General features: G+C 36.4%; 48 protein-coding genes and 1 rRNA gene (1 of these 49 running past the window's edge). 17 read left to right on the top strand and 32 right to left on the bottom strand.

What is annotated here, in order from left to right; all coding sequences use genetic code 11:
• The 9 genes from xseA to glmM all read right to left on the bottom strand — a co-directional run.
• On the bottom strand, positions 1-482 hold the 5' end (the start) of the coding sequence (xseA, locus tag KEM10_RS20335) for an exodeoxyribonuclease VII large subunit (protein ID WP_212218900.1). The gene continues 895 nt to the left of window position 1, outside the view; 482 of the gene's 1,377 nt are visible here — the first part of the coding sequence; it begins with the start codon at positions 480-482; its stop codon lies off the left edge, out of view.
• A gap of 3 nt (positions 483-485) precedes the next feature.
• The gene (locus KEM10_RS20330) at positions 486-2,108 is read right to left on the bottom strand and encodes a S8 family serine peptidase (RefSeq protein WP_212218897.1); all 1,623 of its coding nucleotides are present in this window, start codon (positions 2,106-2,108) and stop codon (positions 486-488) included.
• A gap of 6 nt (positions 2,109-2,114) precedes the next feature.
• Complete coding sequence (locus KEM10_RS20325; RefSeq protein ID WP_212218894.1) at positions 2,115-2,972, bottom strand: toxin-antitoxin system YwqK family antitoxin; 858 nt, start codon at positions 2,970-2,972, stop codon at positions 2,115-2,117.
• Between the two features lie 142 nt (positions 2,973-3,114).
• Positions 3,115-5,037, bottom strand: a complete 1,923-nt coding sequence (gene dnaK, locus KEM10_RS20320; protein ID WP_212218891.1) for a molecular chaperone DnaK — start codon at positions 5,035-5,037, stop codon at positions 3,115-3,117.
• 207 nt (positions 5,038-5,244) lie between these two features.
• Positions 5,245-6,498 (bottom strand): efflux RND transporter periplasmic adaptor subunit, encoded by a 1,254-nt coding sequence (locus KEM10_RS20315; protein ID WP_212218889.1) that lies wholly within the window; start codon positions 6,496-6,498, stop codon positions 5,245-5,247.
• 5 nt (positions 6,499-6,503) lie between these two features.
• The gene (locus tag KEM10_RS20310; protein ID WP_212218886.1) at positions 6,504-8,003 is read right to left on the bottom strand and encodes a TolC family protein; all 1,500 of its coding nucleotides are present in this window, start codon (positions 8,001-8,003) and stop codon (positions 6,504-6,506) included.
• A 3-nt stretch (positions 8,004-8,006) separates the two neighbouring features.
• Positions 8,007-9,389 carry an ABC transporter permease gene (locus KEM10_RS20305; RefSeq protein WP_212218883.1) on the bottom strand — a complete coding sequence of 461 codons (1,383 nt, stop codon included), beginning with the start codon at positions 9,387-9,389 and terminating at the stop codon, positions 8,007-8,009.
• Positions 9,390-9,407: 18 nt separating this feature from the next.
• A complete protein-coding gene (locus KEM10_RS20300; protein ID WP_212218881.1) occupies positions 9,408-10,709 on the bottom strand; it encodes an efflux RND transporter periplasmic adaptor subunit in 1,302 nt (433 codons plus the stop codon).
• 103 nt (positions 10,710-10,812) lie between these two features.
• Entirely contained in the window at positions 10,813-12,198 is a 1,386-nt protein-coding gene (gene glmM, locus KEM10_RS20295) for a phosphoglucosamine mutase (protein ID WP_212218879.1), read from the bottom strand.
• Between the two features lie 231 nt (positions 12,199-12,429).
• On the opposite strand from glmM, the gene KEM10_RS20290 reads away from it, so the two are divergent.
• A complete protein-coding gene (locus tag KEM10_RS20290) occupies positions 12,430-13,311 on the top strand; it encodes a pseudouridine synthase (protein WP_212218876.1) in 882 nt (293 codons plus the stop codon).
• 67 nt (positions 13,312-13,378) lie between these two features.
• A complete protein-coding gene (locus tag KEM10_RS20285; protein ID WP_212218873.1) occupies positions 13,379-15,757 on the top strand; it encodes a DUF5686 and carboxypeptidase-like regulatory domain-containing protein in 2,379 nt (792 codons plus the stop codon).
• A gap of 576 nt (positions 15,758-16,333) precedes the next feature.
• Here KEM10_RS20285 and KEM10_RS20280 read toward each other — a convergent pair.
• The 4 genes from KEM10_RS20280 to KEM10_RS20265 form a co-directional block, all read right to left on the bottom strand.
• Complete coding sequence (locus KEM10_RS20280; RefSeq protein WP_212218870.1) at positions 16,334-18,958, bottom strand: valine--tRNA ligase; 2,625 nt, start codon at positions 18,956-18,958, stop codon at positions 16,334-16,336.
• A 163-nt stretch (positions 18,959-19,121) separates the two neighbouring features.
• Positions 19,122-19,901: a molybdate ABC transporter substrate-binding protein gene (gene modA, locus KEM10_RS20275; protein ID WP_212218867.1), complete on the bottom strand. Its 780-nt coding sequence runs from the start codon at positions 19,899-19,901 to the stop codon at positions 19,122-19,124.
• A 54-nt stretch (positions 19,902-19,955) separates the two neighbouring features.
• Positions 19,956-21,104, bottom strand: coding sequence for a porin (locus KEM10_RS20270; protein ID WP_212218863.1), 1,149 nt, complete (start codon positions 21,102-21,104; stop codon positions 19,956-19,958).
• A 181-nt stretch (positions 21,105-21,285) separates the two neighbouring features.
• Positions 21,286-21,636 (bottom strand): winged helix-turn-helix domain-containing protein, encoded by a 351-nt coding sequence (locus KEM10_RS20265; RefSeq protein WP_212218860.1) that lies wholly within the window; start codon positions 21,634-21,636, stop codon positions 21,286-21,288.
• 219 nt (positions 21,637-21,855) lie between these two features.
• Here KEM10_RS20265 and KEM10_RS20260 point away from each other — a divergent pair, with 219 nt between their 5' ends.
• Positions 21,856-22,506 (top strand): cation diffusion facilitator family transporter, encoded by a 651-nt coding sequence (locus KEM10_RS20260; RefSeq protein ID WP_212218857.1) that lies wholly within the window; start codon positions 21,856-21,858, stop codon positions 22,504-22,506.
• Here KEM10_RS20260 and KEM10_RS20255 read toward each other — a convergent pair.
• From KEM10_RS20255 to KEM10_RS20205, 11 genes are all read right to left on the bottom strand, one after another.
• Positions 22,503-22,976, bottom strand: a complete 474-nt coding sequence (locus tag KEM10_RS20255; RefSeq protein ID WP_212218854.1) for a hypothetical protein — start codon at positions 22,974-22,976, stop codon at positions 22,503-22,505. The two genes, KEM10_RS20260 and KEM10_RS20255, sit on opposite strands and share 4 nt — an antisense overlap.
• Positions 22,977-22,987: 11 nt before the next feature.
• Complete coding sequence (locus tag KEM10_RS20250; RefSeq protein ID WP_212218851.1) at positions 22,988-23,491, bottom strand: DUF1287 domain-containing protein; 504 nt, start codon at positions 23,489-23,491, stop codon at positions 22,988-22,990.
• A gap of 147 nt (positions 23,492-23,638) precedes the next feature.
• The gene (locus tag KEM10_RS20245; RefSeq protein ID WP_212218846.1) at positions 23,639-25,108 is read right to left on the bottom strand and encodes a right-handed parallel beta-helix repeat-containing protein; all 1,470 of its coding nucleotides are present in this window, start codon (positions 25,106-25,108) and stop codon (positions 23,639-23,641) included.
• A gap of 121 nt (positions 25,109-25,229) precedes the next feature.
• Positions 25,230-26,423 carry a M24 family metallopeptidase gene (locus KEM10_RS20240; RefSeq protein WP_212218844.1) on the bottom strand — a complete coding sequence of 398 codons (1,194 nt, stop codon included), beginning with the start codon at positions 26,421-26,423 and terminating at the stop codon, positions 25,230-25,232.
• A gap of 128 nt (positions 26,424-26,551) precedes the next feature.
• A complete protein-coding gene (locus KEM10_RS20235) occupies positions 26,552-27,163 on the bottom strand; it encodes a DUF4386 domain-containing protein (protein ID WP_212218842.1) in 612 nt (203 codons plus the stop codon).
• Between the two features lie 211 nt (positions 27,164-27,374).
• The gene (locus tag KEM10_RS20230) at positions 27,375-28,469 is read right to left on the bottom strand and encodes a serine hydrolase domain-containing protein (RefSeq protein ID WP_212218838.1); all 1,095 of its coding nucleotides are present in this window, start codon (positions 28,467-28,469) and stop codon (positions 27,375-27,377) included.
• A 75-nt stretch (positions 28,470-28,544) separates the two neighbouring features.
• Positions 28,545-28,922 (bottom strand): protease inhibitor I42 family protein, encoded by a 378-nt coding sequence (locus KEM10_RS20225; RefSeq protein ID WP_212218835.1) that lies wholly within the window; start codon positions 28,920-28,922, stop codon positions 28,545-28,547.
• A 23-nt stretch (positions 28,923-28,945) separates the two neighbouring features.
• Positions 28,946-29,320 (bottom strand): protease inhibitor I42 family protein, encoded by a 375-nt coding sequence (locus tag KEM10_RS20220; protein WP_212218832.1) that lies wholly within the window; start codon positions 29,318-29,320, stop codon positions 28,946-28,948.
• Between the two features lie 231 nt (positions 29,321-29,551).
• The gene (locus KEM10_RS20215; RefSeq protein WP_212218829.1) at positions 29,552-29,866 is read right to left on the bottom strand and encodes a DUF3795 domain-containing protein; all 315 of its coding nucleotides are present in this window, start codon (positions 29,864-29,866) and stop codon (positions 29,552-29,554) included.
• A gap of 19 nt (positions 29,867-29,885) precedes the next feature.
• On the bottom strand, positions 29,886-30,410 hold the full coding sequence (locus KEM10_RS20210; RefSeq protein WP_212218826.1) for a hypothetical protein: 525 nt from the start codon (positions 30,408-30,410) through the stop codon (positions 29,886-29,888).
• Positions 30,411-30,459: 49 nt separating this feature from the next.
• Positions 30,460-31,662, bottom strand: a complete 1,203-nt coding sequence (locus KEM10_RS20205) for a patatin-like phospholipase family protein (RefSeq protein ID WP_212218823.1) — start codon at positions 31,660-31,662, stop codon at positions 30,460-30,462.
• 689 nt (positions 31,663-32,351) lie between these two features.
• Between KEM10_RS20205 and hypD the strand changes: the two genes are divergently transcribed.
• The 9 genes from hypD to KEM10_RS20160 all read left to right on the top strand — a co-directional run bounded on the left by hypD (position 32,352) and on the right by KEM10_RS20160 (position 45,143).
• Complete coding sequence (gene hypD, locus KEM10_RS20200; protein WP_244826069.1) at positions 32,352-34,805, top strand: trans-4-hydroxy-L-proline dehydratase; 2,454 nt, start codon at positions 32,352-32,354, stop codon at positions 34,803-34,805.
• A gap of 187 nt (positions 34,806-34,992) precedes the next feature.
• Positions 34,993-35,901, top strand: a complete 909-nt coding sequence (locus KEM10_RS20195; RefSeq protein ID WP_212218820.1) for a glycyl-radical enzyme activating protein — start codon at positions 34,993-34,995, stop codon at positions 35,899-35,901.
• A gap of 192 nt (positions 35,902-36,093) precedes the next feature.
• Positions 36,094-37,263, top strand: a complete 1,170-nt coding sequence (locus tag KEM10_RS20190) for a THUMP domain-containing class I SAM-dependent RNA methyltransferase (protein ID WP_212218817.1) — start codon at positions 36,094-36,096, stop codon at positions 37,261-37,263.
• Positions 37,264-37,285: 22 nt separating this feature from the next.
• Complete coding sequence (locus KEM10_RS20185; RefSeq protein WP_212218814.1) at positions 37,286-38,239, top strand: NAD(P)H-dependent flavin oxidoreductase; 954 nt, start codon at positions 37,286-37,288, stop codon at positions 38,237-38,239.
• On the top strand, positions 38,239-39,477 hold the full coding sequence (locus KEM10_RS20180) for a M16 family metallopeptidase (protein WP_212218811.1): 1,239 nt from the start codon (positions 38,239-38,241) through the stop codon (positions 39,475-39,477). The genes KEM10_RS20185 and KEM10_RS20180 overlap by 1 nt, the downstream gene beginning before the upstream one ends.
• Positions 39,478-39,483: 6 nt before the next feature.
• Complete coding sequence (locus tag KEM10_RS20175; protein WP_212218808.1) at positions 39,484-40,761, top strand: M16 family metallopeptidase; 1,278 nt, start codon at positions 39,484-39,486, stop codon at positions 40,759-40,761.
• Between the two features lie 163 nt (positions 40,762-40,924).
• Positions 40,925-43,141, top strand: coding sequence for a RelA/SpoT family protein (locus KEM10_RS20170; RefSeq protein WP_212218805.1), 2,217 nt, complete (start codon positions 40,925-40,927; stop codon positions 43,139-43,141).
• A 79-nt stretch (positions 43,142-43,220) separates the two neighbouring features.
• Positions 43,221-43,682: a Fur family transcriptional regulator gene (locus tag KEM10_RS20165; protein ID WP_212218802.1), complete on the top strand. Its 462-nt coding sequence runs from the start codon at positions 43,221-43,223 to the stop codon at positions 43,680-43,682.
• A gap of 201 nt (positions 43,683-43,883) precedes the next feature.
• On the top strand, positions 43,884-45,143 hold the full coding sequence (locus tag KEM10_RS20160; RefSeq protein WP_212218799.1) for an adenylosuccinate synthase: 1,260 nt from the start codon (positions 43,884-43,886) through the stop codon (positions 45,141-45,143).
• 50 nt (positions 45,144-45,193) lie between these two features.
• Here the strand turns inward: KEM10_RS20160 and KEM10_RS20155 are convergent, their stop codons facing one another.
• Entirely contained in the window at positions 45,194-45,700 is a 507-nt protein-coding gene (locus KEM10_RS20155) for a GNAT family N-acetyltransferase (RefSeq protein ID WP_212218796.1), read from the bottom strand.
• 56 nt (positions 45,701-45,756) lie between these two features.
• Between KEM10_RS20155 and KEM10_RS20150 the strand changes: the two genes are divergently transcribed.
• Positions 45,757-46,845, top strand: a complete 1,089-nt coding sequence (locus tag KEM10_RS20150) for an alanine racemase (RefSeq protein WP_262897944.1) — start codon at positions 45,757-45,759, stop codon at positions 46,843-46,845.
• Here KEM10_RS20150 and KEM10_RS20145 read toward each other — a convergent pair.
• Positions 46,842-47,513 carry a potassium channel family protein gene (locus tag KEM10_RS20145; RefSeq protein WP_212218790.1) on the bottom strand — a complete coding sequence of 224 codons (672 nt, stop codon included), beginning with the start codon at positions 47,511-47,513 and terminating at the stop codon, positions 46,842-46,844. The two genes, KEM10_RS20150 and KEM10_RS20145, sit on opposite strands and share 4 nt — an antisense overlap.
• A 98-nt stretch (positions 47,514-47,611) precedes the next feature.
• On the opposite strand from KEM10_RS20145, the gene KEM10_RS20140 reads away from it, so the two are divergent.
• Both KEM10_RS20140 and KEM10_RS20135 read left to right on the top strand, forming a co-directional pair.
• Positions 47,612-49,003, top strand: coding sequence for a hypothetical protein (locus KEM10_RS20140; protein WP_212218787.1), 1,392 nt, complete (start codon positions 47,612-47,614; stop codon positions 49,001-49,003).
• Between the two features lie 16 nt (positions 49,004-49,019).
• Positions 49,020-50,009, top strand: coding sequence for an LPP20 family lipoprotein (locus KEM10_RS20135; protein WP_212218784.1), 990 nt, complete (start codon positions 49,020-49,022; stop codon positions 50,007-50,009).
• Between the two features lie 75 nt (positions 50,010-50,084).
• Here KEM10_RS20135 and nadC read toward each other — a convergent pair whose 3' ends face one another.
• A complete protein-coding gene (gene nadC, locus KEM10_RS20130; RefSeq protein ID WP_212218780.1) occupies positions 50,085-50,927 on the bottom strand; it encodes a carboxylating nicotinate-nucleotide diphosphorylase in 843 nt (280 codons plus the stop codon).
• Complete coding sequence (locus KEM10_RS20125) at positions 50,920-51,324, bottom strand: DUF4783 domain-containing protein (RefSeq protein ID WP_212218777.1); 405 nt, start codon at positions 51,322-51,324, stop codon at positions 50,920-50,922. The genes nadC and KEM10_RS20125 overlap by 8 nt, the downstream gene beginning before the upstream one ends.
• 194 nt (positions 51,325-51,518) lie before the next feature.
• Here KEM10_RS20125 and rlmH point away from each other — a divergent pair, with 194 nt between their 5' ends.
• Both rlmH and KEM10_RS20115 read left to right on the top strand, forming a co-directional pair.
• Complete coding sequence (gene rlmH, locus KEM10_RS20120) at positions 51,519-51,992, top strand: 23S rRNA (pseudouridine(1915)-N(3))-methyltransferase RlmH (protein ID WP_212218773.1); 474 nt, start codon at positions 51,519-51,521, stop codon at positions 51,990-51,992.
• A 91-nt stretch (positions 51,993-52,083) separates the two neighbouring features.
• Positions 52,084-55,782 (top strand): ATP-binding protein, encoded by a 3,699-nt coding sequence (locus tag KEM10_RS20115; protein WP_212218770.1) that lies wholly within the window; start codon positions 52,084-52,086, stop codon positions 55,780-55,782.
• Here KEM10_RS20115 and KEM10_RS20110 read toward each other — a convergent pair.
• From KEM10_RS20110 to rrf, 4 genes are all read right to left on the bottom strand, one after another.
• Entirely contained in the window at positions 55,770-56,144 is a 375-nt protein-coding gene (locus tag KEM10_RS20110; protein ID WP_212218766.1) for an RDD family protein, read from the bottom strand. The two genes, KEM10_RS20115 and KEM10_RS20110, sit on opposite strands and share 13 nt — an antisense overlap.
• Before the next feature lie 20 nt (positions 56,145-56,164).
• The gene (locus tag KEM10_RS20105; RefSeq protein WP_212218764.1) at positions 56,165-56,743 is read right to left on the bottom strand and encodes a response regulator transcription factor; all 579 of its coding nucleotides are present in this window, start codon (positions 56,741-56,743) and stop codon (positions 56,165-56,167) included.
• 4 nt (positions 56,744-56,747) lie between these two features.
• Positions 56,748-57,488: a hemerythrin domain-containing protein gene (locus KEM10_RS20100; RefSeq protein WP_212218762.1), complete on the bottom strand. Its 741-nt coding sequence runs from the start codon at positions 57,486-57,488 to the stop codon at positions 56,748-56,750.
• 109 nt (positions 57,489-57,597) lie between these two features.
• A 5S ribosomal RNA gene (gene rrf, locus KEM10_RS25170) occupies positions 57,598-57,671 on the bottom strand; the annotation flags it as partial.

Genomic DNA, 57,671 nt, shown 5'->3' with positions numbered 1-57,671 from the left:
GCTGTAGAAGATGATATAATGGCCAGCTTTTGAGGTACAGCCTCTAACTCCACCTCTTTGTTCATATCCATCACCCCTTCCTCTTCAAGCTGACGAATTACCTCCAATCGCTTGCGGGCTATATCACCCAAAGTATAAGAAGGATCAATATCCTTTATATTCAAACTAAAACCATACACTTCCTGAAACTCAACACTTGCCCTTACTAATACTTTTAATCCACTTGCGAGTTCCTGTTTTGTGGTGGTTTCAAAATAGGGTTTCAGCATTCTAAAAGTATAGGCCCATATGGTTGCTCTGGCTTTAGCCTTTACACTGTCGTTGGTTTCATCTTTTTCGATAAGTTCCAGATAACAATGACCACTTCTTACTGTTCTTATCTCACTTATCTCGGCAATAACCCAAATTGTATCGGAAAAAGACAAACCAATGGCTTCTTTGATCTGTTTGTTAAGTTGAGAAAGTGAAATATGATCGGGCATAATTTAGTTTTTCATCACTTTATAATGTTGCTTTCCTGCGGCTGATTCTATCACTAAAATGTATAATCCATTGGCCATATTATAGAATCCTTCCAGCTTAATCTTTTCTCCCATTTCACTCTTGCCTTTGAACACTGCATTTCCTGCAACGTCGAATAACGATATTGTTATATTACCTAGGCTGTAATCAAATTCCAAGGGTTGTAAAAGTAGATAGTTACTAAATGGGTTTGGACTTATATTCCATTCCATTCCTGCATCTATCACTTTATCTATATTGGTTTTTAAAGATGCATTAAAATTAGGAACCCCATATCCCAATGAGTTATCTGCCTTATTAAAATTACTGGCATGGCTAATAATTAAATCAATCAATTGATGAGAAGTGTAATGGGGAAGAGCCTGCCACAAACAGGCAACCAATCCTGCAATTACCGGTGCTGAATAAGAAGTGCCAGCTCCAAATTCAATCCCTCCGTTTAGGCTTTGAACAGCAGTGAAGTATCCCAGAGCTGAAACCTCCGGTTTAATCCTTTGATCATAACTTGGTCCATATGAAGAAAAGTAGGCTCTTGTGCTATCAACCTGCATGGCTCCAACCGACAGTATATTTTTTGCATCGGCCGGAACTCCAATATAATGCCACTCATCTGCGCCTTCGTTACCGGCACTTATAACCACCACCATTCCTTTTGATGCTGCTATTTCGGCTGCTTTAGATGCTCTGGATGTGCCATCCAGCATTTCGTAAGTATAAGAATTAAAGGGACTGTCAAACTCATAATACCCCAGTGAGCTATTAATTACATCTGCTCCCACACTATCAGCATATTCTGCAGCACAAACCCAATAATCGGGCTCAACAGGAGTTTCGGTTGCTGCATCTTCAGTACGCAACAGCCAGTAAGAAGCTCCTGGGGCTGTTCCCAGATAAGAGCCTGCTATTTCACCACCCATGATAGATAATACTTTCATTCCATGTGAATGAGTTGTGAAAATATCGGAGTTTGGGTCAACAAAATCTTTATATCCTAATATCTGACCATTATCCCACAAATGTTGTAACGAAGGTGCATTATCGGCAGAATAAAAACCTGCATCCAATACCGCAATTTGCATACCTTTTCCTTTGTAACCTCTTTCATGAAGATGATATCCGTTTACTGTTTGAATCTGATCCCAGGCATAACCATATTCTTCTTCATTTTTGTCTTTAAGGATCCCATGACCTTCTTTAAATTTAACCAATGCACTGACATGATTACTATTGGTAGTCATTTCAACATATGAAATAAAATCAAGATTCATTATGGTATCCATCAATTCACTGTCGGAAGAAAATACTATAGCTCCATTTAGCCATTTAGTAGTATATCTAACATCTATTCCAAGCTCCTTTAAAGCATTTACATAAGCAAAAGACACCGGCAAGTCGTTCTCTACAATATCAATATCCTGACTAACTCGTCTGTCAATAGCCCTTTCACTAAGAAATTCTTCTGGTCTGTCAATACTATACAAAGAGCCTTCTTTATCGGTAAACTGCACAAAGTAACCATTACTTTGCGCCATCAAACACACAAAAGAGGTGAATATCAAAACTAAAACCGCAACAACTCTATTCATTCCCTATTATCTAAAATATGCACCAGGATCATTTTGCATCTTTTCAGGATCCTTCAACTTTCCTTTATTCTTTTCAAATTGTTCCTGTTCTGCAGCCCTTCTTTCATTTAGCACTTCAGGATTTAAAAGCTTACCATCCTTATACTTTAATATATAATTTACTTCTCCATTCTGATGATAAAAAGTCCAGTTCCCATCCTCTTTATCATTTTTATAAGTGGCATCAATCTCAAGCTGTCCACCTTCATAATAATAAAGATATTTGCCTTCTAATTTATCTTGAACATATGTTGCCTTTAACAACGAAGCTCCACTTCTAAAAAACTTTAACCAAGGACCATCTTTTAATCCATTAACCGAAACATATGATTCTGCAACCTCTCCATTCGGGTAATATACAATAGTTTCGCCATGAGCCTTATTGTTTTTATACTCCTGAGTAGAGGCTATTACATTTTTTGAAGTATAATAGGTCCATTTGCCTTCTTTGTTTTTACCAACAAAGGTACCGGTTGATGACAACTCTCCTTTATCGTTAAATAATTCCGCCTCTCCATTGACACCTTTCTCATCATAAACTATTCGAAGGCTCATTTTTCCGTTTGGATAAAATCTAACATACTCTCCTACTGGTTTATTATCTTTAAAAGTAGCCTTGTATAATGGACTTCCATCAGTGTAACGTTTCTCCCAGGGACCTTGTTTCAAGCCATTTTCATCAGTCTTATTGTAATGATCAGGAACCGGAGCATAATTCTTTTTTTTAGCCGGTATTTTATTTCCAAAAACATCCGTTTGTGCCTGAAGCGACAAGGTGCATATTGACAGTATAATTAAATAAACCAGACGTTGTAATAATTTCATTCCAATCAACTTTTTTATGAAGTCATTTAAATTCTTAAGTTCATTTTGATGATACTTGAACTTGAAAAAACAGTTTCAAAAATATAAAAAAAAGTCCTCAAGAATTGAGGACTTTTTAAAAGAGTCAATATTTACGGAAATATTATTTTACTTCTTCGAAATCTACATCCGTTACTTCATCATCTTTGCCACCTTGTTCTGCTCCTGCGTCAGGTCCTGGCTGTGGTCCACCTTGTGCTCCTGCATCAGCACCACCTTGTGCCTGACTAGCATTGTACATTTCTTGCGAAGCAGCCTGGAATACAGTATTCAATTCCGTAGTAGCAGCATCTATAGCAGCAATATCTTGTGCTTTATGAGCTTCTTTTAGTTTACCCAAAGCAGCTTCGATAGGTTGTTTTTTGTCAGCTGGCAATTTGTCACCAAACTCACTCAATTGCTTTTCAGTTTGGAAAATCAAACTATCTGCACCATTCAACTTATCAATTTTTTCTTTGGCTTGCTTATCAGCGTCAGCATTAGCTTCAGCCTCATCTTTCATACGTTTGATTTCGTCATCAGACAAACCTGAAGAAGCTTCAATACGAATACTTTGCTCTTTGCCAGTAGCTTTATCTTTTGCTGTTACATGAAGAATACCGTTGGCATCAATATCAAAAGTTACTTCAATTTGCGGCGTTGCACGCGGTGCTGGTGGAATACCGTCTAAGTGGAAACGACCAATTGTTTTGTTATCGTTAGCCATAGAACGCTCACCTTGCAATACGTGAATCTCAACCGAAGGCTGGTTATCAACAGCAGTAGTAAATGTTTCAGACTTTTTAGTTGGAATAGTTGTGTTTGCTTCAATCAACTTAGTCATTACACCACCCATTGTTTCAATACCTAACGATAGTGGTGTAACATCCAATAACAATACATCTTTAACTTCACCTGTTAAAACACCACCTTGGATAGCAGCACCTACAGCAACTACCTCATCAGGGTTAACACCTTTAGAAGGAGATTTACCGAAGAAATCTTCCACTACTTTCTGTATAGCAGGGATACGAGTTGAACCACCTACTAAGATTACCTCATCAATTTCTGAAGCTGACATTCCGGCATCTTTCAAAGCCTCTTTACATGGCTCCAATGTACGTTGAATCAATCTATCAGCCAATTGCTCGAATTGGGCACGTGACAATGAACGAACCAAGTGTTTTGGAATACCATCAACAGGCATAATATATGGTAAGTTGATTTCGGTGCTTGTAGAAGATGACAACTCAATTTTTGCTTTTTCTGCTGCATCTTTCAAACGCTGAAGAGCCATAGGATCTTTACGCAAATCTACGTTTTCGTCCTTCATAAACTCATCAGCTAACCAGTTAATGATAACATCATCAAAGTCATCACCCCCTAAGTGAGTATCACCGTTTGTTGATTTTACTTCAAAAACGCCATCTCCTAGCTCAAGAACTGAAATATCGAAAGTACCACCACCTAAGTCGAATACGGCAACTTTCATATCTCTGTCCATCTTATCTAAACCATAAGCTAATGAAGCAGCAGTTGGCTCGTTGATGATACGGCTAACTTTTAAACCAGCAATTTCACCAGCTTCTTTAGTAGCCTGACGTTGAGCATCGTTAAAATAGGCAGGCACGGTAACTACCGCTTCTGTTACTTCTTGACCAAGATAATCTTCAGCTGTTTTCTTCATCTTTTGAAGTACCATTGCTGAAATCTCCTGAGCAGAGTACATACGATCATCGATTTTAACGCGAGGAGTATTATTTTCACCTTTAACTACTTCATAAGGCACACGCTTTACTTCGTTTGGAATCTCATCGTACATTGACCCCATAAAACGCTTGATTGAATAAATGGTTTTATGCGGGTTTGTGATTGCCTGACGCTTTGCAGGATCACCTACTTTACGTTCTCCTCCTTCGATAAAAGCCACAATTGATGGCGTTGTTCTTTTTCCTTCGCTGTTAGGGATTACAACTGGCTCGTTACCTTCCATTACAGATACACAAGAGTTGGTTGTTCCCAAGTCGATACCGATAATTTTTCCCATTACTATATAATTATTTTATTTTTTAAATTCTTTTAAATTGAACTCACGACCCTAAACTTCAAATCGTGTGCCATTCAACTTTTGCAGAATTTTCAGGAAAAATTGACACGAAGAAACTAATATTTGAATTTAATATGACAGTTTGATATGACATTATGGCAAAACACAATTATTGTACTTTACTATAATGTCATAAGGTTAGCAGTTTTAATTTTCTGACAGTTTTGATATTTCGATATCCTCATCACCAACCGTATAATTTATAAGAACTTTATCTCCTTCTTTTAAACCATTGGTGATAGTATAAAACATTTCATTTTCAGATCCTATTTCTACTTCCTTAAACTGAGTTGATAATCCATCTTTTTGAACTACATATCTAAGACTGTCGTTTCCATACACAGCTTCTTTTGCTACAAACAAAATATCTTCCAGGCTTTTTGTTATAATGGTATTGGTCGATGTCATCCCGGGCAATAACACTTCTTTGTATTCTTTTAACTCCACAATTACCTTAAAGCCATTCTGAAATTCACCCGGCATCTCCTGCCCCACATTGGCAATACTAATAATTTCGCCCTCGAATGTTTCTTTAGGGAAAGCGTCAATTTTAAGTTTAACAGCCTGCCCTAACTCTATTTTAGCAATATCAATCTCTTTCACATATAGTTCAGAAATAATAGTCTTTAAATCAGGCAAGGTAGCAATTAAGGGCATCCACCTGCCAACGCGAGAGCCCACTTTTACCTTTTGACCATCGTAACCATAGCCATAAATAATCATACCATTGGCCGGTGAGTGAATAACCAGTTCCGATTTTAACTGTTCATACAATTTTTTGCGACGCTCATAACGATCCACTCGTTCCTGATTGCGTGCTATTCTTCTTTTATGATTTTGTGTTTGCGTAATCAGGTCGCGTTTGGCCTTTGCCAATGCTCTTACTGCCTTGTCGTAATCAATCTGACTCTGACGCTGTACTGCTTTAGATTCATAAGTAGATTGCTGCACCTTTATTTCGGCATCCAACAGGTAGTCTTCTTTTTTACGAATATTCTCTCGAGCTCCCATTAAAGTTAAGCTTGAATCAATTTTAGCATCTTCAAGCCGGGTATATATTTCATTCAAGCGATCGTTTACTTCGGTTAACCGCTCTTCCACCTCGGTAGGATCCAATGTGGCAACCTGATCACCTTTTTCTACGATTTTACCTTCTTCAACAATACTCATTATTTTCAGATCCCAAATCCTCAGCTCGCGATTAAAACTAACCTCGGGAACTGTAATATCAAGAGCTTTTTGAGCTTTTAATTCACCCATCGCAGTAACGGAAGTTTCAAAGCTACCTTTCTGAACTTTTGCTATCTGTTGTGTATCATCAGATTTTTTCCATGGTTGCCAAATCAGTATTATAATCACTAATAAGACTCCCAGACCAATTCCTATCTTTTTTTTATTCATGGCTTTTACTTTTCAAGTAGGTAGTCTAATTCTTTTATAAGTGATTCATTTTCCTCGAAATCGTACAAGGTAATTTGTCTTATTCGATAATAACCTCTCCAAAAATCAGATAGAGAATTTATATAGGCTCTTTTTGATTGATCTAATGAATTACGTGCCGCATTCAACCTGATGACATCTACTTTATCAATCATAAAACGCTGTTTAGTAACATTATACCCCAATTGCGCAACTGTATCAGCTTTAGCAGAGATATCAACTTGTTCTTCCTGAAGGTTAAATTCAAGAATTTGCATAACAACATCCTGCTCAAAATCAATCAGAGCCTGACGTACTTCGGCCTCTGCAACCTGCCGGTTTGATTTGGCCATTTGAATCTGTCCTTTTCTGGTTCCCCAGTCTATAATAGGAGCATTTAATGATACTCCTAACCCTCTGTCATCACCAAATGGACTGGCGTATACATCATTGAAATTATCTGACTGTTTATTGATCCCAAGATTTGCACGTAAATTAGCACTTAAGCCACTTGTAGCTTTTGTTTGTGCTACATTCTGATTAGCCCTTATTAACCGTGCTTCTAATTGCAATACTTCCGGGTTGTTTTCTTTTGCCAACTCCAAAGCTTTGTCGGCGTTAACTTTCAAATCAGGGATTTCGTTGGGTATTAATGGCTGTATTACAACATCTTTATTAAAGCCTAAAAAAGAATTTAACAGATTACGAGCCTGTTTCAGACTAACTTCGGCTTTGGTCTTAGCTATTTTTGCATTTAGATAGCTTAATTCAAGATCTAATAATTCATCCTGCGTTACTGTTCCAATATTAAAACGTCCTTTACCAATATTAAATAAGGTATCGGCATTAGCAAGGTTGGTTTCAGCTATTTTCAAATCAATCTCTGCACCAACTGTATTAAAAAATATGCGAACCGATTGCTCCGATAAAGCCTCCATATCCGACAAGAAGGTTTTCTTTGCCTGTTCAAACTCTAGCGGCTTTAATTTCGATTGCCATTTAAATTCATTATAACCGGTAAGAGGTTGGCTCAAACGAATACTCACCGGAACAGATGTAAAACTAATATCATCTGATCCTACATTCTGTAAACGCTGAACATCGGAAGTAAGACTTAGCTCACCACCGGTTAATGTAACATTCTGATTTAAAGACAACCCCACCTGAGAAGAGACATACTCATTAGAAACATATTTATTTTCTCCTGTTTCAGGGTCAATCACCTGCCTAACAGATCGATCATAATTAACGGGTGTAGTATTCAGTCGTAGTCCAGGAAGTTGCGAAGCCTTAAAACTTCTGAAATCCCAATAACTGGCAAGGTACATGTTTTTCGATCGGAAGCTGGATATCGATTGAAGTTTAGCTAATCGAATAGCTTCATCCAAGGTCAATTGCATTTCAAGCTCTTCATTCTGAACAGTATCTTGAGCCTGAATATTTAAAAATAATAGTGTGGTTAAAATCAGGGTTATTAAGCGGTACATATATTAATGTCTTAAAGATTCAACAGGATCCTGGGCAGCAGCACGCTTCGCCGGGATATATCCAAAAATAATTCCAACAGTGGCCGATACACTAAAAGCCACAATTACAGAGAAAAAAGAAACGATGGTTTTTATATCGGCTGTGAGATGAATAAGGTGAGCCAGTAACACTCCCAGCATTATTCCAATTAAACCACCAGAAATACTAATTAAGGTTGATTCAGCCAAAAACTGCACAATAATATCTTTTCGTGAAGCACCAATGGCCTGCCGTGTTCCAATCTCACGAATTCGTTCCCAAACGGAGGCAAGCATAATATTCATAATACCAATACCTCCAACAATCAGTGAGATACCTGCAATGGCGCCTAATACAATATTAAATATCTCATTAGTTTTTTGTTGTTGTTTCAATAACAACTCGGGCACTGTAACCTCAAAATCATAAAGGTTGGAATGACGACGTAAAATCAATCGCTTAATAACATCAGCAGTAGATGACAGATGTTCCGTCTCATCCACTTGAACAATTATTTTATCAAGTTGATTTGCACTTTTCGTTTCGGTAGATGATGTCTCTTCATCTTCTCCTCCACCCATCATAAAAACAACGCCTCCGCCGGCCATGTTATCCATTACCTCGGGATTTATGGCGCCTTTATCTTTAAACCGCATCAGCATGGTTTTTATTGGAATGATAATGGTATTATCAGAACTACTAATTCCCATTTCATCCGATGCCGAAGTGGTAAAATCACGTTTTTCAATGGTTCCGATCACACGTAACCAAACCTGACCACATTTAATATACTGGCCAACCGGATTATCCTGATTAAAAAACTTTGCACGAATATTATCACCGATAATACAAACCGGAACTCCTTTACTGGTTTGTTGTTCACTGAATATTTTTCCTTTATCAAGATTAATGTTCAGCATTTCAAAGTAACTGGATGAAACACCTTCCAGACTAACCGGATAACTTTTACCTTCTTTAATAGCGTGGTAGTTTAACGAAACAACCGGACTTATTTTATTAACCGTAGGAATCGTTTCCAGTATGGCCTGTGCATCCATCTGATGTAATCCTCTCGAAAACTTCTTCTTTTTGGAGTTATTATCCGAATCGGATCCATTGGCTTCAATAGACTGACTCACTGGTGTAATGATAATATTATTGACACCAACGAGTTTAATTTGTTCCAAAACTTCTTGCTGCGCTCCTTTTCCAATCGCCAGCATACTAATTACGGCGGCCACACCAAACATGATACCCAAAGCAGTTAAAAAGGACTTAACTTTATTGGATAAAATAGCTTCAACAGCTATAATAACATTGTGTGAATACCGTAAATATAATTTAAATGGGGAATCTATATTTTTCATGGTAGATACAGATAGAGATTAGTTAACAGACAAACTGTCTTGTTGATTTAATTTCAATTCGTTATAAATCTCTATTCCTTCATAAGGCATATCATCAGACTCATCCGGCTGATTCATCATCAACACATCACCTTCAGAGACACCTTTTTTAAGTACTACAAAATTCTCGTTAGCAGCACCTAGTGAAACAATTTGTTTTGTAATATTTCGTCCTTCAACAAAAACATAACTTAATGAGTCGTTTGAAAAAACAGCCTCCATTGGAGCATACATTACATCTTGTAAATTGGCTGTATTAATAACATTACTGGTTGTCATTGCCGGACGCAAATCTTTATCAGTTCCATCTACCTTAATGGTAACTTCAAAAACTTTAGCATCGCCTTTGGGTATTACCTGACCTATATTAGCAACAGCAATTACCTCTCCATCAAAACTCTTTTCGGGGAAAGCATCAATACCCACTTTCACTTCCTGTCCGACTTTTATTTTTGAAATATCAATTTCATTAATAAAGGTTTTTGAAATCATACTGCTCAAATCGGGTAATTCTGCTATTTGTGGTCTCCAGCGGCTAATGGTAGAACCGGCTTTTATTTTCTTGCCGAAACGATCAAAACTGTAAATGACCAAGCCAGGTTTAGGAGCTGTGACTTCTAAGGCATTAAATAGCTTTCCAATATCATCTAACCGTTTTTGTTGCTTACGCACTCTTTCCGATTCGCGATAAACCTTATACTCATCCTGCTTTTTCTTTAGAGTATAATTCGTTTGCTTTTGCTCCAGATCTCTGGTAGCTCTTTCTACATCAAGCTGAGCTTGCCTTTTTACAGCCGGTGATTCATAAATTGATTGATCGAGAATAATTTTTTTCTCCTCCAGATCAACCTGTGCATTTAACAACTCATCGCGAAGTGTGCTTAGATTAAGATTGGTATCTATTTTAGCATCTTCGTAGGCATTAAAAGCTGTTTCATAATCTTCTTCAGCTTTTGATCTCAACTCTTCAACGGCAGCATGATCGAGCGTTGCAACATAACCACCTGAATCAACAACAGTTCCTTCCTCAACAATCTCAGTCACTTTAATCTCATAAAGATCAATATTACGACTATTTATTTCGTTGGGAAGTACAATTAATTCAGAATTCTCGGTTTGAAGCTGTCCGGTAGAGTATACTTCTGAAATAAAGTTACCTTTTATAACTTTCGTAGTTAGGTAATTGGTTCCATCTGATTTGGCAGGGGTAAAAATCCAAATTGCCAATAAAATTAACACAAGGGTGCTAAGGATAAAGTAGGTCTTTTTATTAAAATTCATTATTTAAGGGTTTAGGCTGCTATAATAATTAAAATAAGGCTAAACAAATAAAAAAGGCTCATTGATTTAACGAGCCTTCATGTTAATTATTGTTAATGATTGTCTATATAAACGACTTAATATCGGAAATTATACTTTGAGCCAATTCATTAGCTTCATCAGCCGATTTTGCCTCTGCATAAATCCGAATGATTGGTTCAGTATTTGATTTTCTCAACTGAACCCACTTTTCAGCAAAATCAATTTTTAATCCATCAATATCATTAATTTGTTCTTCGGAATATTTAGCTTTCACTTGTTCCAATACCTTATCAACATCTATTTCTGGTGTTAATTCTATTTTATTTTTAGATATTGAATATTCAGGATACTTAGCTCGTAGTGAAGAACAACTGATTCCGCATTTAGCCAAATGAGTTAAGAACAAACCAATACCTACTAAAGCATCGCGTCCATAATGACTCTCGGGATAGATGACTCCTCCGTTACCTTCGCCTCCAATCAAGGCATTGGTTTCTTTCATGGTGGTTACTACATTCACTTCTCCTACAGCTGCAGCAGTATATTCGCCTCCATATGCACGGGTTACATCAGCCAAAGCGCGAGTTGACGAAAGATTAGATACCGTATTTCCGGTTTTATGAGCTAATAAATAATCAGCTACCGCAACCAAGGTATACTCTTCTCCAAACATCGAGCCATCCTCATTGATAATTGCTAAACGATCTACATCCGGATCAACCACAAAACCCACATCAGCTTTTTTATCCTTTATAGTGTTAGATATCTCGGTCAAATGCTCCGGAAGGGGTTCCGGATTATGTGGAAATTGTCCATTAGGCTCAGTATACAATTCAATAACATTAGATACTCCTAAGGCCTTTAATAGTTCTGGTAAAACAACTCCACCTACACTATTTACACAATCAATAGCTACTGTGAAATTGGCTTTTTTAATGGCTTCAACATCAACCATCTCAAGATCTAAAACATGTTGAATATGAAATTTATTATATATATCCTTTTCTTCAACACGCCCCAGATCATCAACCTCGGCAAAAACAAAACTCTCGTCTTCGGCTATTTTTAACACGTCAGCTCCATCCTGAGCACTTAAAAACTCACCTTTTTCATTTAAAAGTTTTAAAGCGTTCCATTGCTTAGGATTATGGCTGGCAGTAAGAATAATTCCACCATCAGCTTTTTCTTCGGTTACAGCAATCTCGGTAGTTGGTGTGGTAGCCAACCCAATATTTACTACATCAATACCTAAACCTTGTAAGCTTCCTACTACCAAATTTTTAACCATCTCGCCTGAAATTCGGGCATCACGCCCCACAACAATGGTTAGTTTTTTATTCGGATGACGCATTTTTGCCCATTGACCATAAGCAGCACTAAATTTAACTACATCCAGTGGAGATAATCCTTCACCTACTTGTCCGCCAATTGTTCCTCTAATGCCTGAGATAGATTTTATCAGTGTCATAAATTTTGTTTTTGTTTTGCTGAAGGACAAAAATGGATCATTTTTTTTATATAGCAAATGATATATGATAGCCTTTTCAATCTGTTTGATAGGATTTGCCAATTAATTAACGAATAAAAAACCTAATAAATACCAAAAAGCAAATAATTGTAGTAATTTTTCATCGAAAGCTACAGTATGTCAACTGTTTTTTTCTCAACTTTGCATTTTTGAAATTAGATATACGAGCAAATGCGTAACGAACGTAATTTTAAGCGAAAGCCGGGTCGCCGTTTTGATGATCAGCAAGAGAGTGAAGGAAAAAGAAGAGTTATCAAAAGACACTCCGAAAAGAAACAACCTGCATCTTCTACCAGACCGCCCAAATACAATAACATAGAAAACTCCGATCAAAAGGACAAAATCCGATTAAATCGTTTTGTGGCCAATGCAGGAGTATGCAGCCGACGCGAAGCTGACAAACTAATTGCCAATGGGGAGATAACCGTAAATGGCAAGGTAGTAACAGAAATGGGTGTTAGCGTTTCGATGCAGGACGATGTTCGCTATCAGGGCAAAAGGTTAAATGCCGAAGAAAAAGTATATGTTCTTCTAAATAAGCCCAAAGATTACGTTACTACGGTTGAAGACAAACATGCCAAACATACAGTTATGGATTTGGTAAGAGATGCCAGTCCTAATAGAATTTATCCGGTAGGTAGACTTGACAAGCAAACAACCGGTTTATTACTATTAACCAACGACGGTGATTTAACAAAGGTCTTGACTCACCCTAAGCACAATGCTAAAAAGATTTATCACGTGTATACTGATAAACCTGTTTTTTCAAGTCACCTCGATCAGTTAGCCAAAGGAATTACTTTGGAAGATGGGCCTATACATGCCGATGCAATTAGTTTTGTTGACAAAGATGACAAAACACAAGTAGGTGTGGAAATTCATTCGGGCAGAAACAGAATTGTACGTCGTATGTTTGAACACCTGGGATACAAAGTAATGAAACTCGACAGAGTGTATTTTGCAGGATTAACTAAACAAAACATACCTCGTGGAAAATGGCGATACCTAAGTGCTAAAGAAGTTACCCGATTAAAAGCGGGTATGTTAAGATAATATTAAAGAGCCTTTTTTTGGCTCTTTTTTTGTACTTTTCCATTGCATAAAATTCTTTTTAACACCTATGCCTACCAGAACTACGATATACATATTTATTTGCATATTCTTTTTATTAAAAGCAAACGACTCTTCTGCCCAAAAGATTAGTGGAGTTGTTGAGGACGCCATTACAGGCCAGTCTATCCCATTTGTCAATGTTAGTTTTGGCGATCAAAAAGGAACGGTAACCGATATTGATGGCAAATTCATTATTGAAGACCTACATTCATTAGATGACATTCGTTTTTCATGCCTGGGATATTACCCAATACTACTTAAGAATGAAGACATCAATCCATTTTTAAACATCCGTCTTCATCCGATACAATACGAGCTGGATGAAATTAATGTGGTACCTGGCGAAAATCCGGCCGTTACCATCATGCGTAACGTTATTGACAATGCCGACCAGCACAATCCATCATTATATCAACCTTACAGTTGTATTCTCTACCATAAAATGATTGTTGAATACGACATGCCTGAAGAAATAAAGGAAGAAGAACTGCCTCAACTAATGAATGATTTGGGACTGAGTAAAGACAGCTACCTTATGTTATTTGAGTCGGTCTCGGAGAAAAGGCACTTCAAAAAAGGAATGGATAAGGAGCGTATCTTATCCGGCAGAGTCAGCGGAATGAAAAACTCTACCCTGGCTTCATTACCTGCCATGCTACAACCATTCTCGTTTTACGATCAATACCTGAAAATACTCGACAGCGATTATCTCAACCCGGCATCAAACGCCGGATTAAACAATTACTATTTTCAGTTGCTTGATACCATTGTCGACAACAAAGGAGACTCGATTTATTACATATCCTATAATCCTAAGCCCACGCATAATTTCAGAGGCCTGACAGGGACTTTTCATATTCTGCAATCCGACTGGGCTATTAAGAGTGTGGTTGCCAAAACAGCCGGTTCAAACAAAGGATTGAGTTTATACATCAAACAAAATTACCAACCCAATAACGAAGGGCTGTGGTTCCCTCATCAGCTCGAGAGCAGCCTCGAATTTAAAAGCATGGGTTCGTCGCAACAACTCCCCTATCCCCTTATTGGTAAAGGCAAAAGCTACGTAACAGCTATCAACACTAAACCTGATTTTACGGCAAAAGATTTTGACAATGTTGTTTTTGAAGATGCCACGTTAGCACAAACATCTCCTGATGTGGGACTTTACAGATACGAACCTTTGACGGCACGTGATTCACTGACTTATCACCTGCTCGATAGTTTGGGTAAAAAAGCACATCTGGACGCGATTATCAATCTTCAGCTCTCGATGATTAAAGGCTATTTACCGGCCGGAAAGTTTCAAATGGATATACGCCGTTTTTTCGACTATAACGATTTTGAAGGCTTTAAAGTGGGACTTGGCTTGTATACCAGTCCTAAAATGTCGACTAAGTTTTCGACCGGTGGATACGTTACCTATGGATTTGGCGATAAAGAATGGAAATACGGAGGCTCACTATTTCTTACTCCTTTTAAGAGAGAGGAAAATCGTTTTATTATCGATTACAAGGATGATGTATTTGCCACGGGGGAGTTAAGTTTTATGGATGGAATTCAAAAAAACTCTACCGAGATGTTTCGTGGCTTTTTGGTTGAAACCATGGATCGCACACAAGAAATTAAATTGGGTACCGAGTTTCGTTTTCTGAAATATTTTAAAACCGGATTGTATTATCGAAATGCAACAGTAACTCCGCAAAAAAGATATCGTTTTATGGTTACCGATGAAATAGCTCCTGCCTTCGACTTTCAGGAAGCATCGGTCAGATTGAAATGGGCACACCGCGAAACATTTACCAACACAGCTCTCGGATTACTATCGGAAGGCACACCTTATCCGAAAGTATGGATCAATGCCACCTACGGCCAATGGGAACAAAATGGCACTTCGGACTACCAAAAGCTGGAGACGCAATTAGAAAAAACATTTAATTACCCTAACGCCATGTACACCAACATCAGGTTGCAGGGGGCTAAATTATACGGCGATTATCCATCCACTTTCTTATACAGCTCACTGGGATCATATAAGAGTTTTACCATTTTTATTCCCAATTCATTTGCCACTATGCGCCTGAACGAATTTGCTGCCGAGCAGTTCTCAGCTGTTTATTTTTCGCATGGCATACCGCTGTCATTAAACACTAACCGACGCATTAAACCCGAGATTGTACTATCGACCAATGCTGCCTGGGGCGAAGCACCCGAAGGAGTCAGCTCGTTTGAAAAGGGGTATTACGAATCGGGTGTATACTTCCGAAACCTTTTATCGAACTTTATTTTCCGATATGGTTTATCAGTGCATTACCGTTATGGAGCCTACCAACTGGATAAAGGAATTGATAACTGGGCTTTTAAACTGGGCTTGGAGTTTGCATTGTAGAAAGCTTGAAGCCAGAAGACTGAGGACGGAAGTTGATCAGTGAAACAAGATTCCTGAGCCTGTCGAAGAAACGATTTTCAATTAAGCACAAAGTGCCTAAAAAGCTACTGGCTGATAGCTTATGGCTATTTCCATCATGCTAATCGAGGTTCGGAAGCCTGTCGATGGAACAATTAATCAATGGCAATTCATTATTTTTTTCAAAAGATACATTCTTGTTTATTCTTCTGCCATCCTATCTAATAGAAATTAACTTCATTCTTATATAATCATATTTCTATGATTATATATCTTAATCTATTTTTTATTTTCTGTTTTCTATTTTTCTTTTGTAGCTGTCTTTTTACTATTATTTCCTTCTATTTAATTATATATTTTCATCTTTTATCTTTTAGATATCTAATATTTATATCTAGAAATATTCGTTTCTTTTTTCGATATCATCTATTTATTATTAGACTAGTAATATTATAATTTAGATATCTATATTACGTAAACAGAACATTGCATGGAGTTATTATACAAAAAGGGCTGCGATCAATCACAGCCCTTTCCAATATACTAATGTACTTATTCTTATTTTTCTAACCGAGCAATGCTTTCGGTAAGGGTTTTAATCTTTGCCTCGGCATCGGCTTGTTTCTGACGTTCTTTAGCAACCACCGCTTCAGGGGCACTACCCACAAAGCGCTCATTACCCAGCTTTTTCATTACTCCTTTCAGGAATCCTTCCTGGTGAGCCAAGTCTTTACGAAGTTTTTCCAACTCTGCCTCTACGTCAATCATGCCATCCATCGGAACAAAATACTCGTTGGTACGTGCCATAAACGAAACAGCGCCTTCTGTTTTTTCCGATACCATGGTCTTCTCGCTGATGTTAGCCATCTTCACCAACACAGCATCAAAGTCGGCAGCATAATTCTCACCACCCAACACATCCAGCTTCAAAGCATCTTTCATGGCGATATTCTTCTCCTTACGGATGGTACGAATTCCACCCACAGCCTCTTTCATTATTTCAAACTTATCCAGCAAGTCTGCATTTAATGGTTTAGCCACAGGCATATCCGACACCATAATACTTTCACCTTCTTTGCGCCCTTCCAAAGTCTGCCAGATTTCTTCTGTTAAGAAAGGCATAAAAGGATGCAAAAGGCGCAACATCTTATCGAAGAATTCAACCGTTGCTTTATAAGTAGCTCCGTCTAATGGTTGCTGGTAAGCAGGCTTGATAGCCTCCAGATACCACGATGAAAACTCTTGCCAGAAAACAGTGTAAACCGTCATCAAGGCATCAGAAATACGGTATTTTGAGAAATGATCGTTAACAATCTCGATGGTCTGATCCAATTTAGCATCAAACCAGCTAATAGCTTGTTTAGCATACTCTGGCTGCTCAATTGAGTTATCGATATCCCAACCTTTAACCAAACGGAATGCATTCCAGATTTTGTTAGCAAAATTACGTCCCTGCTCAGGCAAACTCTCGTCAAACAACAGATCACCACCGGCAGGCGAGCACAACAACATACCCACACGCACACCATCGGCACCATAAGTAGCCATCAGATCCAATGGATCGGGCGAGTTACCCAGTTGCTTACTCATCTTACGACCTTGCTTATCGCGCACCATACCTGTGAAATACACATTGCGGAATGGGAATGTACCTTTAAACTCGTAACCCGCCATAATCATACGAGCCACCCAGAAAAAGATAATATCATGTCCCGTTACCAAATCGTTGGTTGGGTAGTAATAATCTACTTCGTTATTCTCAGGATTGAAACCATCGAATACCGACATCGGCCATAACCACGATGACGCCCAGGTATCCAACACATCTTCTTCCTGCGATAAATCAGCAGTGGTCAATGCATCGCTTCCGGTTTTAGCTTTCGCCTTTTCAACCGCCTCTTCGATGGTTGATGCAACCACAAAATCACCCGACTCTAAATAGAAAACAGGGATACGGTGCCCCCAGTAAAGCTGACGTGAAATACACCAGTCTTTTACATTTTCCATCCAGTGACGGTACACATTTTTGAATTTGGCAGGATGAAACTTCACCTCATCATTCATCACAGCATCCAGGGCAACCTTGGCCATATCGCTCATCTTTAAGAACCATTGGGTACTTAATTTAGGCTCGATAACAGCGCCTGTACGCTCCGAACATCCTACTTTATTATCGTAATTTTCTACTTTCAGAAGGTTACCTGCTTTTTCCAATTCAGGAATAATCTCCTCACGAACCACAAAACGATCTTTACCCACAAACAATCCGGCTTTTTCGCTAAGCGTACCATTGTCGTTTAAGATATCGATGCTCTCCAGGTTATGTCGCATACCAATTTCGTAGTCATTGATATCGTGAGCAGGTGTAATTTTCAAACAACCTGTACCGAATTCCATGTCCACATACTCATCTTCGATGATAGGAATAGAACGGTTTACCAAAGGAACCAATACGCGCTTGCCTCTTAAGTGAGCAAAACGCTCATCGTTTGGATTGATACAAACAGCGGTATCACCCAAAATGGTTTCAGGACGAGTTGTAGCAATAGTTACAAACTCTTCTTCACCTTCGATTTGATATTGCAGGTAGTATAATTTAGAATGAACCTCTTTGTAAACAACCTCTTCGTCAGAAACAGCAGTTAATGCCTCCGGATCCCAGTTTACCATGCGAATACCACGATAAATCAAATCCTTTTCGTAAAGAGCTACAAAAGTATCGATCACCGCTTTGCTGCGAGGTTCATCTAAAGTAAAACAGGTACGATCCCAGTCGCATGAAGCGCCCAGTTTCTTTAACTGTTCTAAAATAATACCACCATGTTCTTCGGTCCAATTCCAGGCATGACTTAAAAACTCATCGCGGCTTAAATCAGACTTATCGATCCCTTGCGTTTTAAGGCGATTTACCACTTTAGCCTCGGTAGCAATAGAAGCGTGATCGGTACCAGGTACCCAACAGGCATTTTTACCCATCATACGGGCACGACGAATCAAAATATCTTGAATGGTATTGTTAAGCATATGTCCCATGTGAAGGACGCCGGTGACGTTTGGTGGTGGGATTACAATGGTATATGGCTCCCTTTCATCGGGCACCGACTTGAAAAATCCCTTGTCCATCCAATACTTATACCACTTGTCTTCTGTAGCATTAGGACTGTACTTGCTTGCAATTTCCATATTCTAACTTTATCTACTTAAATGTGCATTGTCAATAAGACTGCAAAAGTAAGAAAAAATGAGAAATGGTACTGAGAGATAAGGTCTATAATATAAAGTTTAAGAAATATTCAGTCAATTCTACCTTATTCATTTTCATCCTGTAAATAAAAATCAACAATTATTATTTCTTAAAACCGTATTTCTGCCAATTAGGCAATGCTTTGGATGAATTTAAAAACTCATAAAATTGAACTACATTTTGTTTTGCATTACAAACTCCTGCAACATAAACAATCGGCTTATGCGATTCTTCAGGAAAAGGTCCTGCAATCTTCACCTTGCCCGATTTCAATGCATCGGTTCGATAAACAATACCCAAAGGTGCCTCGCCCAATTCCACCATCATCAGAGCAGAGCGCACATCTTTTGAAGGAAGCAATTTTTCCTTCAGACCATTAAAAGCATTAAGATTGTCGAGAGACTGTTTGGCATATCTACCTGCCGGAACGTGCGAAGGATCACCAATGGATAAACGACCTTGACCTAACAATGAGACAAAATCAGTTTCTTTATTAATTGTTATACTATCTATCGTAGAATTATTTGGCACAATCAACACCAACTCATTCATTGCAATATCTGATCGTAAATTATTTTTTATATAACCAAGACTATCTGCATAATCGGCCCATTTCTTACTGGCTGAAAGATATATATCAGCCTCCCCACCTTGCACTATCTGCCGTGCCAATGTGCCACTTGAAGCAAGGTTGAGTTTTATTTTAGTTAAATGATTGTTTTCATATACCTCAACCAACTCTGATAATACATCCGTTAAACTGGCAGCAGCAAACACCATTACCTCATCTTTTGTTTCTTTTGATTTACTTCCACTGCAGGCAGAAATAAATATTAATAATATCAGGACTGACGCAATGCGTGATATAATATTCTTTTTCATTGGTTTCATTTTTCTACATTTACTAATTTCTAATACCTAAAATCCTTTACCTATTTACAATCTGAATTGTAGAGCTAAACCGGCATAATTACCCACTCTGCTGGCAGCTGATCCGCTTTGAATTAAATAATGCGCTGCCAGTTTTAATCGATCTTTATTCAGGTACCAGTTAACCCCTAAATCCCAGGTAGCATCATCTCCAATATGTTTAAACAATTCGCTTGAACCTTCTCCTTTAAAATAATCGTAAGTAACAGATGGCTCAATAAATTTATTAGAAACAATAACATTATAAGCCACACACACGTGCATCTCGGTTCCTGTAAAATCAAGCAATTCTTCCGAAGTTCTTTTCATCTTATAATATTCACCATCAATTCGAATTCCATTATAATCAATGGCAATATCTGCCCCGTAAGTTTGGGCATTTTTAAAATAAACCGATTCATTTATGCATCCATCGTTTAAATTAGATCCACCAACAGCTATAGTAATACCCTTTCTTTCCCTCCATTGATTTCCTGACAACATGTATTTATATTTCGATTGTTCAGGATCGCCAATGGTAAACATCAAACGACCGGTTACCAACCTGCTTGAATTATCAGGACAAGCAAAAGCTTCGGGTTCATATACCCCAACTCTATAGTTAATTCCAAATCCTTTCCAGTTTTTTACACCTCCTAATCCTATTCCACTTTCAATACCATTTCCTTTTCCTGTTGTAAAAGATCGTAAATACCAACAAGACCTTGATTTATCAAATCCGCTCACAGCCCAAGGCGAAGTATTAAACTGACGACTGGTAGCTGCCCAAAAATAACCTGCCTGCAAATTCAACAGATCGCTTTTACGCAATAGTTTTGCAGTAACATATGCATTCCAAACATCAATACCGCCATACGAACCTTTGGTTGATGAATACCCATCCTGACCTAAACGATCGAGCTGTATTTGAAAACTGTATCCTAAAAACCAGTAAGGTTGCCCCTTAGCACCCGTTCTAAATCGTCGTATTTGAGTATCGTTGCGGTCCACATAATCGTGCTCATCATCTTTTTCCTTGCTGCTGTAAGTGGCCCATGTTTCAATACAAACAATAGGTTTAAAAGCTTTTGCCATATCCGGTTTTGACCAAACAGAGTTCTCATCTTTTTCAGATTTAGCCATTATGGCTGATACCGAAAAAAAACAAAATAGCATAAATAAGGTCTTTACTGAAAACATTAATTTGTTCATATATTAGGCTTTAAAGTTTCCTTGTCTTAGTTCTTCCACTCGTTATTCAAATTGTAGAATAACGCCTTTGAAAAAAATCATTATTCAATAGCCTGAATAACGACACTTAAAAAAAATCTTTATTCATTTGAGTGAATAACGCTGCTTAAAAAAAAGCATCCGCCAATTGTTCTTTCATCTTTAACTCACATTTACTCATTTCCTCAGAAATCATTTCGAAACGCGCAATTACTTTTAATCCAAATTTGGTAACTTCCGCACCACCTCCGTTGCTTCCTCCACGCTGCCGAACAACCAATGGTAATGGCGACAATTCGTTCATCTCTTTTATGTAATGCCATGCTTGCTGATACGACATCTTCATTTCCTTTGAGGCTGCATTAATAGATCCCATCTCTTTAACCAGGCTAAGCAAATCGATTCTCTTCTGATTTACGAAAAGCCGATCAAACTTATAGATCTCAATATGATTGGTAATATAAAATGGTGACTTCATACATTGGCAACAATAAATACAGTGCCACACCTACCAGTAATCTGATAATCTACCACTTAACTTTTCAACCACTCATTTACTTCTTACATTATTGTAGGAAACCACTGTAATATCATACATGATTGTTTGTTTGAGTCCGTTAAAATCCCTAATAATTGGGATTTGAGTAAAACTAAGAAGTCTCTAGCTTTGTTAGCTAACAAGGCAAACACTGTTACTATGCATCAACACAAGCACGAAAGGAAAACATTTTGGGTAGTACTATTAACCGCTATAACAATGGCAGTTGAAATATTCTATGGTTTATCCACCAAGTCAATGGCTCTTTTGGCCGATGGTATACATATGGGATCGCATGTTTTGGCTATTGGTTTAAGTTGGATGGCATACATTTTTGTACGAAAAGCATCGAAGAGTAAAAAATTCACCGGTAATTCAGATAAAATATTATCTCTTTCAGGATACAGCAGTGGTTTAATACTATTGCTATTTGCCATTGTTATAATGATTGAAGCATTAGAAAGAATCTATAATCCTCAGGAAATAGTTTACAAAGAGGCCATTCTGGTTGCTATTATTGGACTGGTGGTAAATGTGGCTAGTGCCTTTTTATTACATCACGATCACGAACATTCAGATCATAACATACGGGCAGCCTATTTGCATGTGATTGCCGATGCTTTAACCAGCTTGTCAGCAATTTTAGGATTAACAGCTGCCATGCTATGGGATATTCCGTTTATTGATACCATTGCAGCCATCATCAGTTCTTTGGTTATTATTAAATGGTCGGTTGGTTTATTAAAAGATTCAGGAGCATCACTACTGGATATGGAAAAGGGTGAGCATCATGATCACCATCATCATTAATTCTGATCGATTAGTTCCTGAATTTCGCTGAGATGGAGTTGAAAATGCCGAGGAAAATCATTCACCATATCTTTTAATGAAACCAAACCACTCCCCGAATCCCATTGATTAGCTAACTTTGATTGATCAATCTGCGCTACTACATGAGTATAATGCAGATGAGCATATTTCCAGAGCTGCACCAGTGTTTCCCAATCTTCATCCTGATAATTTTGAATGGATATCCAACGATCATTGTTTCCATTACTGGCATAACAAGGAAATGAAAACGGACTGGATTGATACTGCAAATGAATAATGCGATGAGTATTGTTTGATGCTGAATCGATCATATGTCCCACTATCTGCTTAATGGTTCGATTCTGCTTATTTCTTCTAATTTTAATAAGCTCCTGATCTAAGCCACTGAGTAGAGTTTCCCATTCTGTAACACCTTGCCCGACTTTTTTAATTACATCATTAAAATTCATTTTCGTAAGTTTTATTTTTGATAGCGATAATGACCAATTATTTCATAACTGAACAAGCAATCTTCCAAAACCTGACCGGCCCCAATATTATGCACTATAAGATATTTATTCTGACTACTTGACAGGACAGAAGAAACAAGTCCAATATGTGTAACTCCTCCGCCCAAATTCCAACAAACAATATCGCCCGGCTGATAATCTTTAGGGTTTCCTGACTTTGACAACTCTATACCAAATCTGCTAAAGAAAGTCATTAAGTTGGGTACTCGTCGGTGATCTATATTTTTATCAGTAGTTTTTAATCCCCATTTTTTCGGATACAAATCAAAGTGCGCATTCATATCTTCATGCACTTCCTTTTGAAGGTCAACATCAAACATTCGATAAGCGCGAATAATTACATCGGTACAAACACCCTTGCCTGCCGGAATATCACCATTGGGATAGTCAATGCCAAAATAAGACGGATCGTAAATCACATGCTGTTTGGTTAAGAACAAAGCAGAATCTGCCAATTAATCGAAGAAAGTATTCTGACTTTGCATGGACGTAACACAACAAAATACAAAGCCAACAAACAGATAGAGTTTATACATCAATTAGTTTTTAATGAGTTAGCACTCAATAAAAATACGCTTTAATATATAGATTTGATAATTTTATTATTCTGCCTTTTCAAATAAATTAATTAATGCGGCAATACGTTCTTTGACTGTTTCATTATTCAAAACCTTTTTAACTTCCTTTCTTGTTATTGAAAACTTTTTCTCTTGCGACACCTGATTAAAAGCGCCAATAAAAACATTATCAGAAAAGAGTGTATTCTGATCCTGCCCCCATTCAAAAATGCCTTCCACTCCTTTTTGAGTTAGGAAAATATTATTACTAATTTGTGTTTGCTGAGGCCATTTGTTCCCCCAATTTCCCATTTTAATAACTCGATAATCAAGCGTATCACTTTCTCTTTCTTGAAGAACAATCAGGTTATTATTAATTCGTGTATTTTCAACCGGCCCGGTTATATGGATAGTGGGCGTAAACCATCCTGCCTGAGTTGTAGGATATTTTCGCAAACCGTCATTCACACTTATATTGTATCGTATAATGGTTCCGGTAGTTCCTTTATTCCAGTTTTTACCCAAAGAATATCCATCGTTACAAATCAATAGAAAACCACCTGCATTATCGTGACTATAATTATATTGAATTACGGTGCCATGACAGTTATAGTCGGCATCAAAACCCTGACCATCCCACTTGGCATTGTGACCACTCACTTCATTGTATTGAATAATAGTATTATCACAGCTCCAAGGCCAGATACCAGCTGCTGCCTCGGCATGCGATAAAATATCAGGACAATCTCGTATTACATTGTATTCAATTATTGCTCCATCACATCCAATGGGTACAATACCATCACCCGGAACACCTTCAATCAAATTACCTATAATATGAACATTAAGGCTAGGAAACCAATTATCTCGTCCGGCATACCCACCAGAATAAATCCCGTTTCTACCACAATTTTGCACATGACAACCTTTGATAATCAGGCCATCAAAACAGGTCTGTATGCTATCGCCGGAATTCTCCCAGTAAATTCCCCCTCCGGCACCTTTCTGTTTCACCAAACTACCATTAACATCGTGCACTTTCAGGTTTTCTATCTTCACAGAATGCCTTACACCACTGTTTTTCGCTTTTATATAAACACCAAAACGGTACGTTTCTCTTTCCTTTCCTGAATTGGTAATTTCCAGATCGTGAACTTCACAAAAGGCAGGATTTTCTAACAACAATCCAAATTGCTTTTGTCCTTGCCCATTAAAAATAGGCCTGTTTGCATTTGCTTCACCGTAACTACCTACATAAATTATTTTACCTTCTTCTCCCTCCAAACGTAATTCCAACGGTTGGTTGAAAACACTCCCGTTTTTAAAAAACAGCGAATCTCCTGCATGCATCTGTAACTGGCGCACCCTTTTTATAGTTGCCCACGCTTGATGTGCCGTTGTGCCGGCATTAGAATCAGAACCTCCATTAGAATCCACATAGTAATTGGTCGCATTTAGGCTTGACTGCAACAAACACATAAAACTTATTGACAGAAGAGTAAAATAATTTTTCATTGGATTAATTCTTAAAAATATAATGCGAGTTAATCATTCCAACATAAACTTACTAATACAAAAAAGCAGGAAACTAATACATTTCCTGCTTTCTTATCTTTTTATATTTAGAAGTAAATTTCTACTCAACCAATATTAATCCCTGATTGGTTCCGGTGATGCACCGCCCTCCCTCAGGAGTTACCACAAATGTATTTTCGATACCTACCATCCCTACTCCTTCAATACCTTTTTTAGGCTCCACGGCAAAAACCATATTCTCTTCAAAAGGCATATCGAAACCTTTAGCTAACACAGGTAATTCATCAACAGTTAAACCAATACCATGCCCCAAAAACTTCACTTGACGATTACCAAATCCCATAAAGTTAGTTTGAAAATCAGGCGACAAACTATCCATGATTTTTTCGTAAATCATCTCTCCTGAATTGCCTGGCTTTAACATGCTAGCGACCCTATTTTGAATATCCACACATTGCTTATGAATGTTAATAACCTCCTCTGGCTGCGACTGACCAAACATGTATGTCATTGTTTTATCGGAATGATATCCGTTTACACCAATGCCCATATCTACAAAAACCAAATCACCCTTCTGAAGCTTACGCTGACGACTTCCCAAACTTGGCTGGGCCGCATTCAGTCCACGATTACCGCCGGGCCCATCAAAGTTGGTTGGCATTAACGAACTGGTGCCAAATCCCAACTGTGCAACCACTATTTCAGTATCATGCATAGCAAACCTAGCTGTTCCCTGATGACCTTCTTTCACCATTACTTCGTACAGTTCGGCAGCCAAATCAACTTCGGTCATTCCTTCACGTAATAAAGCCGGAACTTTTTCCTCTAACACACGCTGATGAATTTCTCCTGCCTGTTCCATGAAATTCAATTCCCAGGCACTTTTAATAGCGCGAGTCATTGATACCTGAAAATCTAAACCTATAAATGAATCGAACAGAAAGTGTTTTTGTACACGCTTAAACATAGCCAAAGGCACAAACTCAGTTTCGAGATATACAATTGATGGCTTTTGTTGATAAGCTTCTGCAGCATCACGGTAACTTCCCATTTGTCTGATATCTTCAAATGCAGACTCTTCCACAGCACGATCGTAGCTACGACGAACCCAATAAATGGCTCCATTATTTCGCTCAACCACCAACATACCTTCCTGCATTGATCCGGTGAAATACAACAAATTTAATTTACTGAATATCATTGCCATTTGCCAGTCTGGATTGTGTTCATTCATCAACCGGCAAAACGATTCCATCCTCATCTCTAATTCTGAGGCCGGTGTTTTCTCGCTCATAAAATTGTGTTTTTAGAAGCTGCAAAGATAACAGCAATCTCATATTTCAGGGGGCTATTGCGTACAAATTATTAATTAGAAACAGTAAGCTATTACAAGGTGAGAATACTTCAATTTAAACCTTATAATTACTCACGACCTCCTTTAACAAGAAACCAAACAGCCAAAGACATCTCTCCTACAATACTAGGTAAAGCTACCAATGCCAGAAAAATATCACTATAGTCGGAATAATTAGACAGTAAAAAATGAGCAGCTGTATCAACCATATACATCAATCCGGCAATAACTAAAAAGATGGCAATAATGGCAGGATTCTTTATTATTCTACCCAGAAGTATTAAATGAATACCAAAAAAGAATAAACCAATGAGCCAGATGGTATTAAAAATCTCTACCTGTTTTAAGATCTCGTCACTGGTATTTGCACTAAGTGCCATAGGAAGAGCAAAAATAGCCACCCCCATAATAGCCGCATGCATCATCCTAAAAAGAGTACTTAAACCCGATAAAATATGTTTTTTATATAGTTCATACAGCGACCATGCTACCACAACATCAAAAACTACGGTAATCAAAAAAGACAAAATACCGAAACGTACAGCCATAGAATGATCCCTAACGGTAACCAGTGGATCTTTGAGTATTGATTCGAGCACGAAAAAATTGGCAAATATGGCGGCAAAGAATATTACCAGATAGCTTATTCCTGTTATAACAGATAGTTTTCGGGATGTCATGGTTCGGATATTTTTAGTTCGTAATTAGCATGTAAACACCCTAACATCTTAATTGTTTATCCAGCACCCATATAGCCAATATGAAAATGAATCACAACTTCATTTTATTTCCAACAATAAATTAAAAAAGAACCTCTAGATTTCTTGGGGAATCGAGTGTAAAACCTGCCCCCAAAAAGCTAATCCGCTCTGAGTTCCTAAAAAATGATAGTTACAATCTATTTTGTAATTGAGGATGAAGGCTGGTAAGATCTTTAATGAGATATTCCAATGGAGTCCGCTTGTTTTTAGGAATGTGCTTATTGTCTGCATTAATAACAATCACCAAATCCAGTTTAGGAACAATATTGATAATCTGCCCACCGTTTCCAGGAATAAACCATGAGTTTAATCCATATTCGGTTTGCACCATTTGCCACTGATATCCTCCATAAAGCGGATGTTTAATTTCAATGTATGGTGTAAATATTCTATCGATCCAATCAGGCGACACTATTTGCTTATTCTCCCACTTGCCTTTATTTAAATGCATCAAAGCATACTTAGCAATATCTCTCGATTTTAATTCAAGCCCACCTCCCACATCAACGATTCCATTTTTCTCAAACCAATAATACTCTTTAATTCCAAGAGGCTGAAATAAGTTATCATTGGCAAAATCTGCAATATTTTTTCCGGTTGCTGCTTTTATTATTTCGCCGACAATAATATTATTGGGTCCACTGTAAGCATATTGTGTACCCGGAACTTTACTCATAGGTAAATTCAAAGATTCATCTAACCAGTTATCCTTCTTATCCATTTTCACACCCATATTTTCAGGGTCGGTTATGGGTAATGAAACTTCATCCCAGGCAAAACCCGAGGTACTGGCCAAAAGATTTTGTATGGTTATTTGATTTTTAAGTGTGTCGCTCTTGAGGGATGCATATTGCGGAAAATAATCAAGCATTCTCTGATCAGTACCCTTTATTTTCCCCTGATCGATGGCAATACCGATTAAAATAGGACTCATACTTTTGGTAGTAGAAGCCATGTAATGCAAGTTACTGGCATCCCACCCGTTATAATATTGCTCAATTATTAACTCACCTTTATGAATAAGTAAGATACTCTGCAGTTTGCCATACTTACCATCAGCCACCTCTTTACTTACTTTTTCAAAGGCAACTTTATCAAAAGCATGTTTTTGGAGTGTAGAAACAGGTAGTCCATCATTTTTATTATGAGGAGGTTGATATTCTACATTTGATTGTTGCTTACATCCTGACAAGCCCAAAACAATCAACAATATTAGATATTTCATTCTGTTTGGTTTAGCAGTATAAATGTAAATATATCTTTACCAGTAGCCAACAAAATCAAATAAATACAGGATACCTTACTGCACTTTAACAATTACATAAACCGAATCAACGGCAGATTCAGCCTCCCACGGCCGACTGTATATCATTTTTAAGGTATCTACTCCACTCTTAATCCCTTTAAAAGACCATTTTTCAGTTCCACCTGCACCTATTAAGTTCGTATTAAGAGTTGTGTAACGCCAGTCCACAGAATCTACAGCTTCTACCGACTGTTTATTAACCCATTGCCATGAGTACCCGGTTGTAGAGTTTGATTTTAAACTGATGGTAAATTCATCGCCAAGGTCAATATTATAATCTTGCTGAGTACTACTTAAAACATTCTTTTCGGTTGTTTTACAGCTACTCAAAACAAACAATAATACAAATACGGTAAGAAACAAGTTTTTCATTGTTAGGATTTTGGTTTATCAAATTACTTTACTTGAATAACAATATTAATTGAATCGATAATTACATTGGTTTCACACGCAATGTAATGGAGTCTTATAGAATCCTCACCACTTTTAACACCTTTAAACCGCCATTTTTCGGTTCCACCAACATCGGTTAGATTGGTATTAAGAGTAATATAATGCCACGAGATTGAATCAATCACGTCTACCTTTTGCTCATTGTCCCATTTCCACAAATAACCATTATTTAAATGAGACCTTAAGCCAATAATAAACTCCTGACCAACATCTACAGTATAGGTTTCTTTAAATTTTTTTGCTATATAACTACTGCCCGATTTACATCCTAGCAGGATAATGGTTAGAATTATGATTGAAACGAATAGAGATTTCATTTTTCATTTAGTATCCAGATTAATATCATAAAATTCGAATGAGCATATTACAACATTATTTTTTAAATGTCCACCATCTTGTTCTTAGCTTACTTACATATAAAAGTTTTCATCAACAATTTATGGCTCCATTATCATATAAAAGCAAAGGCCATTGGCCCTTTCCTTAACACTATCTCTAACAATCAATTATTCTGATTTACTAAAAACGATTTTATTTTAACATTGTCTTTATTTCATCAAGCCTTTCTCACCTTTCTCCTTTAGAATTTGTTGGTTTTGGTACAAATCCTGACCATATTTCATCCACCTATCAGCAAACTTTCTAAATCGGCTGCACGGATAGTTAGAGCATTGGCCGCAGAATTGTAATCCTTTTTTCTCAACACAACAACCATAAATTGCTTTACATCTTCGTTTCTTCACACATCCATCTGCAGCACCTAAACATCTATTTTTAACCCGCACGTAATTGGGGCACCCACCACAGTAGATTCCGCATGGAGGAATCATTCCTCTATATTGAAGTTTCTTTGAATGCTTCAAACTATTTTATTTATGCCCATTATTTCCAAATATTATAATCAGCTATATCAAAATCTTGGTCTCCGTATATCTTATAAATAGTTTGCCATAACAACTGGTTATTCTTTGTTTCAACTATCACTTTGTAATACCCCACAGCTTCATCTTGCATACTTACTATTAAATTGTTATTCTCAGGTATGATTTTTTGGAGAGCTAAAGTTTCTATTCCTGTTGTATCTATTTTATTTAAAGAAAACAGCTCTATGAAATCAATATCCTGATGGGTATTCACTGCATTCCCCTGTATCACCCATGCTTTTTTTATACCGCCCTCACTGTAAATACTAAAAATATCATGTACCGGATTTGGATAAACACAAAGATCGGAACCTCTGCTCCAGTCATTTGGATTTCCCATGGTATAAAGCGATACACCATCAGAACCTTTACAAATCATACCAGTAACTAACTGCATATCTAACTTATCAATGTCTGTCTCTTCTTTTTTACAACCTGCAATTAAAACCATCATTAATATAATTGTGTATGCTAGTATTTTCATTGATATTTATTTACTTGATTTTTTTGTTACTAATATTAACCTTACATATTTACATTTCTTTCCATCTCTGCATAGCCTCACGATAGTTTTTATCACCATTCAGATAAATCACATCATTATTACGCTTTACTTTAAATGCAAGTGGCTGATTTAGCAGTTCACCAGCTTTCCATTCTTCAAAACAGTTTATCAACTCATTAATTTGTTGGTCTTTGGTCAAATCCATATCCAGTTCATATAAAACATTCACCAACTCCTTCATCTTATCAGACAAATCTGAGTTGAAATGAATAAGGGGAGACAAACGTACTATTCGCTTCTCAAAATCATCCCCATTGGTTGCCTTCAAAAACATCATGGTCACATAATTAGCCCAATCTGGCGGTTGATACAAGATAGTTTTGGCCTGATTCAAAACCGTATCACCAAAAAACTTCACCTGCGGTCCCCACTTCCACACAGCCCACTTTTTTCGTCGGTTCATAATGGCTGCCTGTTTATCGTTCCAGAATTGTTCTTTTGCCTTCTCCGACATAAGCTTATTACCTGTACCCAACGAAACAATCTGTATTTTATCCAACTCAACTCCAGCTTTAAACGCCTCAATAACACCTGCCAATATTGGATTATTGAATCCACCTAAAGCACCGTCCCACAAATCGTAAAACACCTCACTTTTTTGAGCCTTAAAACGGGCCGGAAAATCGAAATACTGAACCGGAGCATTCGATGATCCATGAATGGCCTGCGTCAGACGAACCGAATCAAAATCATCTGCCTGCGAAGGGTATGACTTAAAAAACTTAGCGCGATTATTAAGAGCATCATAGGTAGCTACCACCAGCTTCAAACTTTCTTTACCGATAAAAGCAGGTAAATCTTCCATTTGCCGCTTATCCACTTCTTTAAACAAACTTCTGAAGGCAATTAATTTCTGCTTTGAACTGTATTTAGGTCCAAACGGAATACCTAATAACCGAAGGTAATCAACCGGAAAAAAACGATTTTTAAATTTATTGGCACTGAAAATACTTTCACGGGTATATTTATCCTTAAATAGTCCTAAAGCCTCCTCCAGCGTCCAGTTTTCAGCCAAAGCTGCAAGTACAATACTACCTCCCGAGTTGGCCACTACCATATCAAAATCTCGCAATATTTCGTGCCCTGTAGCATCACCGTATCTATCGCGTAAGGTTAGCAATTGTAGTATGGCCCAACTGCCCCCTCCATCCAGCGAAAGTATTTTATACATAGTTCAGATATTAAGTTATGTTGCAAACCAAATATATTATTTATCTTTCACTTTACGGGTTGTAATAGACTACTCCATCCTAATTGCTTCTTTAAAAAGAACTAATCTAATGGCACTTATATTTTTGTTGTTTGAGTGACAACAAAAATAAAATCACCTCTTTTGCTGCAAACCTTTTGATCAGAGCATAAAAAACCCGCCTCAACATTACACCGTTTCGCTGAGGCGGGCTCCTATTCCATTTGGTTAGGCCGTTGCCTGGTTAAGAAGTTGAATTCGGAATAGGTTGGTTATACTATCAAGTAGTATAGGGTGTTCTTTAATTAAATTAAAGCTTAATCTATTAAAATAATCGTGACATAAGTTAAATAATAAAAGTACAAAAAGCAAAAGCCCCCCTTAAAACCACTCTATAATTAACATTTACTACTACTATTGGTAACATATCAACAATTTATACCCATTCTTATTTGTGATTTTTTTACCCATAATGAGAACAACAAAAATCCATTTTTAGTATTTTTACCCCACTAATTCTAATATCGTGTTTGTAAAAACGTACAAGAAATTATTCGAATGCCTGATTGTATATGTCGGGTAACATCTCACGAAGAGAGGTAGTAAACCATACTGCCTGAACTTATATTGCGTTTTTATTCAACAACTTTTCACACGATTATTATTTCAAAATGAACACTAAACAATCTTCAATTGCACCTCAAAGAGATGCTAATTCTGAGGGCAACTATTACAGCGAAAAATCAAACCGTTCTAAACCCGGAATGAATGAACGTATCCAACGACTTAGACAATTAACCGTTGATACTGAACCATCTCTATCTATTGAACGGGCACTCATAGAAACTGAATTTTACAAAGAGAACTACGGAAAATATTCCATTCCGGTATTACGCGCCCTCAATTACCTTGAAATATGTAAGAAAAAAACTATTTATCTGGGTGATGATGAATTGATTGTAGGAGAAAGAGGTGAAAAACCCAAAGCCGTCCCAACTTTTCCGGAACTAACCTGTCATAGCGTTGAAGATTTACATGTTTTAAACACGCGTGATTTACAACGATACACTATTAGCCAGGAAGACATTGACACATATGAACGTGAAGTAATCCCTTACTGGCAAGGTCGCACTCAACGTGAGCGCATTTTCAACCATGTACCGGAAGAGTGGAAAGCAGCATACGAAGCTGGTTTATTCACTGAATTTATGGAACAACGCGCACCTGGACACACCACGCTTGACGGTAAAATATACCAAATGGGTCTTAACGATTTCAAAGCTCGCATTGCTGAAGAAATTGACCGTTTGGATTTTATGAACGACATTGAAGCTACCGATAAATTGGAACAATTAAAAGCCATGGATATTTCATGTGATGCTACCATTTTATTTGCAGCACGGCATGCCGACTTAGCCGAAGAACTCGCGGCCAAAGAAAATAACGAAAAGCGTAAAGCAGAACTATTAAAAATTGCTGAAGTTTGTCGTTGGGTACCGGCTAACGCTCCCCGCACATTTTGGGAAGCTATTCAGATGTATTGGTTTGTTCATTTGGGCACGGTTACTGAATTAAATGGCTGGGATGCTATGAATCCGGGTCACTTTGATCAGCATCTGGCTCCATTTTTCGAAAAAGAATCTGCTGAAGGTACCTTAACTCGCGACGAGGCCAAGGAATTACTTTCGTGTTTCTGGATCAAAGTTAACAACCATCCGGCTCCTCCGAAAGTAGGAATTACGGCTCGTGAAAGTGGCACATACAACGACTTTACCAACATAAATATTGGTGGTGTTACTGCTAACGGTTTGGATGGAGTGAATGAAGTTTCTTACATCATGCTTGAAATTATTGAAGATTTGCATATTCTTCAACCAGGCAGTTCCATTCACGTGAGCTCTAAAACACCTGATCGTTTCTTAAAAGAAGGATGTAAAGTTATTCGTCAGGGACATGGATACCCTTCAGTTTTTAACCCGGATATTTATATACAGGAATTATTACGTCAGGGCAAATCATTAAAAGATGCACGCGAAGGTGGATGTAGCGGTTGTATAGAAGTAGGTGCTTTTGGTAAAGAGGCATACCTGCTAACCGGATACCTCAACGTTCCTAAAATCCTGGAAGTAACTTTAAATAATGGTATCGATCCGGTTACAGGCAAAAAAGCAGGTATTGAAACAGGCGATCCACGCGATTTTACATCATACGAGGAGCTATACGAAGCCTTTGTGAAGCAATTGAATTTTGTAGTTGATCAGAAGGTACGCGTTAGTAACTACATCGACCAAATGTTTGCCAAATATGCACCAGCACCTTTTCTTTCGGTTGTAATTGATGATTGTATCTCCAAAGGAAAAGATTATTACAACGGTGGACCTCGTTACAACACTAACTACATTCAGTGTACAGGTCTTGGTACTGTTACCGATAGTTTATCAGTTTTGAAACACCATGTTTTTGAAAAGAATACTTTCAATATGGATAAGATTCTGACGGCTGTAGCAAAAGATTTTGAGGGCGAAGAAATTCTACGTCAAACCATTTTGAACAATACTCCGTTTTTTGGTAATGATGATCCGTATGCTGACACTATTGCTTTAGGTGTTTATGCCGATTTATTAACAGCCATTGATGGTAAACCAAATACAAAAGGTGAGCAGTTTTATTTAAATATGCTTAGTACCACTTGCCACGTGTATTTTGGTAAGGTGATGGGCGCAACACCTAATGGTCGATTAGCAGGCAAATCCATTTCCGATGGTACTTCTCCATCTCACGGAGCTGATACGCACGGACCTTCAGCGGTTGTTAAATCCCTTACCAAGCTGGATCAAACCATGTCAGGAGGAACCTTGTTGAACCTTCGCTTTTTACCTAGTTTGTTAAAACGCGATCAGGATATTGCTAAATTGAGTCAATTAATCAGAAGTTATTTTGCTTTGGGTGGTCACCATGTTCAGTTTAACATTGTGGATACTGCAACCCTGTATGCGGCTCAGCAGAATCCGGATGATTATAAAGATTTATTGGTTCGCATGGCCGGTTACAGCGATTATTTCAACGATATGAATGCCGACCTGCAGCAAGAAGTAATTGATCGTACCGAAAACGAATCGTTCTAATTTAATAGATTTTTAGACGAATAGATATTAGACAATTAGATTAATGAGCATGATTCACAAAAACAGGCTATTAATCTGACATTCAAAAAACAGAATACACAGCCAAATCCGCAAGAATTAATTCATCACTGCGGATTTGGCTACCATCTATATTGACCACACTTTCATATCTGATCATAAACAACCAATGAGTAACAGCCTTATTTTTGATATTAAACGCTATGCCATCAACGATGGTCCGGGTATTCGACTAACCATCTTTTTTAAAGGTTGTCCGTTAAGTTGTGTATGGTGTCACAACCCCGAAAGTATTTCGCCACAAACACAAAAGATGTACTCAAAGCAAAAATGCATAGGAGCACAAAAATGTATTGAGGTTTGCCCGAATGATGCTTTACAATTAACACCGGATGGGGTTATCACTGATTGGGACAAATGTGCTGTCTGTGGTAAGTGCGCCGAAGTATGCCCAACTAAGGCCATTGAAATAAGTGGCGAACAGATGGATATCAACCAGCTATTAAAAACCATTGAAAGTGAATCACTCTTTTTTGATCAATCAGGTGGTGGAGTTACTTTCTCAGGAGGCGAACCTCTGATGCATTACAAAACGCTTCTTGAATTATTGGAGAAGTGTGGCCAGCGCCATATTCATCGCGTAGTAGATACCTCATTGTTTAGTCGATCTGAAATTGTAAAACAAGTTGCCGAAAAGACAGAACTTTTTTTGGTTGATCTCAAGCACATGGATGATGAGAAGCACAAAAAATACACAGGTGTTTCAAATCAATTAATACTTAAAAACATCCAACTTCTTTCAGATTTAGGTTCGGATTTCTGGATTCGCATCCCTTTAATTGAAGGAATTAATGCCGATGAAGAAAACATAAAAGCCAGTGCTGAATTTTTAAGCAAACTTAAATGGCCCTCAAAACTGGTCAATCTTCTTCCCTATCATGATATTGGTAAGAATAAACATTTGAAGCTGGGCTCGACCTACGATGGAGAAGGCATGCATGAACCTTCAGCTGAATTGATTGAGCGTTGTATACAAATATTCAAAAATAATGGCATTGAAGCCATTGTGGGAGGTTAATACTCAAGATGGTTGTACTATATTTTATTGCTTACTACTAACAACTATAAGCTAGTTGCTTCATTTTTGTATCTTATTAACTATTCTGTGTTTGATACATAGTGTAAGATTCGTAACTTTGCAGCTTGTTAATTAACGAGGAAACAATCTGGGGGAACGAATTCACTCCTACTTTATTACTGATATTAGGGTATGCAATTATTGATTAAAACCTTCCACGGACTGGAAGGCGTATTGGCCGAAGAGCTAAAAGGGTTAGGCGCATCGGACGTTGTTGAGTTAAAAAGAGCCGTTTCGTGCTCGGGCGATAAGGAACTATTGTACAAGGCCAACCTGCATTTACGCACAGCACTGCGTGTATTGGTGCCTATCGCAAATTTCACCGCAAAAAATGAGGATGAGTTATATAGTGAAATAAAAAAGCTTGATTGGTCAAAATACATGACTACCAAAAGCAACTTTGCTATTGATGCCGTTGCTTCTGGAGACATTTTCAAACACACCAAATTTCTGGCATTAAAGACAAAAGATGCCATTGTTGATCAGTTTCGTGAAAGTACAGGCATTCGCCCTTCAGTAAAAGTAGAAGATCCAGATCTACAAATAAATGTGCATGTAGCCAAAGACAAGTTCACCATTTCGCTTGATAGCTCTGGTGAATCGCTTCACCGAAGAGGCTACCGCGATCCGGGTCATAAAGCACCATTAAACGAAGTATTAGCAGCTGGAATGCTCAAGTTGGTTAAATGGCACAAAGAAATTCCATTGATCGACCCTATGTGTGGAACCGGTACTATATTAATGGAAGCTGCCATGATGGCTTGTGATATGCCTCCTGCCTTTAAACGCAAAAAGTTAGGCTTTATGTCATGGGCTGATTTCGATAAAATACTTTGGAATAAGATTTATAGCGAAGCTGAAGAAAAAATCAGCTATCCCCGTGTCAAAATAGTTGGTGGTGACAATAACCCGCAGGCAGTTGATATTGCTAAAAAAACATCACTTGATTTCCGTTTGAATCGTATGATAAGCATTGTTCGTTCAGATATGAAAGAACACATGCCTCATGCATCTCGAGGTATGATGATTACTAACCCTCCTTATGGCGAGCGACTTCAAAAAGAGGATATCAATGGTTTTTACAAGTCAATTGGCAGTCATCTGAAAAAGAATTTCCATAACTGGCAATGTTGGATGATTACATCGAACAATGAGGCCCTGAAACATGTTGGGTTAAGACCTCAACATAAGTACACCTTATTCAACGGTCCGTTGGAATGTAAATTTGTAGGTTACGATATGTTTGAAGGTGAAATGAAAGAGTTTAAAAAGAAAATAAACCGAAGCAGAAGACCTCAATAAGACAAATCACACTCAATCAACTATGAATCGAATTACTGAATTATTCAATATACAATACCCCATAATTCAAGGTGGGATGGTATGGTGCAGTGGCTGGAAGTTAGCTTCAGCTGTTAGTAACCAAGGTGGACTAGGACTTTTAGGTGCCGGATCAATGTACCCTGAAGTATTGCGTGAGCATATTCAAAAGATGAAGCAAGCCACCAATAAGCCTTGGGGCGTAAATGTTCCATTACTATATCCTGATATTGATAAATTAATTCAGATTCTAATTGAAGAAAAAGTAGAGATTGTATTTACCTCGGCAGGTAATCCGGCTAAGTGGACAAGCCTGTTGAAGGAAAATGGCATGACAGTAGTACATGTTATAGCCAATGCGCGTTTTGCAAAAAAATGCGAAGATGCAGGTGTTGATGCAATTGTTGCCGAAGGATTTGAAGCCGGCGGACATAATGGACGCGAAGAAACAACAACCCTAACATTAATTCCACACATTCGAAAAGCAACCTCTTTGCCATTAATAGCAGCCGGAGGTATTGGCTCAGGCAAAGCAATGTTTGCTGCTATGACTTTGGGTGCAGATGGTGTTCAAATAGGGTCGTTATTTGCTGCATCAGAAGAATCATCAGCACATACCGAATTTAAAAAATGCATTGTTGAAACTGGTGAAGGTGGTACCATGCTTTCGCTAAAAAAACTGGCTCCGGTCCGCTTAATTAAAAATGCTTTTTTCGATCAGGTATTCAAAGCCGAGCAAGAAGGAATGTCAACTCTTGACCTTCAGAAACTTCTAGGTAAAGGTCGTGCAAAAAAAGGAATCTTTGAAGGTGATATGATTGAAGGCGAATTAGAAATTGGTCAGGTAGCCTCATTAATTGACGAAATAAAACCTGTTGCAAGCATTTTTGATGAGTTATTAAATGAGTATCGTCACACTCGGCAAGAAGCAGCAAAAAACATAAGATTCGAATTTTAATGATAAACATTGAGAAGCGTACACTTGACAATGGCTTGCGAGTTGTTGTACATGTTGACCGCAGCACTCCTCTGGCAGCCATAAACATATTATTTAACGTTGGTGCAAAAAATGAGTATCCCGATAAAACAGGCTTTGCTCATTTGTTTGAACATTTAATGTTTGGAGGCAGTAAAAACATACCGTCTTACGATGCACCTTTACAACGTGTTGGTGGAGATAATAATGCCTGGACCAACAATGATGTTACCAACTATTATCTTACACTTCCTGCTGATAACCTTGAGACAGGTTTTTGGTTGGAGTCAGATAGAATGCTGGAGCTGGACTTTTCAGAAAAAAGCCTGGAAGTGCAGCGCAAGGTTGTTATAGAAGAATACAAGCAACGCTACCTCAATCAGCCTTATGGCGATATTCCCCTATTGGTAGGTCCAATGGCTTACAAGGTTCATCCATATCAATGGCCAACCATTGGTAAAGACATTTCTCACATCGAAAATGCAACATTGGATGATGTAAAAGAATTCTTTTTCAGTCATTATGCACCCAATAACGCCATTATGGTAGTTAGTGGCAATGTTGACCCCGATCATGTATTTAAATTGGCAGACAAGTGGTTTGGTGACATTCCCAATAGAACCATTGATAAAAAAACGATTCCGGCTGAACCTGAGCAAACAGAAGAACGAAAAACGAGTGTAGAAAGAAATGTTCCAGCTAACATGATTCATATGGTTTACCATATTGGCAGCAGAACAGATGAGAATTTCTACACAACCGACCTGCTTTCTGATGTTTTATCCAATGGTCCTTCATCACGTCTTATCCAAAGTCTGATAAAAGAACAACAGTTATTCAGTGATATCAATGCTTATATATCTGGTGATCATCATCCGGGTTTATATACTGTAACCGGACGATTACTTCCGTCTACTAGTATGGAACAAGCCGAACAAGCCATCCATAATGAATTGGATAAAATAAGTACAGAGAAAGTATCGGATTATGAACTTCAAAAAGTAAAGAATAAAATTGAATCAACTTTGGTATTTTCCGAAATCAACTTTTTGAATAAAGCTATGAATCTGGCACAGTTTGAACTTCTGGATAAAGCGGAAAATATCAACCTCGAAGTAGATAAGTATCGAGCTGTTTCTGCTGAAGGGCTTCTTGATATTGCTCAAAAAACGTTTAAAGCAACTAACCGTTCAACTTTGTATTATCACTCAAAAGGGTAAATTTAAATGCAACTACACCGACATACTGCACCAGAGTTTAAAACCGTTTCTGATTTTAATCTTCTACCGGTTCAAATATTTGAGTTAGATAATGGGATAAAAGTTCACCTGTTAGAAGCAGGTTCGCAGGAAGTTGCCAAAATCGACTTTTTATTTCCTGCCGGATCTATTCAGGCAGCTAAATCCTTACTGGCATCGGTTACCAGCAAGGCCATGATTGAAGGTAGTGAAAAATATACGTCGGCAGAGATTGCGGAAAAGATAGACTTTTACGGAGCTTACATTGGGCAACAAACAGTTTTTCACAACTCTGTTCTTACGCTTATCAGCTTAAGTCATTTTCTTCCGGAAACGTTGGAAGTATTGGAAGACATTGTTAAGCATCCTACTTTTGAACAAAAAGAAATTGACACTATACTGGAACGAAGAAAGCAAGAATATTTAATTGAAAGTGATAAAGTTAAAACTCTTGCTGCACGTGCTTTTACTCAAAACCTATACGGAAAGGAACATCCTTATGGTAACTTTGTTGCCCAGGAAGCTTTTGATGAACTGACACGTGATGAAATTGTAGATTTTCATAAAAAGGCCTACATACCTGAAGGAACACATATCATTATTTCAGGCCAACCGGGTAAAAATATCAAATCCTTATTAAATAAGTATTTTGGGCATAAATGGAATACTAATTCTCCATTACCCGACTGGAAACCAGAAATTTTTCAGGGAACAGAAAAGGAAGTTTTTATTCCCAAAGCCGATGCATTGCAATCTGCCATTAAAATAGGACGACCTCTTTTTAATAAATTACATCCCGATTTTCATGGCATACAAATTTTGAACACTATACTGGGAGGTTATTTTGGCTCGCGTTTAATGACTAACATTCGTGAAGAAAAAGGGCTAACCTACGGCATTTCTTCTTTTATAATGACCTATAAGCATACCGGCTTTTTGGTTATTTCAACAGATGTTAGGGCAGAAAACCGAGAGCTGGCAGTTAAAGAAATTTTTAACGAGATAAAAAGACTTCGGGAAGAAACTATTTCAGAGGAAGAATTAACATTGGTGCGCAACTTTCTAAGTGGAGATATGATACGCAACTTCGATGGTCCATTTGCCACTTCTGATAATTATCGTGGCTTAATTGATTTGGAGATCGAACCTGAGTATTTTAATGACTTTTTTAATGTACTAATGCGAATAACAGCTGAAGGTATTAAGGATTTAGCACAAAAATACTTGCAGGAAGCAGATTTTATTACCGTTGTGGCAGGAAAATAAAGCTTCAAACACAATTTTATAACCTATTGCTTTTTAGCTAATCAGAACAATACACATTCTAATATTGTCTTAAATTCTCAAGACTTCTTAATTCAATGTTTTTTAGGCATTGTTTGAATGATTGGAAATAAGTATTTTAGTTCGCTTTAAACAAGACTACTGAATGACAGAACGGGAAGAAGAAAAAATGATCCGAGATCAGTTTGAAGCATTATTAGCAGGTTGTCCGCGATGCCAGACTGAAGAGAGCAAAAAGCTAATAACCAAAGCTTTTGAACTGGCACATCACGCACATAAAGGAATGCGCCGCAAGTCAGGAGAACCTTATATTCTTCATCCCCTCGAAGTTGCTCGTATTGCATCAGAAGAAATTGGCCTGGGTTCAAAAGGTATTATCGCTTCCCTATTACACGATGTGGTTGAAGATACCGATTATACTGTTGAGGATCTTCAAAACATGTTTGGAGAAAAAATTGCTTCCATTGTTTCTGGTCTAACTAAATTGGAAGGCGTTTTCGATCAAAGTGCTTCTTTACAGGCTGAAAATTTTAAAAAGCTTCTGCTTACCATGGTAGAAGATGTGCGCGTCATCCTTATTAAACTGGCCGACCGCTTGCATAACATGCGCACACTAAAGTCAATGCCCGAACGCAAGCGATTAAAAATTGCCGGTGAAACAATTTATTTCTATGCTCCTCTTGCTCATCGTTTAGGTTTATATGCCATTAAATCGGAACTGGAAGACTTGAGTCTGAAGTATGAACTTCCTAAAATTTATGAGGAGATTAGTCTAAAAGTTAAGGAAAGTGAAGCCAAGCATGTTGAATTTATCAAGGAATTCAAATCTCCGATAGAACAACGTCTAAGTGCAGAAGGCTATGAATTTGAAGTATTTGGCCGGCATAAATCCATCTATTCCATCTGGAATAAGATGCAGAAAAAAGATGTTCCTTTCGAAGAGATATATGATATACTGGCAATTAGGGTAATTTTCAAACCCAAAAGTTTATTGCCGGAGAAAACCCAATGTTGGGCGATCTATTCAATGATTACCGACATTTACAAACCCAAACCGGACCGTTTGCGCGATTGGGTTTCAACTCCAAAGGCTAACGGTTACGAGGCATTACACAGCACTGTAATGGGACCCAATGGAAAGTGGGTTGAGATACAAATCCGCACTACACGTATGGATGAAATTGCCGAACGTGGATTTGCAGCACATTGGAAATATAAGGCACAAGAAGAAAAAGAATCAGAATTGGATCGCTGGCTAAATATGGTAAAAGAGCTTTTAGATAACCAGGATACTGATTCCCTTGAGTTTTTAGATGATTTTAAACTCAATCTTTTCTCGTCGGAGATGATGATTTTCACGCCCAAAGGAGAGGTTAAAGTTTTACCGACGGGAGCCACAGCCCTCGATTTTGCATTTGACATTCACACCGACATTGGATATAAGTGTATTGGAGCTAAAGTAAACTTTAAACTGGTTCCTCTAAGTCATCAACTAAAAAGTGGCGATCAGGTTGAAATTATTACTTCAGAAAAACAACAACCTAAGTACGATTGGCTTAATTTTGTTACTACTGCAAGAGCCAAAGCCCGAATTAAAGATGCTTTTAAAGAAGAAAGAAAAGAGCTAATAGTCAAGGGTGAAGAAGTTTTAGAAAAAGCCCTTAATAAGAAAAAACTTACTATCAATGCTCGTATCCTTCGTAAGATTATGAATCACCATAATGTTTCGAAGCGTGATGAATTATATTTTCAAATAGGTAGAGGTACGCTTAAGCTTGATAATCTGCACAAGGTACTTAGTACTAAATCGAGCAATAAATGGATTAAATACTGGAAACTATCTTTTGGTAAAGGAGGAAATAAAGAGGAAGAGCAGCAAGAACCAGAAGTAGTACCAAAGAAAAAGCAGCTAGTCCTCTCCGATGCGGATGAAAAGGATCAATTTAAGATTTCAGAGTGTTGTAATCCTATCCCAGGAGATGATATTCTTGCCTATGTAGACGAAGATGAAAAAATTATTTTGCATAGCCGTAAGTGCCCTGTCGCAATAAAACTGATGTCTAGCCAAGGCGACAGAATTGTTTCTGCCCAATGGGAATCTCACAAAATACTATCCTATCTGGCTTTAATTAACCTATCTGGAATTGATAAAATTGGAATTGTAAATAAAATTACTCGTGTAATTTCCGAAGATCAAAACGTTAATATGCGTTCCATCAACATCGAAAGTCACGATGGAATTTTTGAAGGAAGCATTTATTTATACATTCATAACACCGAAGATTTAAACAATCTCATACTTAACCTCATGAAGATTAAGGGAATTCATAACGTTTCGCGACAGGAAAGAATTAAAACCTAAAATTTATTTAATCTAAACAAGAGTTTCAATTTAATTAGTTTTTGTCTATTTTTAGGCACTATTTTAATTGAGACTGCATATGAATAATGTAGAAAGCAAGGATGTAGTAAAGCAAATTTTTACTGAATACCTTCAGCGAAACGGACATAGAAAAACACCTGAAAGATACGCAATACTTGATGAAATCTATAGTCGAGAGGGGCACTTCGATATCGAGTCGTTGTACATTTTTATGAAAAATAAAAATTACAGGGTAAGTAGGGCTACGTTATATAATACCATTGATTTATTGCTTGACTGTAAATTAGTCATCAAACATCAATTTGGAAAAAATATTGCTCAATTCGAAAAAGCTTTTGAATCAAAGCAACACGATCATTTAATCTGCACCAAATGCGGTAAGGTAATTGAGTTTTGTGATCCAACCATTCAGAATGTATTAAATAATGCTGCGGGTTTTAATGAGTTTACCGTATCACATCACTCTTTATATGTATATGGTACTTGCAAAAGTTGCGCTGAATCAAAAGATAAAGCTTAAACGAACTTTTATAAAAAATAAGACATAAAAAAGGATAGCTTTTAAGGGATTATCCTTAATTTTACCAATCGGAATTTCGGGTGAACCGGGAGTCCGATTTTTTATTGTTTATACGTATACAAAAAAGAAACTACCTTAAAAATAACTTATCGTAGTTACTAAACTAATGGCCTGATGGCCAATGACTAAAAAGCACAAGAAATGAAGGTTGATGTATTACTGGGACTTCAATGGGGAGACGAAGGAAAAGGAAAAGTAGTAGATGTACTAACTCCTAAATACGATGTCATCACTCGTTTTCAGGGAGGGCCAAATGCAGGTCACACACTTGAATTTGATAACTTCAAACATGTTTTACACAATATCCCATCAGGAATATTTCATTCCAGTAAAGTTAATATCATCGGAAATGGTGTAGTTTTAGATCCTATTACTTTCAAAAGCGAGATTGATTCATTGAAAGAAAAAGGCTACGATATCACTGACAACTTGTATATTTCAAAGAAAGCTCATTTAATTCTTCCTACTCACCGCATCTTAGATGCTGCTTCTGAAGCATCAAAAGGAAAAACCAAAATTGGCTCTACTCTAAAAGGTATTGGTCCAACTTACATGGATAAAACGGGTAGAAATGGGTTAAGAGTGGGAGATGTTCTTCTTAATTTTGAAGAGAAGTATGCTGCATTAAAGGATAAGCATATTAAAATGCTTAGCATGTACGACTTTGAATATAATGTTGAAGAATTTGAAAAAGGATTAGCTGAAGGTATAGAATTACTTAGAAGCTGTAAGCTTATCGATAGCGAACACGAGATTAACAAATATATAAAAGAAGGTAAAAGCATTCTTGCAGAAGGAGCTCAAGGAACGCTTTTAGATATTGATTTTGGATCGTATCCATTTGTAACTTCATCTAATACGATTTGTGCTGGAGCTTGTACCGGTATGGGTGTTGCTCCTAATAAAATAGGTGAAGTGTTTGGAATTTTCAAAGCCTATTGTACTCGCGTTGGCAGTGGTCCATTTCCAACCGAATTATTTGATGCAGATGGCGATGAAATGCGTAAAGCAGGTAATGAATTTGGTTCTACTACAGGTCGTCCTCGTAGATGCGGATGGATTGATTTGGTTGCCTTAAAATACGCAGTTATGATCAACGGCGTTACTCAGCTAATAATGATGAAAGGTGATGTTCTAAGCTGTTTTGATACTATCAAAGTGGGTACCGGATATAAAATCAACGGAGAAGTAACTGAAGAATTCCCATTTGAATTGCCTGAAAAAGTTGAAATGGTGTACGATGAGTTGCCAGGCTGGAAAACTGATTTAACTGGTATTAAATCAGAAGCAGACTTCCCTAAAGAACTTTCGGATTACATTGCCTACTTAGAAGAAAGACTGGAAGTACCAATTAAGATTGTATCTGTTGGTCCGGATAGAGAACAAACTATTGTTAGATAACAATTTACAACATATAAAAGAAGAGCCGGTTTTAATAAATTCCGGCTTTTTTATTGTTTATTTATCTCATATCGGGCTACAACAACAGGCTCTTTATAAAATTCTATTTCCTTCTTTTCGTAGTCGTAGAGTTCTTCATTATTTACCAATTGAAAGCCCATTTTAAGAAAAAGATTTATTGAAGGGGTATTGGCTAACTTTATTATGGCAATAACATTTGCAAATTTTTCTCTTTGAACGAATTTTATAGCCGATAGAACAACCTTCTTTGCAATATGACGCTTACGATATATACTTTTTACATACAAATCATAAAGTAAGCAATACTGAAAATCTTTTTCCTGATATCTTCCAACCATCACACTTAAATTTCCCATTGCATTCTTAGATGAATTTAAAGGAGTAAAAATCCTAACCGGAAGGCTCGTATTCAAATGATTAAAATAACTCAGTTCATTTTTTACCAATACTTTTTTTGCTTTTTTATTACTTAACTTATAATAAGTGTAAATAGCATTAAGCATTACTTTCCTTAGAGTAAAATAAAACATCTTCATGCCTAAAAATAATTGTTCTTTATTGCATTCGCTATCTTTACACAAAATTTAATACAATGCTTACTCGTCCGAAATTATTAATAGATAAAAAAAAATGCATAACCAATATTAACCGAATGGTTATAAAAGCAAAAGAGAATAATGTACTCTTACGCCCTCATTTTAAAACACATCAATCTGCCAAAGTTGCTGAATGGTTTAAGGAATATGGTGTTGAATGCATTACAGTATCATCTGTTAAAATGGCCGAGTATTTTGCAAACCATGGATGGAAAGATATAACCATTGCATTTCCGGCTAACATATTGGAGTGGAAAGAAATTAACACACTTGCAAATTCAATCAATGTTAATATTGTTGTTGAATCTATTGAAAGCATTCTTTTTCTTGAATCAAAACTAACATCTCCTGTTGGTGTGTACATTAAAGTTGATACCGGATATGGCAGAACAGGAATAAATGCGGATGATTTTGAGACTATTCTCAACTTGCTTAAACGACTAAAAAATAGTAAAAATCTAATATTTATAGGTTATTTATGTCATGCAGGACATACCTACAACACTTCTTCAATTGCCGAAATTGAAAAGATTAATAAGCTTGCTAAAGAACAGTTATTGGCATTAAAGACGTTTATGGCATCTGAATTTCCGCTGGCGGAGATTTCATTTGGAGATACCCCTTCCTGTTCTATCCTGAATGATTTTTCTGACTATCATGAATTACGTCCGGGAAACTTTGTTTTCTATGATTTAACACAACACTCTATTGGTTCTTGTAAACTAGAAGACATTGCAGTGGCACTGGCCGTTCCGGTGGTAGCAAAGCATCCTAAAAGAAATGAAATAATTGTACATGGAGGTGCTGTTCATCTTTCTAAAGACTCATTAAAAGATAAAGATGGAAATACTTATTACGGAATAGCAGTAAAACTAAACGGAAACAAGTGGGATGTTAATAAGAAAATAGGAACCGTTGTAAAAGTATCACAGGAGCATGGTATTATAAAAGTGGAGGATCATATCTTGAAAGAAGTTCAAATTGGAGATCTTATAGCCATATTGCCGATTCATTCTTGCCTAACAGCAAACTTAATGAAAGAATACCAAACTACTGACGGCGAAAATATATCCATGATGATTTAAGAATCAGATTTATCGCCTAATGAAAGTAATCTTCCAATTAGAAATGCCATAATGGTAACCAGATAAATCTGACCACAAAGAGTTACAAATATGGCTATTGCTTTTGCTTGTGGAATTTGAGGAAGTAAATCACCATATCCAAGGGTCGACATGGTTACAAAGGAATAGTAAAACGGATCATAAAAATGTAATTCAGCACTAGTGAAATTAAACGCTCCGGTCTGTATTAACAAGGTAAATTCTATCAGTGATCCAAAGGCTATTCCAAGTAATAAATAACCATTAATAGCCTCAATAATGGTTAGTAAACTAATATCTTTTTTTTTCGATACCTGACCAATAAATCGAAATACTCTATTCAAAAAGAAAAAAACAAGTAACAATCTGGATATATTGTATAATACCGTAAGGTTCAACAACCTTGATCCCCCTATTACGGCCAGAATGATAATTACCTGAAAAATAACAATTATACTTTTGTTTTCACTGGTGGCATATACTGAAATTGTGATGATAACAACCAGACAAATATCAAATATTTCACTCGTAAAAAGATTAGTAATAAATGGAAGAATAAAAAGCGTAAATAGTATTACGGCAAATAATCCATAATTACTTATTCGTAATTGAAACTTCTTTATCCATGGTATTATCCAATTTTTCAACATAAAATGAAGTTTGATAGTACACAAATCTAATTTAATAGGACGAAAAATGGAACACTTTTTCTTAATTATCGTTGAACAGACTATCTAAGAAAAAAATAATGGGGAAAATACACTTTATCATTTTATTAATGAGCGTTATTGCTTTTTCATCATGTAAAAGTAAACGCCTTGTAAATAAAGCCACAAAATTTGATGATGCCGGTTTATACATGGATGCTGCACAATTATATTACCAATCCTTAGCAGCCAACCAAAACAATATTGATGCTAAATTGGGACTGCAGAGAACTGGACAGTTAGTTTATGAAGACAAAATAAAATTATTTAAAACGCAGTATACTAACGGCAATACTAAAGATGCTGTTTATGCCTATTTAGATGCAGACAAGTATTTTAATAAAGTATCAGTGCTTGGCATAAAACTTATTGGTCAGGAAGAGCAACTTACCTATTTCGAAGAGGTTAAAGATAAATACCTTGGCGAGCTTTACCAATCAGCCCGTCAAGCCTTGAGTCTAGAAGAATTCGCTCAATCCGAAAGTCAATTTAACGAGATTCTTTCAATCGATGCCAATTATAAAGATGCCAAAAGTCAATGGATTGTTTCAAAATACGAACCCATCTATCGAAGAGCCAACAAACTATATAATACCCAACTTTTCAGAAGTTCGTACTTCGACTTTGATATTATTAACAAGGGTACCAAAGGATATAAAAATAGCATTGAATTACAGCAAGCGGCTTTAGACAATGCCCGGTTAACCATTGCTATCCTACCCATGCAGATGCGCTCCCGAAGTTATCAGACAAATGCTACAAAATGTATACAATCTGTTTTTAATGGTATCCAAAGCATATCATCCCCATTCTATCAGGTGATTGATTCAAAATCAATTCAGACTATAAAAGACTGGGATCAAATAAAGGATGCTAATATGGCCATCCAACTTGCAAAAAAATGGGGGCATCGATTTGAAGCAAAAAGTATTCTTCAAACTGATATGACCCGACTAAGTAAAAGACAAAGCCGACTATCAAAAGTTGAGAAAAAAGGTTATTTAAAAAAGACTATTGAAGTAACCAATGCTTCAACTAACCAGAAGGAGAAAAAGGTTGTATACGAAAAAGTAAGATATTACGAATACAAGCAGACAAGCTCATTACTGATGGAGGTGAATTATTCCTTAACTCGCATTGATAAGGATGAGTTAGGAGTATCAAACACCTTTTCTGCTAATCTGTCAGATGAAATTCATTATGCCAAATTTGATGGTGATTTCAAAAAATTAGTGCCAGGATACTGGAAATCTGCATCAACAGATTCCGACGATGACAAAATATATGACGACGAATCGTCCATAGCTAAATTACATAGTTTGTTTAAAAATAAGCAAACCTTAAAATCAACTTACGACCTGGAGAAGGAAGCCTATGCTAATTGCGCTACTCAAATAACCGATGATCTCATAAATTACAAACCTGAAAACTAACACCCTCTTAAACACAATGATTAGAGTTGCATACATCATCTTAATTTTGACACTAATTACATCATGTCAATCAAAGAAGAAACAAGCTGAATTGCTTGAAATGTCAAAACCCACCTGGCTTAAATCCAGACCCGTCTCCAATAACTACTTTTATGGTATTGGAATTTCATCTAAAGTTGGTGGAGAACAATATTATCAAAACAGATCTAAGGAAAAAGCTCTGGCTGATTTGGCTCAACAAATAAGTACAAGAATTAAGAGTGAGACCAACTTAATAAAGACTGAAGACAATAAAGGGGTATATGAATACATTCAAAGTAGAATTAATGCAACTTCTAATGAGTTTTTAGAAGGATATGAATTTGTTGATAGTTGGGAAGATCTTTCAACGTACTATACCTTTTATCAATTATCGAAACAGGATTTTTATACATTAAAAGCGGAACGTAAAAACAAAGCCATTGAATTTGCCTGGTTAAAAATAAATCAGGCACAGGAACAAAAGGCTCAGATGAATCTGATTCAATCTCTTCAACTATATGCTTCTGCAATTGATGCATTGAGTGGCTATCTGAATGAAGAAACCTCAAAAACTGTGAATGACGAAAAAATTGATTTATTTGAAACTTCAAGAAGTAGCATTTTAAACATTATCAAGCAGCTTAATGTAAGTTGCTCTAAAAAAGAAATTATAGGTAAAACCGGGACTACCATCCCTTCTGATAAAGCTACAATAGAGGTTCTATGGAGTAATAGAAAAGCTGAAGGAATTCCCGTTAAATTTATCTATTCTGCTGGATATATAATAAATGAAATACAAGTAACTGATGCGAAAGGTAATGTTTCAACTCCAGCATTAAACTTCAATCAAAAAGAGAAGGAACAATTAGTTGCAGAAATTGATTTTGTCAGTTTGGGTAGAAAAGTCAGTAAAAACCTTCTAGTTCGTCAATTAATAGAAAAGCAAAAGAAACAATCGTGCCTTACAGATATCTACTTCAGATAAATTTATTTAATAGAATATTGCAGAATAAAAATGGGGCCTGATAAGCCCCATTCTATATTTTATTAAAATTTTATCTTAAAAAGCCTTCAGGCTTAAATCAAGGCTTTTGATATGATGCGTTAATGCACCCACCGAGATATAATCAACCCCACATTCGGCATAATCGCGCAAAGTATCAATAGTAATGCCACCAGAAGATTCTGTTTCAAAACGTCCATCAATCAGTTCAACAGCCTTTCTTGTGTCATCTGTTGAAAAGTTATCAAGCATAATTCGATGAATACCTCCAACTCTTAGTACCTCATTTAATTCATCAAAATTGCGCACTTCTACCTCTATTTTAATATCCTTATTATTCTCTTTCAAATAGTTTTTAACGGCAGCTACGGCTTTTTCAATTCCTCCGGCAAAATCAATGTGATTATCTTTTAACATCACCATATCATAGAGTCCCATTCGATGGTTTACTCCCCCTCCAATTTTAACGGCTTCTTTTTCAAGAATACGCATGCCAGGTGTTGTTTTTCGCGTATCCAAAACCCGTGTTGACGTACCTTCTAAACGTATAACGTATTCATTGGTACGGGTTGCAATTCCACTCATTCGCTGCATTACATTCAGGACTAATCGCTCTGCCTGTAGTAACGACCATACCCTACCTTCTGCATGCAAAACAACATCACCGACTTTTATTTCAGATCCGTCGTTAATAAATTTCTCAACTTTAATGGCTGGATCTACCTTATTAAATATTTTAATACCGATTTCGCATCCGGCTAAAATACCTTCTTCCTTAACCAATAACTTCATCTTCCCTGTTGCGTCTTGCGGAATACAAGAACGAGAGGAATGATCACCATCACCAATATCTTCCTTAATAGCAAGGTTTATAAAGGTGTCAATTAATTCATTATTCATCTTGTTTCTCAATTCTAAGTTGGTGAATCAATAATTTAGAGTTCTGCATTTTAGTAAGAAAAGTGAATCGAAAATGACTCTTGGATGAATCATAATTACCGATGGCGAACGAAGCATTTTCTTTTTTACCTTTATGAATAATTTTAAAACTATCTACCGGATACTGATTAAAAAAATCCTTCAATACCATTTCAGCCTGTTTTTTGCTATACACACCTGTTTTAGATGGTAATACAATTTCAATATTTCCATAAAAGTTTTGAGATAAGGCTTCAGAATCTCCCTTTTTAATGGCATTAATAACACTTGTTGAAATAGCATTGTCGTTTTGAGCATTGGTTGGAATACTCATTGCCATTGCCGTAATAATAAGAACCAGATAAGTAAGAAACTTCATAATTATGATATTTGGTTTGTGTTCTAACAATCAAAAATCACGCCCTTTTCTAACTTTTTTCTTGCTAATTCAAAATCATCCAATTGTTTTTTACGAACACTCACTAACTTTAGCAACAAAAGTATTCAAATAGCATTACTAACCATCAATTTTTAATCGTTTTATTTTTAATTGACTGTTAACACTACATACGTATGAAAATAGATTTAGTTATGATAGGTAAGACCGATGAGAAGTATTTATTAGAAGGAATTGATAAGTATTTAAAACGCTTAAAACATTATATTTCCTTTAAAATGACTACTATACCCGACATCAAAAAAACAAAAAACTTAAGCGAAGACCAACAAAAAAAATTAGAAGGAGATCAAATCCTATCTCAGTTACAGCCTGGCGATCATTTGGTTTTACTGGATGAAAATGGGAAAGAATTTAACTCTGTAGGCTTTGCTGGTTTTATTGAAAAGAAGATGATAGCCGGATTTAAACGTATTGTTTTTGTTATTGGTGGTCCTTATGGTTTTTCTGATGAAGTTTATAAAAAAGCGAACCAAAAAATAAGCCTTTCTCGTATGACCTTTTCTCATCAAATGGTTAGGTTATTTTTTGTTGAACAAATTTACCGGGCAATGACCATACAAAAAAATGAGCCCTATCATCATCAATAAAGTAATTGTTTTATAAATAGCACAGTTTTTGCATATCTTTAAACATACAGATATAAAAATATTGACTTAAATCCAGATTGATTAAAGCTATATGGCGAAACACAAACCCCAGATCATCACCTATTTTATATTAGCTATTTTGCTGTTTACAATGGGTAAAGTGGTTGAAATTTATTTTGATGAGGAATATTCTCATACCGAAGATATTCAATCTGTTCAGAAGCTTATTTTGCAAACGCAAGAATCGCTTGAAAAAAACCTGAACACTTTATCAAAAGAAGATATTACAAACGTAAGTCATCTTTGGGATCTTATGGATTCGCTATCCAAAACGGATAATATTTATTACCTATTTCGTGATTCTATTCCTGTAGCCTGGTCTTCTTCTATTATTCCATTAGATGAATATTATACTGAATCGAGTAGTATCAGCATTCGAAAATTTACAAATGGATGGTACATTACTTCCAGTCTTAAAGTGGGTGATAATGTATGGATAGCTTTTAATCGGATAAAAAAAGAATACAGTTATCAGAATAGGTTTTTATCAAATAACTTCTCTAATTATAGCACTCTCAATTCTCGGCCAAACATCTCTTTAAATCAATCAGAAAATCATCATTTTAACATAACAGATAAAGAAGGAAATTTTCTTTTCTCCTTGTTTTTTGATGCAAAAGACAATCACATACCCAAAATCAGCATCTTCCTATTCTTGATAAATATAATTTCAATAATACTTCTACTAGTCGGTGCTGATCGCTTTTTCAAAAGATTTGGTAATTCAAAAAACAGTAATTATTTATTTATTCCTGCCATTATATACCTTTTCCTGATTTATCTATTATTTATAAATTATTCAATACCTGAAGCATTTTATTATACCACCTTCTTCTCACCTGCTACCTTTGCCGTATCAGAATGGCTTCCTTCTCTTGCCAGTCTCGAAGTGTTTGGAATATTAATATTATATTGGAGTTTCTGGTTTTATAAATATTTTAAAAAGCCAAGAGCCCTTGATAAATTACATAGCAATCGCAAAGCTTATTATTTCAATACCTTTTTAAGCGTCTTCTTTACTTTAAGCTATTTCCTCTTTATTAATGATTTAATTTACATGCTTGTTCGTAACTCATCTCAAGCATCCATCTTTTTCAATATTGAGGATTTAAATGAAGTTTTTGTTTTTAAGTTATTGATTCTTGCACAATTATTTCTGGCTTTTGCTTTTGTATTTGAAAAATTAATATCTAATTACAAAACAAATTTATCTTACGTCGGTTTCTTCCTGATTAGTTGTTTTAGTTACCTTGTATTTTGGTTATTAAGCGATATAATTCACTATGATATACACCCAAGTAGTCTGGCATTTTTCTTACTTATAGGAGGAATATTATTTACAGCTAAACGTAAGACAAAAAACAAGCTAAGCTATGGTACTTTTATTTTCTTAATTTTTCTGGTTTCAGCTTTTAATATTTTTCAACTTTATCAATTCAATATTAAGAAAGAAGCCAAAAACAGAGAATTATTAATTGAGAATCTTTCCTTTCAATTACTTCGGGAAGCTGATCCGGTTGCGGAAATGTATTTATCCGAGATTGAATCGAGACTCTTTAAAGATGATCAATTAAAGGAATTATTATATAAGAATAATATTAATGAAGATTTAATTTACGATCATCTTAGAAAAAACTATTTCTATGGCTATTGGCAAAGATATGAAATTCAAGTTACTACATGTTGGCCAGGAGTAGACCTGATAATGGAACACAATAACGAAACAACCAACTGTTATTCTTATTTCGACGATGTAGTTCTTGAATTTGGACAACAGATACCAAGTAGTAAGCTATTCTATTTTTTAGATAACGACAACGGTCAAATATCTTATTTTGGCAAAGTTTGTTTTTTTAAGGATGACCCTTCGTATGAAACAACTTTGTTTTTTGAGATAAATTCAAAACCTGCCTTTTCAGGATTAGGTTATCCTGAACTATTAACAACAGAACAGGAGCAAATAAATCTAAGTAACCTAAAAAATTACTCTTATGCCAATTACATTGACAATAAACTGGTAAAACAAAGTGGAAGTTTTAATTATCCTTCTAAAAACAATCGTTACTCTGCCAATGTAGGTGAAAAAATATTTGCCAATGAGGATAAAATGTCACATTTAGTATACAGCCCAAATAAAAATACCACGATCGTTTTAAGTCGAATACAGGTACGAAAATTCCATATTATTATGGCATTTTCCACTTTTTTCATTCTATTCTTTTTATTGGCATCAGCCATACTTCTGTTCTCAAAACTGAAAAATAACAAGTACCGCTTCTCTTTCTCCATTCAAGAACGTATTCAAATTACATTCGTTAGTCTTGTGGTAATGATTTTGGTTATTATGGGAGTCAGCTCTGTCTATTATTCTGTATACCAGTTTAAGCAAAAAAATAATCAGATGTTATCGCAACGAATACGATCTGTATTGCAGGAAATGGAGCAAAAAATAGTTAGTGAACCTGAATTAAATGATGAAATAGTAGATTACCTTCAATATCTACTTCAAAAATTTTCAAATGTTTTTTATAGCGACATAAACCTTTATCAAATCGATGGCCAGTTACTCGCCACCTCACGACCAGAGTTATACCAAAAAGGATTAACAGGTACCATGATGAATACACAAGCTTATAAAAAGCTCTCGGTTGAAAACTATTCCGAATACATTCATGAAGAAACCATTGGTTCATTGTCATATACATCAGCATACATCCCAATTTACAATTATGAAAATAAAATACTGGCTTACCTTAACTTACCCTATTTTGTTGGAAATAATGAGTTAAAAACAGAAATATCATCATTGGTTGTGGCAGTAGTAAATGCCTACTTATTGTTTGTACTATTTGCCATTGGACTTGCTGTAGTTATTTCAAGAAGAATTACCCATCCATTAATTCTTATTCAGGATAGATTAGCACAAATAAAACTAGGACAACAGAATAAAAAAATTGGATATAAAGGAAAAGATGAGATAGGAAGCCTGGTTAAGGAATATAACCGAATGGTGGATGAGTTATCGGCCAGTGCCGAAAAACTTGCCAAGTCGGAGCGTGAATCGGCATGGCGAGAAATGGCTAAGCAAATTGCGCATGAAATTAAGAATCCCTTAACCCCTATGAAATTAAGTGTTCAATATTTACTTCGTGCATGGGACGAACAGCAAGATTTTGAATCATACCTTCATCGGGTATCTAAAACCTTAATAGAGCAAATAGACCAGTTACATGTCATTGCCAATGAGTTTTCGAATTTTGCTAAAATGCCACAAGCCAACCGCCAAAAAGTGAATATTGTTGAGAAACTTGAAAACGCACTTTCGTTATTCGAGAAAACTGAAAAAGACATTCATTTTCAGCTTCATGTTGATGAGAAAGAATTAACCATTTTTGCAGATAGCGATCAATTAAAGAGTGTGTTTAATAACCTGTTAAAAAATGCTGTTCAGGCCATTCCAAAAGATAAGAAAGGAAATATTAATATTACCATTTCTAAACAAAGCCCCAATGTTCATCTTAGCTTTTCTGATAATGGAAGAGGAATGGATAAAGAAACCAAGAAGAAGATCTTTATGCCTAATTTTACCACTAAATCATCGGGAATGGGATTAGGTTTATCAATTGTTAAAAACATTATTAAAAACAGTGGTGGTGATATATGGTTTGAAACAACACCCAATATAGGAACAACGTTTTATATCGATTTTCCCCTATATCATGGTTCTTGATCAGATGACGAAATAACAGTTGTTTCAGACCATTTCTCTCCAAGGCGATAATCCTTGAAGAAAAAAAGGTAAATTTCGTATAGGTTTAATAAGGGTATCAGTAAGATAATATTGCGTATTAATGATTTCTCAGGATGCTGCTCCATTGATTCGTTATGAGGTAACCGAACTAATCTGATTTTAAATATTCGTCTGCCATAACTTTGCCCTTTTATAAAAGGCATTGCATCCTTAAATAAAAAATAAATTAGTCCGAAGATCCACCCAATTCGAGGAAACAAACTTAAACCAACAGCAATAACAAGATCAACGCTGTAGGCAAACAAACGAGGATAAAAACAACTGGCTTGTCCAAACTTCATAGGCTTAAGTAATAACTCAACTACTTTATATCATTCATTTGTATAATGTTATTAATAATAGCGTAAACTGTCAAACCTGAAACCGTTTTTATTCCTAATTTCCGAGTAATATTTTTACGATGTGAAATGACTGTATGAGTACTAATATATTCCCTTTCCCCTATTTCCTTATTAGTTAATCCTAATGCAACACATTTTAAAATAGATTTCTCTCTAGGGCTTAATTCCTCAGTTTGATCCTCTTCTGATTTATTTTTGGTTACTTCCAGAACCATTTCCTGCAGTTTATCAACCATTGATGCTTTTGATTGCACAATAGAAAACTGATTACCCGAAACATCATCCGGTAATGCCGAGTACAATAAATAACTAACCAAAATATCTTTACTAATAAGCTGCTTGAATTCGTTATACTGTTCTGATGTTAGTACTGCGGTATTAATAAAAATAATATCTGCTTCAAGTTGTTGAATAATATGCAAACAATCTATACCATTATCAGTTATTTTAACTTGATGTACTTCTTTTAATTGATTTAACAGTGATGCTAAGCCTGATGCTACAATGTAAGACGGATCAATTATTAAAACATTTACCATAGCTTTAACCCTGTTTTTTTATAGCTTCATTTAACCTGTATTCCATCTCATGAACTCGCGGAAACAAAACTCCTTCTTCCATATCTGCATGATCAAGTAAATCACTCTCAAGCCTGAATATATCGTAAATAAGATTGTTGTATTCACAATTTTCAACTGGTGGGGGTAAAAACTTAAGAAGAATGTTTTTTAAATCAAATAATGTTTCTTCAATATTATTGTGATCGTCCAGGTAACCAGTTATCGAAAATTCATCTTCACCCAAGCTATCAATCTTTCCGTTTTCAAGATCTTTTATTCTATCTGCTAATTCAATAATATACGGAAAAACATTGGCTTCTTCCTGCTCAATATGCGAGGTAAATTCCCTGATATAATCTCTAAAGAATTTGAGCAATAAACCCATATTTTTTTCTTTAGCATCAACTTGCTTTTCCAGATTAATGATTTGTCGTTCTATTTCAGGAATACGGTATTCAATATAGCATTTATGAGCACTTTTAAGGTAATTAATCAACCAGGTAACGGGAAAATCTTTAAAGTATTCTACTTTAAAATACTCCTTATCATGAAAAGCATTAGCCAGGCTTAAAAAGAACTGCAAATCTACCTCTTGTTCTTGACATACTTCTTTTACAGATTTCTCACGAAATCCCAAAGGAATATTTAATCGTTGAATTACAGCTAACAGTTGAATGTCTTTTTGAACAACATCAACCATCTTCATTTCTCCGGTTATATGCATAGTGATAAATTTTGTTCGAAAATAAACTTTATTTAGATCTCTTACAAATAAGAACAATTAAACCACAAAAAAACCCGTTGCTCATAACTGAACAACGGGTTTCTTAAAAAAAGGGCGGCGACCTACTCTCCCACTTCTACGCAGTACCATCGGCGCTGCCGGGCTTAACTTCTCTGTTCGGAA

The organism is Carboxylicivirga linearis, from assembly GCF_018271995.1.
GTDB classification, from domain to species: domain Bacteria; phylum Bacteroidota; class Bacteroidia; order Bacteroidales; family Marinilabiliaceae; genus Carboxylicivirga; species Carboxylicivirga linearis.
This window is presented reverse-complemented; position numbering and strand designations above follow the sequence as displayed.

Coding starts and splice junctions, on each gene's coding strand:
- KEM10_RS20330 (WP_212218897.1), bottom strand. CDS start 2,108: ATGAATAGAGTTGTTGCGGTTTTAGTTTTGATATTCACCTCTTTTGTG.
- KEM10_RS20325 (WP_212218894.1), bottom strand. CDS start 2,972: ATGAAATTATTACAACGTCTGGTTTATTTAATTATACTGTCAATATGC.
- dnaK (WP_212218891.1), bottom strand. CDS start 5,037: ATGGGAAAAATTATCGGTATCGACTTGGGAACAACCAACTCTTGTGTA.
- KEM10_RS20315 (WP_212218889.1), bottom strand. CDS start 6,498: ATGAATAAAAAAAAGATAGGAATTGGTCTGGGAGTCTTATTAGTGATT.
- KEM10_RS20310 (WP_212218886.1), bottom strand. CDS start 8,003: ATGTACCGCTTAATAACCCTGATTTTAACCACACTATTATTTTTAAAT.
- KEM10_RS20305 (WP_212218883.1), bottom strand. CDS start 9,389: ATGAAAAATATAGATTCCCCATTTAAATTATATTTACGGTATTCACAC.
- KEM10_RS20300 (WP_212218881.1), bottom strand. CDS start 10,709: ATGAATTTTAATAAAAAGACCTACTTTATCCTTAGCACCCTTGTGTTA.
- glmM (WP_212218879.1), bottom strand. CDS start 12,198: ATGACACTGATAAAATCTATCTCAGGCATTAGAGGAACAATTGGCGGA.
- KEM10_RS20290 (WP_212218876.1), top strand. CDS start 12,430: ATGCGTAACGAACGTAATTTTAAGCGAAAGCCGGGTCGCCGTTTTGAT.
- KEM10_RS20285 (WP_212218873.1), top strand. CDS start 13,379: ATGCCTACCAGAACTACGATATACATATTTATTTGCATATTCTTTTTA.
- KEM10_RS20280 (WP_212218870.1), bottom strand. CDS start 18,958: ATGGAAATTGCAAGCAAGTACAGTCCTAATGCTACAGAAGACAAGTGG.
- modA (WP_212218867.1), bottom strand. CDS start 19,901: ATGAAAAAGAATATTATATCACGCATTGCGTCAGTCCTGATATTATTA.
- KEM10_RS20270 (WP_212218863.1), bottom strand. CDS start 21,104: ATGCTATTTTGTTTTTTTTCGGTATCAGCCATAATGGCTAAATCTGAA.
- KEM10_RS20265 (WP_212218860.1), bottom strand. CDS start 21,636: ATGAAGTCACCATTTTATATTACCAATCATATTGAGATCTATAAGTTT.
- KEM10_RS20260 (WP_212218857.1), top strand. CDS start 21,856: ATGCATCAACACAAGCACGAAAGGAAAACATTTTGGGTAGTACTATTA.
- KEM10_RS20255 (WP_212218854.1), bottom strand. CDS start 22,976: ATGAATTTTAATGATGTAATTAAAAAAGTCGGGCAAGGTGTTACAGAA.
- KEM10_RS20245 (WP_212218846.1), bottom strand. CDS start 25,108: ATGAAAAATTATTTTACTCTTCTGTCAATAAGTTTTATGTGTTTGTTG.
- KEM10_RS20240 (WP_212218844.1), bottom strand. CDS start 26,423: ATGAGCGAGAAAACACCGGCCTCAGAATTAGAGATGAGGATGGAATCG.
- KEM10_RS20235 (WP_212218842.1), bottom strand. CDS start 27,163: ATGACATCCCGAAAACTATCTGTTATAACAGGAATAAGCTATCTGGTA.
- KEM10_RS20230 (WP_212218838.1), bottom strand. CDS start 28,469: ATGAAATATCTAATATTGTTGATTGTTTTGGGCTTGTCAGGATGTAAG.
- KEM10_RS20225 (WP_212218835.1), bottom strand. CDS start 28,922: ATGAAAAACTTGTTTCTTACCGTATTTGTATTATTGTTTGTTTTGAGT.
- KEM10_RS20220 (WP_212218832.1), bottom strand. CDS start 29,320: ATGAAATCTCTATTCGTTTCAATCATAATTCTAACCATTATCCTGCTA.
- KEM10_RS20210 (WP_212218826.1), bottom strand. CDS start 30,410: ATGAAAATACTAGCATACACAATTATATTAATGATGGTTTTAATTGCA.
- KEM10_RS20205 (WP_212218823.1), bottom strand. CDS start 31,662: ATGTATAAAATACTTTCGCTGGATGGAGGGGGCAGTTGGGCCATACTA.
- hypD (WP_244826069.1), top strand. CDS start 32,352: ATGAACACTAAACAATCTTCAATTGCACCTCAAAGAGATGCTAATTCT.
- KEM10_RS20195 (WP_212218820.1), top strand. CDS start 34,993: ATGAGTAACAGCCTTATTTTTGATATTAAACGCTATGCCATCAACGAT.
- KEM10_RS20190 (WP_212218817.1), top strand. CDS start 36,094: ATGCAATTATTGATTAAAACCTTCCACGGACTGGAAGGCGTATTGGCC.
- KEM10_RS20185 (WP_212218814.1), top strand. CDS start 37,286: ATGAATCGAATTACTGAATTATTCAATATACAATACCCCATAATTCAA.
- KEM10_RS20180 (WP_212218811.1), top strand. CDS start 38,239: ATGATAAACATTGAGAAGCGTACACTTGACAATGGCTTGCGAGTTGTT.
- KEM10_RS20175 (WP_212218808.1), top strand. CDS start 39,484: ATGCAACTACACCGACATACTGCACCAGAGTTTAAAACCGTTTCTGAT.
- KEM10_RS20170 (WP_212218805.1), top strand. CDS start 40,925: ATGACAGAACGGGAAGAAGAAAAAATGATCCGAGATCAGTTTGAAGCA.
- KEM10_RS20165 (WP_212218802.1), top strand. CDS start 43,221: ATGAATAATGTAGAAAGCAAGGATGTAGTAAAGCAAATTTTTACTGAA.
- KEM10_RS20160 (WP_212218799.1), top strand. CDS start 43,884: ATGAAGGTTGATGTATTACTGGGACTTCAATGGGGAGACGAAGGAAAA.
- KEM10_RS20155 (WP_212218796.1), bottom strand. CDS start 45,700: ATGAAGATGTTTTATTTTACTCTAAGGAAAGTAATGCTTAATGCTATT.
- KEM10_RS20150 (WP_262897944.1), top strand. CDS start 45,757: ATGCTTACTCGTCCGAAATTATTAATAGATAAAAAAAAATGCATAACC.
- KEM10_RS20145 (WP_212218790.1), bottom strand. CDS start 47,513: ATGTTGAAAAATTGGATAATACCATGGATAAAGAAGTTTCAATTACGA.
- KEM10_RS20140 (WP_212218787.1), top strand. CDS start 47,612: ATGGGGAAAATACACTTTATCATTTTATTAATGAGCGTTATTGCTTTT.
- KEM10_RS20135 (WP_212218784.1), top strand. CDS start 49,020: ATGATTAGAGTTGCATACATCATCTTAATTTTGACACTAATTACATCA.
- nadC (WP_212218780.1), bottom strand. CDS start 50,927: ATGAATAATGAATTAATTGACACCTTTATAAACCTTGCTATTAAGGAA.
- KEM10_RS20125 (WP_212218777.1), bottom strand. CDS start 51,324: ATGAAGTTTCTTACTTATCTGGTTCTTATTATTACGGCAATGGCAATG.
- rlmH (WP_212218773.1), top strand. CDS start 51,519: ATGAAAATAGATTTAGTTATGATAGGTAAGACCGATGAGAAGTATTTA.
- KEM10_RS20115 (WP_212218770.1), top strand. CDS start 52,084: ATGGCGAAACACAAACCCCAGATCATCACCTATTTTATATTAGCTATT.
- KEM10_RS20110 (WP_212218766.1), bottom strand. CDS start 56,144: ATGAAGTTTGGACAAGCCAGTTGTTTTTATCCTCGTTTGTTTGCCTAC.
- KEM10_RS20105 (WP_212218764.1), bottom strand. CDS start 56,743: ATGGTAAATGTTTTAATAATTGATCCGTCTTACATTGTAGCATCAGGC.
- KEM10_RS20100 (WP_212218762.1), bottom strand. CDS start 57,488: ATGCATATAACCGGAGAAATGAAGATGGTTGATGTTGTTCAAAAAGAC.